At 72.6% G+C, this 57,671-nt stretch carries 43 protein-coding genes, 1 tRNA gene and 3 pseudogenes (2 of these 47 running past the window's edge); 27 read left to right on the top strand and 20 right to left on the bottom strand.

The window, feature by feature from the left end; translation table 11 throughout:
- Nucleotides 1–420: the 3' portion of a MarR family transcriptional regulator gene (locus tag C9F11_RS32715; RefSeq protein ID WP_138962645.1), read on the top strand. 33 nt of this gene lie to the left of the window's left edge; 420 of the gene's 453 nt are visible here — the last part of the coding sequence; the start codon falls outside the window, past its left edge; it ends in the stop codon at nucleotides 418–420.
- 195 nt (nucleotides 421–615) lie between these two features.
- Here the strand turns inward: C9F11_RS32715 and fdhD are convergent, their stop codons facing one another.
- Entirely contained in the window at nucleotides 616–1,467 is an 852-nt protein-coding gene (gene fdhD / locus C9F11_RS32720) for a formate dehydrogenase accessory sulfurtransferase FdhD (protein ID WP_138962646.1), read from the bottom strand.
- 5 nt (nucleotides 1,468–1,472) lie between these two features.
- Nucleotides 1,473–1,586, bottom strand: a pseudogene (locus C9F11_RS48890) (Fe-S-binding domain-containing protein); the annotation flags it as partial.
- A 349-nt stretch (nucleotides 1,587–1,935) separates the two neighbouring features.
- Between C9F11_RS48890 and C9F11_RS32730 the strand changes: the two are divergent.
- From C9F11_RS32730 to C9F11_RS32820, 20 genes and pseudogenes are all read left to right on the top strand, one after another.
- Complete coding sequence (locus tag C9F11_RS32730) at nucleotides 1,936–3,270, top strand: OFA family MFS transporter (RefSeq protein WP_138962648.1); 1,335 nt, start codon at nucleotides 1,936–1,938, stop codon at nucleotides 3,268–3,270.
- Nucleotides 3,239–3,400, top strand: a complete 162-nt coding sequence (locus tag C9F11_RS47585) for a hypothetical protein (protein ID WP_171075896.1) — start codon at nucleotides 3,239–3,241, stop codon at nucleotides 3,398–3,400. Before C9F11_RS32730 ends, C9F11_RS47585 begins: the two co-directional genes overlap by 32 nt.
- Nucleotides 3,401–3,523: 123 nt before the next feature.
- Nucleotides 3,524–4,471: a beta-ketoacyl-ACP synthase III gene (locus tag C9F11_RS32735; protein WP_138962649.1), complete on the top strand. Its 948-nt coding sequence runs from the start codon at nucleotides 3,524–3,526 to the stop codon at nucleotides 4,469–4,471.
- A gap of 99 nt (nucleotides 4,472–4,570) precedes the next feature.
- Nucleotides 4,571–5,248, top strand: a complete 678-nt coding sequence (locus C9F11_RS32740; RefSeq protein WP_138962650.1) for a GntR family transcriptional regulator — start codon at nucleotides 4,571–4,573, stop codon at nucleotides 5,246–5,248.
- Nucleotides 5,249–5,633: 385 nt separating this feature from the next.
- Nucleotides 5,634–6,815, top strand: a complete 1,182-nt coding sequence (locus tag C9F11_RS32745) for an ROK family transcriptional regulator (protein WP_138962651.1) — start codon at nucleotides 5,634–5,636, stop codon at nucleotides 6,813–6,815.
- A gap of 117 nt (nucleotides 6,816–6,932) precedes the next feature.
- Nucleotides 6,933–8,435 (top strand): annotated as a pseudogene (locus C9F11_RS32750) (sugar ABC transporter ATP-binding protein); the annotation flags it as partial.
- Nucleotides 8,436–8,614: 179 nt separating this feature from the next.
- Nucleotides 8,615–9,634 (top strand): ABC transporter permease, encoded by a 1,020-nt coding sequence (locus C9F11_RS32755; protein ID WP_138962652.1) that lies wholly within the window; start codon nucleotides 8,615–8,617, stop codon nucleotides 9,632–9,634.
- Nucleotides 9,635–9,658: 24 nt separating this feature from the next.
- Nucleotides 9,659–10,708, top strand: coding sequence for a substrate-binding domain-containing protein (locus C9F11_RS32760; protein ID WP_138962653.1), 1,050 nt, complete (start codon nucleotides 9,659–9,661; stop codon nucleotides 10,706–10,708).
- A gap of 66 nt (nucleotides 10,709–10,774) precedes the next feature.
- Nucleotides 10,775–12,124 (top strand): Gfo/Idh/MocA family oxidoreductase, encoded by a 1,350-nt coding sequence (locus C9F11_RS32765; RefSeq protein ID WP_138962654.1) that lies wholly within the window; start codon nucleotides 10,775–10,777, stop codon nucleotides 12,122–12,124.
- A 99-nt stretch (nucleotides 12,125–12,223) separates the two neighbouring features.
- Nucleotides 12,224–13,222, top strand: a complete 999-nt coding sequence (locus C9F11_RS32770) for a sugar phosphate isomerase/epimerase family protein (RefSeq protein ID WP_138962655.1) — start codon at nucleotides 12,224–12,226, stop codon at nucleotides 13,220–13,222.
- Between the two features lie 319 nt (nucleotides 13,223–13,541).
- Nucleotides 13,542–15,989, top strand: a complete 2,448-nt coding sequence (locus C9F11_RS32775) for a PQQ-dependent sugar dehydrogenase (RefSeq protein WP_138962656.1) — start codon at nucleotides 13,542–13,544, stop codon at nucleotides 15,987–15,989.
- Nucleotides 15,990–16,004: 15 nt separating this feature from the next.
- The gene (locus C9F11_RS32780) at nucleotides 16,005–17,435 is read left to right on the top strand and encodes a ThuA domain-containing protein (protein WP_138962657.1); all 1,431 of its coding nucleotides are present in this window, start codon (nucleotides 16,005–16,007) and stop codon (nucleotides 17,433–17,435) included.
- 131 nt (nucleotides 17,436–17,566) lie between these two features.
- Entirely contained in the window at nucleotides 17,567–19,003 is a 1,437-nt protein-coding gene (locus tag C9F11_RS32785) for an inositol-3-phosphate synthase (RefSeq protein WP_249401969.1), read from the top strand.
- Nucleotides 19,004–19,005: 2 nt separating this feature from the next.
- Nucleotides 19,006–20,226, top strand: coding sequence for an SCO3242 family prenyltransferase (locus C9F11_RS32790; RefSeq protein ID WP_249401970.1), 1,221 nt, complete (start codon nucleotides 19,006–19,008; stop codon nucleotides 20,224–20,226).
- Nucleotides 20,223–21,296 (top strand): sugar phosphate isomerase/epimerase family protein, encoded by a 1,074-nt coding sequence (locus C9F11_RS32795; RefSeq protein WP_138962658.1) that lies wholly within the window; start codon nucleotides 20,223–20,225, stop codon nucleotides 21,294–21,296. The genes C9F11_RS32790 and C9F11_RS32795 overlap by 4 nt, the downstream gene beginning before the upstream one ends.
- Nucleotides 21,293–21,991: an EboA domain-containing protein gene (locus C9F11_RS32800; protein ID WP_138962659.1), complete on the top strand. Its 699-nt coding sequence runs from the start codon at nucleotides 21,293–21,295 to the stop codon at nucleotides 21,989–21,991. The genes C9F11_RS32795 and C9F11_RS32800 overlap by 4 nt, the downstream gene beginning before the upstream one ends.
- Complete coding sequence (locus C9F11_RS32805; RefSeq protein ID WP_138962660.1) at nucleotides 21,991–22,839, top strand: TatD family hydrolase; 849 nt, start codon at nucleotides 21,991–21,993, stop codon at nucleotides 22,837–22,839. The genes C9F11_RS32800 and C9F11_RS32805 overlap by 1 nt, the downstream gene beginning before the upstream one ends.
- 3 nt (nucleotides 22,840–22,842) lie before the next feature.
- Nucleotides 22,843–24,048 carry a metabolite traffic protein EboE gene (gene eboE, locus C9F11_RS32810; RefSeq protein ID WP_138962661.1) on the top strand — a complete coding sequence of 402 codons (1,206 nt, stop codon included), beginning with the start codon at nucleotides 22,843–22,845 and terminating at the stop codon, nucleotides 24,046–24,048.
- Complete coding sequence (locus tag C9F11_RS32815; RefSeq protein WP_138962662.1) at nucleotides 24,045–25,445, top strand: nucleotide pyrophosphatase/phosphodiesterase family protein; 1,401 nt, start codon at nucleotides 24,045–24,047, stop codon at nucleotides 25,443–25,445. The genes eboE and C9F11_RS32815 overlap by 4 nt, the downstream gene beginning before the upstream one ends.
- 201 nt (nucleotides 25,446–25,646) lie before the next feature.
- Nucleotides 25,647–26,747: a sugar phosphate isomerase/epimerase gene (locus tag C9F11_RS32820; RefSeq protein WP_138962663.1), complete on the top strand. Its 1,101-nt coding sequence runs from the start codon at nucleotides 25,647–25,649 to the stop codon at nucleotides 26,745–26,747.
- Nucleotides 26,748–26,930: 183 nt separating this feature from the next.
- On the opposite strand, the gene C9F11_RS32825 is transcribed toward C9F11_RS32820, so the two are convergent.
- The 5 genes from C9F11_RS32825 to C9F11_RS32845 form a co-directional block, all read right to left on the bottom strand.
- Nucleotides 26,931–28,463, bottom strand: a complete 1,533-nt coding sequence (locus tag C9F11_RS32825) for an OFA family MFS transporter (RefSeq protein WP_249401971.1) — start codon at nucleotides 28,461–28,463, stop codon at nucleotides 26,931–26,933.
- A 1-nt stretch (nucleotide 28,464) separates the two neighbouring features.
- Entirely contained in the window at nucleotides 28,465–29,853 is a 1,389-nt protein-coding gene (locus C9F11_RS32830; protein ID WP_138962664.1) for an OFA family MFS transporter, read from the bottom strand.
- Nucleotides 29,854–29,987: 134 nt separating this feature from the next.
- A complete protein-coding gene (locus C9F11_RS32835) occupies nucleotides 29,988–32,144 on the bottom strand; it encodes an acetate--CoA ligase family protein (RefSeq protein WP_138962665.1) in 2,157 nt (718 codons plus the stop codon).
- Nucleotides 32,145–33,413 carry a formyl-CoA transferase gene (frc, locus tag C9F11_RS32840; RefSeq protein WP_138962666.1) on the bottom strand — a complete coding sequence of 423 codons (1,269 nt, stop codon included), beginning with the start codon at nucleotides 33,411–33,413 and terminating at the stop codon, nucleotides 32,145–32,147.
- A gap of 11 nt (nucleotides 33,414–33,424) precedes the next feature.
- On the bottom strand, nucleotides 33,425–35,119 hold the full coding sequence (locus C9F11_RS32845; protein ID WP_138962667.1) for a thiamine pyrophosphate-binding protein: 1,695 nt from the start codon (nucleotides 35,117–35,119) through the stop codon (nucleotides 33,425–33,427).
- 167 nt (nucleotides 35,120–35,286) lie between these two features.
- Between C9F11_RS32845 and sucC the strand changes: the two genes are divergently transcribed.
- Nucleotides 35,287–36,426, top strand: coding sequence for an ADP-forming succinate--CoA ligase subunit beta (gene sucC / locus C9F11_RS32850; RefSeq protein WP_138962668.1), 1,140 nt, complete (start codon nucleotides 35,287–35,289; stop codon nucleotides 36,424–36,426).
- Between the two features lie 10 nt (nucleotides 36,427–36,436).
- Nucleotides 36,437–37,294, top strand: a pseudogene (sucD, locus tag C9F11_RS32855) (succinate--CoA ligase subunit alpha); the annotation flags it as partial.
- A gap of 230 nt (nucleotides 37,295–37,524) precedes the next feature.
- Here sucD and C9F11_RS32860 read toward each other — a convergent pair.
- Nucleotides 37,525–38,859: a DUF2254 domain-containing protein gene (locus C9F11_RS32860; RefSeq protein ID WP_138962669.1), complete on the bottom strand. Its 1,335-nt coding sequence runs from the start codon at nucleotides 38,857–38,859 to the stop codon at nucleotides 37,525–37,527.
- 149 nt (nucleotides 38,860–39,008) lie between these two features.
- Between C9F11_RS32860 and C9F11_RS32865 the strand changes: the two genes are divergently transcribed.
- Nucleotides 39,009–39,096: transfer RNA gene (locus tag C9F11_RS32865), tRNA-Leu, on the top strand.
- A gap of 87 nt (nucleotides 39,097–39,183) precedes the next feature.
- On the opposite strand, the gene C9F11_RS47590 is transcribed toward C9F11_RS32865, so the two are convergent.
- The 3 genes from C9F11_RS47590 to C9F11_RS32885 all read right to left on the bottom strand — a co-directional run bounded on the left by C9F11_RS47590 (nucleotide 39,184) and on the right by C9F11_RS32885 (nucleotide 40,996).
- Nucleotides 39,184–39,516, bottom strand: a complete 333-nt coding sequence (locus C9F11_RS47590; RefSeq protein ID WP_171075897.1) for a hypothetical protein — start codon at nucleotides 39,514–39,516, stop codon at nucleotides 39,184–39,186.
- A gap of 745 nt (nucleotides 39,517–40,261) precedes the next feature.
- The gene (locus C9F11_RS32880) at nucleotides 40,262–40,609 is read right to left on the bottom strand and encodes a hypothetical protein (protein WP_138962670.1); all 348 of its coding nucleotides are present in this window, start codon (nucleotides 40,607–40,609) and stop codon (nucleotides 40,262–40,264) included.
- A 180-nt stretch (nucleotides 40,610–40,789) separates the two neighbouring features.
- Nucleotides 40,790–40,996 carry a hypothetical protein gene (locus C9F11_RS32885; RefSeq protein WP_138962671.1) on the bottom strand — a complete coding sequence of 69 codons (207 nt, stop codon included), beginning with the start codon at nucleotides 40,994–40,996 and terminating at the stop codon, nucleotides 40,790–40,792.
- A 113-nt stretch (nucleotides 40,997–41,109) separates the two neighbouring features.
- Between C9F11_RS32885 and C9F11_RS32890 the strand changes: the two genes are divergently transcribed.
- The gene (locus tag C9F11_RS32890; protein ID WP_249401972.1) at nucleotides 41,110–41,865 is read left to right on the top strand and encodes a helix-turn-helix transcriptional regulator; all 756 of its coding nucleotides are present in this window, start codon (nucleotides 41,110–41,112) and stop codon (nucleotides 41,863–41,865) included.
- 142 nt (nucleotides 41,866–42,007) lie between these two features.
- Here the strand turns inward: C9F11_RS32890 and C9F11_RS32895 are convergent, their stop codons facing one another.
- Nucleotides 42,008–43,849: a glycoside hydrolase family 3 protein gene (locus C9F11_RS32895; RefSeq protein ID WP_138962672.1), complete on the bottom strand. Its 1,842-nt coding sequence runs from the start codon at nucleotides 43,847–43,849 to the stop codon at nucleotides 42,008–42,010.
- Nucleotides 43,850–44,290: 441 nt separating this feature from the next.
- Between C9F11_RS32895 and C9F11_RS32900 the strand changes: the two genes are divergently transcribed.
- Together C9F11_RS32900 and C9F11_RS32905 are read left to right on the top strand one after the other, a co-directional pair.
- Nucleotides 44,291–45,313, top strand: coding sequence for a zinc-binding dehydrogenase (locus C9F11_RS32900; RefSeq protein ID WP_138962673.1), 1,023 nt, complete (start codon nucleotides 44,291–44,293; stop codon nucleotides 45,311–45,313).
- A gap of 13 nt (nucleotides 45,314–45,326) precedes the next feature.
- Nucleotides 45,327–46,280 (top strand): Gfo/Idh/MocA family oxidoreductase, encoded by a 954-nt coding sequence (locus C9F11_RS32905; RefSeq protein ID WP_138962674.1) that lies wholly within the window; start codon nucleotides 45,327–45,329, stop codon nucleotides 46,278–46,280.
- 28 nt (nucleotides 46,281–46,308) lie between these two features.
- On the opposite strand, the gene C9F11_RS32910 is transcribed toward C9F11_RS32905, so the two are convergent.
- From C9F11_RS32910 to C9F11_RS32945, 8 genes are all read right to left on the bottom strand, one after another.
- Nucleotides 46,309–47,166 carry a phytanoyl-CoA dioxygenase family protein gene (locus C9F11_RS32910; RefSeq protein WP_138962675.1) on the bottom strand — a complete coding sequence of 286 codons (858 nt, stop codon included), beginning with the start codon at nucleotides 47,164–47,166 and terminating at the stop codon, nucleotides 46,309–46,311.
- 173 nt (nucleotides 47,167–47,339) lie between these two features.
- Nucleotides 47,340–48,488 carry a hypothetical protein gene (locus C9F11_RS32915; RefSeq protein ID WP_138962676.1) on the bottom strand — a complete coding sequence of 383 codons (1,149 nt, stop codon included), beginning with the start codon at nucleotides 48,486–48,488 and terminating at the stop codon, nucleotides 47,340–47,342.
- A 10-nt stretch (nucleotides 48,489–48,498) separates the two neighbouring features.
- A complete protein-coding gene (locus C9F11_RS47595) occupies nucleotides 48,499–49,713 on the bottom strand; it encodes a hypothetical protein (RefSeq protein ID WP_171075899.1) in 1,215 nt (404 codons plus the stop codon).
- A complete protein-coding gene (locus C9F11_RS32925) occupies nucleotides 49,710–51,836 on the bottom strand; it encodes a DegT/DnrJ/EryC1/StrS family aminotransferase (RefSeq protein WP_138962677.1) in 2,127 nt (708 codons plus the stop codon). Before C9F11_RS32925 ends, C9F11_RS47595 begins: the two co-directional genes overlap by 4 nt.
- Before the next feature lie 197 nt (nucleotides 51,837–52,033).
- Complete coding sequence (locus tag C9F11_RS32930; RefSeq protein ID WP_249401973.1) at nucleotides 52,034–53,206, bottom strand: radical SAM protein; 1,173 nt, start codon at nucleotides 53,204–53,206, stop codon at nucleotides 52,034–52,036.
- Between the two features lie 274 nt (nucleotides 53,207–53,480).
- Entirely contained in the window at nucleotides 53,481–55,082 is a 1,602-nt protein-coding gene (locus C9F11_RS32935; RefSeq protein WP_138962678.1) for an ABC transporter substrate-binding protein, read from the bottom strand.
- A 6-nt stretch (nucleotides 55,083–55,088) separates the two neighbouring features.
- Nucleotides 55,089–57,290, bottom strand: a complete 2,202-nt coding sequence (locus C9F11_RS32940) for an ATP-binding protein (RefSeq protein WP_138962679.1) — start codon at nucleotides 57,288–57,290, stop codon at nucleotides 55,089–55,091.
- A 179-nt stretch (nucleotides 57,291–57,469) separates the two neighbouring features.
- Nucleotides 57,470–57,671, bottom strand: partial view of an NACHT domain-containing protein gene (locus C9F11_RS32945; RefSeq protein ID WP_138962680.1) — the end only. The gene runs 3,026 nt beyond the window's last position; the window shows 202 of its 3,228 coding nt (coding positions 3,027–3,228); its start codon lies beyond the right edge, outside the window; the stop codon is at nucleotides 57,470–57,472.

Genomic DNA, 57,671 nt, shown 5'->3' on the forward strand with positions numbered 1-57,671 from the left:
CGCACCCTGCCCAGCTGGCTGCTCGGCCGCGCCGCCGCCCGCGGCCGCGCCCTGGTCGCCGACGCCCTCGCGGCCGAGGGCCTGCGGATGTGGCACCACGTGGTCCTGTCCGCCGTCGCCGACCTCGGCCCCGTCGCCCAGGCGGAGCTGGGCCGCAGCGTGTCGCTCGACCCCAAGGACATGGTCGGCGTCCTCAACGACCTCCAGGACGCGGGCCTGGTCGACCGCACGCCCGACCCCAAGGACCGCCGCAAGAACGCCGTGACGATCACGGACGAGGGCCGCCGCACGGTCCAGCGCTGCGCCCGCGCGGCCCGACGGGCCAACGCCGACCTCCTGGCGCCCCTGTCGGAGGAGGAGCGCACGCGCTTCGCGGAGATGCTGACGCGGGTGGCGGCGGTGGACGCGCCGGACGCGTGACGCCGAGCCGCGCAGCGGACGCACCGGCGCGTGAGGGCGAGCGCGAACCGGCAGATGTCAAGCCCGTCCGGCGTTTGAGGACGAGCCGCGAAGCGGCAAGGGGTCAAGCCGGTCCGGCGTTTGAGGGCGAGCGCGCGGCGCGATGGCCCCGCCGCGAGCGGGGCGAGGCCGGCCGGGGGGCGCCCCGGGCCCCGCCTAGCCCTGGTCGGCCATGGCCTGCAAGGCCACCCGGTGCTCGCCCGCGTACACGTTCATGGAGGCGCCGCGCAGGAAGCCCACCAGCGTGAGCCCCGTCTCGGCCGCGAGGTCGACGGCGAGCGCCGAGGGCGCCGAGACGGCCGCGAGCACGGGGATGCCCGCCATCACGGCCTTCTGCGCCAGCTCGAAGGAGGCGCGGCCCGACACGAGCAGGACCGTGCGGGACAGCGGCAGGCGGCCGTTCTGCAGGGCCCGCCCCACCAGCTTGTCGACGGCGTTGTGGCGCCCCACGTCCTCGCGTACGTCGAGCAGCTCGCCGTCCTCGGAGAACAGCGCGGCCGCGTGCAGGCCGCCGGTCCGGTCGAAGACGCGCTGGGCCGCGCGCAGCCGTTCGGGCAGGCCCGCGAGCAGCGCGGGGGTGAGCCGCAGCGGGTCGGGGCCGTCGTCGACGGCCCAGCGGGCCGTCGTGCGGACCGCGTCCAGGCTGGCCTTGCCGCACAGGCCGCACGACGAGGTGGTGTACACGTTCCGTTCGAGGGTGATGTCCGGGATGACGACGCCGGGCGCGGTCGACACGTCCACCACGTTGTACGTGTTCGAGCCGTCCTGGGTGGCGCCCGCGCAGTACACGATGTTCCGCAGCTCGTCCGCCGCGCCGAGGACGCCCTCGCTGACGAGGAAGCCCGCGGCGAGCGCGAAGTCGTCGCCCGGCGTGCGCATGGTGATGGCGAGCGGCCTGCCGTTGAGGCGGATCTCCATCGGCTCCTCGGCGACGAGCGTGTCGGGCCGCTCGCTGACCGCGCCGTCGCGGATGCGGAGGACGCGGCGGCGCTCCGTGACTCGTCCCATGTCGATCAGTCCCGGTTCTGTCCGTGCTGGTGGCCGGAGCGGCCCTTGACGCAGAGGCTGCCGTGGGGCACCGGGCCGCCGTGCGGCGAGGTGACCTTCACGATCTCATTGTCCTGCACGCGCGGCGTACGGCGGACCGCTCGACGGGGAGGTCCGGCTCGCGGCGGCGGCCGAGCGTCGCGCCGATCGCTCCGGCGCCCAGGACGGGGACTCTCACGAGGGGCGCTCCGTTCGGTCGAATCGTTCCGAGGGCCTGTCGCGAAGGCCTCGGGGCCACGCGGCTTCGGACCCCGCGCTTCGGACCCCGCGCCTCGGGTCGCGCGGCCTCGGATCGCACGGCGGGGAGTGGAATACTGTCTACAGTATGGAAGTTAGGGCGGCAAGGGGCGCGCGCGACATCGCATACCGTCGACGAATCCCGGCCCGCCCCCTTCCCAACGGCCCGCCGGATTCCTACCGTTCGGGATCATGAGGCCCCCCGTCGCACCTCCCGGCTGGAGCCGGTGGCTCGTGCCGCCCGCCGCCCTGTCGGTGCACCTCTCCATCGGCCAGGCCTACGCCTGGAGCGTCTTCAAGCCGCCCCTGGAGTCCGCGCTCGACCTCAGCGGCACCCAGAGCGCGCTGCCCTTCCAGCTCGGCATCGTCATGCTGGGCCTGTCCGCCGCGTTCGGCGGCACGCTCGTGGAGCGCAACGGCCCGCGCTGGGCGATGTCCGTCGCGCTCGTCTGCTTCTCCTCCGGCTTCCTGCTCGCCGCGCTCGGCGCCGCGAGCAGGCAGTACTGGCTCGTCGTCCTCGGCTACGGCTTCGTCGGCGGCATCGGGCTCGGCATCGGCTACATCTCCCCGGTGTCCACCCTGCTCAAGTGGTTCCCGGACCGGCCCGGCACGGCCACCGGCATCGCGATCATGGGTTTCGGCGGCGGCGCGCTCATCGCCTCGCCGTGGTCCGCGCGGATGCTGGAGTCGTTCGGCACGGACTCCTCCGGCATCGCGCTCGCCTTCCTGGTGCACGGCCTGACGTACGCGGTCTTCATGGCGCTCGGCGTGCTCCTGGTGCGGGTCCCGGCGCCGCGGGGCGCCCGCGGCCCGGCCGCGGCGGGCGCGTCCGACGGGCCCCAGGTGTCGGCCCGCGAGGCCGTGCGCACCCCGCAGTTCTGGTGCCTGTGGGTCGTCCTGTGCATGAACGTGACCGCCGGGATCGGCATCCTGGAGAAGGCCGCGCCGATGATCACGGACTTCTTCGCGGACTCCTCGACGCCGGTCTCCGCGTCGGCGGCCGCCGGGTTCGTCGCCCTGCTCTCGGCCGCGAACATGACGGGCCGCATCGGCTGGTCGTCCGCGTCCGACCTGCTCGGACGCAAGAACGTGTACCGGGTCTACCTGGGCGCCGGCGCGCTGATGTACCTGCTGATCGCGCGCTTCGGCGACGACTCGAAGCCGCTGTTCGTCTGTTGCGCGCTGGTCATCCTCTCCTTCTACGGCGGCGGCTTCGCGACCGTCCCCGCGTATCTGAAGGACCTCTTCGGCACCTACCAGGTGGGCGCCATCCACGGCCGTCTCCTGACGGCCTGGTCGCTCGCCGGGGTCCTCGGCCCGCTGATCGTGAACTGGGTGGCCGACCGGCAGGAGGACGCGGGCAAGGAGGGCGCGGCCCTGTACGGGCTCTCCTTCTCGATCATGATCGGTCTGCTGGTCGTCGGCTTCGTCGCCAACGAACTGGTCCGCCCCGTCCACCCGCGCCACCACCTCGCCGCGCCGAAGGAGGCCGCCGATGACGACACCGCCGAGCCCGCCGCCCGCTGACGGGGGCGCCCCCGGGCCGCCGCCGCGCCGCCGCGCGCTGATCCTGGGGTCCTGGCTCTGGGTGACCGTGCCACTGGCATACGGCCTCTACGAACTCGTACACAAGGCCAGACAGCTCTTCACCGGGTGACGCGATGATGAGAAGCATCCAAACGAGCGGTCCCAATCCTGTCGCATTACGTCACCTGCTACCCGTGAGTCGCTCAGCAGACTGGACGGTCCCGCACATCCGGCACCACGAGGGGACCCGCCCATGCCCGGCTCACGCATCGCCGCCGTCGGCCACTACCAGCCTGCCAAGGTGCTGACCAACGACGACCTGGCGGGCATGGTGGACACCAGCGACGCGTGGATCCGCTCCCGGGTCGGCATCCGCACCCGGCACATCGCGGGCCCCGAGGAGCCCGTCGACGAGCTCGCCGCGCATGCCGCAGCCAAGGCCCTCGCGGCGGCGGGCCGGGCCCCGGCGTCCGTGGACCTGGTCGTCGTCGCCACCTCCACGGCGGTCGACCGCTCGCCGAACATGGCCGCCCGCGTCGCCGCCCGGCTCGGCCTGCCCTCGCCCGCCGCGCTGGACGTCAACGTGGTCTGCGCGGGCTTCACGCACGCGCTCGCCACCGCCGACCACGCCGTACGGGCCGGGGCCGCGAGCCGGGCCGTGGTCATCGGGGCCGACAAGATGTCCGAGATCACGGACTGGACGGACCGCACCACGTGCGTCCTGGTCGGCGACGGCGCGGGCGCGGCCGTCGTCGAGGCCTGCGGCGAGGGCGAGGAGCCCGGCATCAGCCCCGTGCTGTGGGGCTCCGTGCCGGAGATGGGGCACGCGGTGCGGATCGAGGGCCAGCCCGCGCGGTTCGCCCAGGAGGGCCAGAGCGTGTACCGCTGGGCCACGACGCAGCTGCCGCCGCTGGCCCGCGCGACCTGCGAGCGGGCCGGGCTCACCCCGGCCGACCTCGCGGCGGTCGTCCTGCACCAGGCCAATCTGCGCATCGTCGAACCGCTCGCCACGCGCATCGGCGCCGTGAACGCGGTGGTCGCCCGCGACGTGGTCGACTCGGGCAACACCTCGGCCGCGTCCGTGCCGCTCGCGCTCTCCAAGCTGGTCGAGCGGGGCGAGATCGTCACCGGCGACCCGGTGCTGCTCTTCGGCTTCGGCGGGAACCTGTCGTACGCGGGGCAGGTCGTGCGCTGTCCGTGACGCGGGCCGCGGCGGGCCCAACTCCCTCTGGCCCCAGCCGCGGTGCTCGGTAAACTGTAGACAAAAGCCCATGTCCAGGAGGCGCAGGAGGGGGACGGGATGTTGTCCGCAGGACTGCCGCAGGGGACGGTGCCCAAGCTGGAACGGCCCGGCCCGCTGCGCGAGCGCGTCTACGAGGCGCTGCTCGAACTCATCACCACCCGCGCCCTGAGGCCCGGCCAGCACCTCGTCGAGAGCGAGCTGGCCGGGCACCTCGGCGTCTCCCGGCAGCCCGTGCGCGAGGCCCTCCAGCGCCTCAACACCGAGGGCTGGGTGGACCTCAGGCCCGCGCAGGGCGCGTTCGTCCACGAGCCGACCGAGGAGGAGGCGGACCAACTGCTCACGGTCCGTACGCTCCTTGAGGCGGAGGCGGCCCGCCTGGCCGCGGCCAACGCGGGCTCCGCGGGCATCGCCGCCCTGGAGGAGCTGTGCGCCCGGGGGGAGTCGGCCGTCGCCGCCGGGGACGTCGACCTCGTCGTCGCCACGAACGCGGCGTTCCACGCCAAGGTCATGGAGCTCGCGGGCAACGTGGTCCTCGCCGAGCTCGCGGGCCGGGTGGACGGCCGGGTCCGCTGGTACTACACGCCGGTGGCGCGGCAGCGGGGCATCCGCTCCTGGGTCGAGCACCGGGAGCTGATCGCGGCGATCGCCGCGCGGGACGAGGCGCGGGCCACGGCCGTGATGCGGGCCCACACGGAACACACCCGCCGCACCTACCACGACCGCACCCCGGCCTGACTCTTCCCCATCCGCCCGCCCTCATCGCGCTGACGCGCTCGTCCTCACACGCCGGACGGGCTGGATGGTTGCCGGTGCGGACCGGATCTCGCCCCCGGATCGCTCCTCGACCGCAACCGGCGACCATCTCAGCCCGTCCGGCGTGTGAGGACGAGGCGCGGAGCGCCGATCACGGGGGTCCAAGGGGGCGGAGCCCCCTTGTTCGGGAAGGGGTGGGGCAGGGGCGCATGCCGCGAGGCCCCGGCTTTGTCCTGTCGCAGGAGAAAGTAGAGGCCAATTCGCGCGCAAGTTCTTCCCAGCCCCGGCACCCACTGCTACGTTCCCCTCGAAAGCCCACCACGTAAGAGGGACAAGGCCGATGAGGCGGGAGGGGCGCGTGAGACGCATGACGGCTCGACCCGCCAACGCCCACCAGGCGCGCCTGCTGCGCCTGCTGCGCGACGACGGCCCCAACTCCCGGGCCCAGCTGGGCGACCAGGTGGACCTGTCGAGGTCCAAGCTGGCCGTGGAGGTGGACCGCCTCCTGGAGACGGGACTCGTGGTGGCCGACGGCCTCGCCGCCTCCCGCGGCGGCCGCCGCTCCCACAACATCCGCCTCGCCCCGAATCTCCGCTTCCTCGGCGTGGACATCGGCGCCACCTCGGTCGACGTCGCCGTCACCAACGCCGAGCTGGAGGTGCTCGGCCACCTCAACCAGCCCATGGACGTGCGCGAAGGCCCGGTCGCGGTCTTCGAGCAGGTCCTCGCCATGGCCGCGAAGCTCCGGGCGTCGGGCCTCGCGGAGGGCTTCGACGGCGCGGGCATCGGCGTGCCGGGCCCCGTCCGCTTCCCCGAGGGCGTGCCCGTGGCCCCGCCGATCATGCCCGGCTGGGACGGCTTCCCCGTGCGGGAGGCGCTCAGCCAGGAGCTCGGCTGCCCGGTCATGGTCGACAACGACGTGAACCTGATGGCGATGGGGGAGCAGCACGCGGGCGTGGCCCGCTCCGTGGGCGACTTCCTCTGCGTCAAGATCGGCACCGGCATCGGCTGCGGCATCGTCGTCGGCGGCCAGGTGTACCGGGGCACGACCGGCAGCGCGGGCGACATAGGCCACATCCAGGTGGAACCCGAGGGGCGCCCCTGCGCCTGCGGCAACAAGGGCTGCCTGGAGGCCCACTTCAGCGGCGCCGCGCTCGCCCGTGACGCCCGGGAGGCCGCCCACCAGGGCCGTTCGCCGGAGCTCGCCGCCCGCCTGGAGGCGGCGGGCGCGCTCACGGCCGCCGACGTCGCCGCGGCGGCCGCCGCGGGCGACCCCACCGCGCTCGACCTGATCCGCGCCGGCGGCAACCGCACCGGCCAGGTCATCGCGGGCCTCGTCAGCTTCTTCAACCCGGGTCTCGTGGTGATCGGCGGCGGCGTCACGGGCCTCGGCCACACCCTGCTCGCCGCGATCCGCACCCAGGTCTACCGCCAGTCGCTGCCCCTCGCGACCGGCAACCTCCCCATCGTCCTCGGCGAGCTCGGCCCCGCCGCCGGAGTCACCGGCGGCGCCCGGCTCATCAGCGACCACCTGTTCTCACCGGCCTGACCCGCCCCGCGGACACGGCGGCGGCCCGCCCCCGCGCGTACGCCACCTCGGCACACCCAGCACAGCGCTCACCCTGCTCTGCCCTGAAACCGGCCACACCCGTACGAGGGAACCGTCATGGCACCAGAACCACCGCTGCTCCGCATGTCCGGCATCACCAAGTCGTTCCCCGGCGTCCGCGCGCTCGACGGCGTCGACCTGCACGTACAGGCCGGTGAGGTGCACTGCCTGCTCGGTCAGAACGGCGCGGGCAAGTCCACGCTCATCAAGGTCCTCGCGGGTGCCCACCAGCCCGACGGCGGCACCGTCGCCTGGCGCGGCGACCCGGTCACCCCGCGCTCGCCGATCGCCGCCATGCGGCTCGGCATCGCCACCATCTACCAGGAACTCGACCTGGTGGAACACCTGTCCGTGGCCGAGAACGTCTTCCTCGGACACGAGCCGACGGCCGCCGGATTCGTCGTCCGCAGGGGCGCGGCACAGGCGTCGACCGCCGCCCTGCTCAAGCGACTCGGCCACGCCGAGATCAGCCCCGCCCGACTCGTGGGGGAGCTGTCCGCCGCCCAGCAGCAGATCGTGTCGATGGCCCGCGCGCTCTCGCACGACGTACGCCTCATCGTCATGGACGAGCCGTCCGCCGCGCTCGACCCCGGCGAGGTCGACAACCTCTTCCGCATCGTCGGCGACCTCACCGCCGACGGCGTCGCGGTCGTGTACATCTCGCACCGGCTCGAAGAGATCCGCCGCATCGGCGACCGCGTCACCGTCCTGAAGGACGGCCGGGCCGTCGCGGTCGGGCTGCCCGCGCGGCAGACGCCGACGCGCGAGATCGTCGCGCTGATGACGGGCCGCAGCGTCGAGTACGTCTTCCCGCCGCGGCCGGAGGGCGACCGGCGGCCCGCGCCCGAACCCCTCCTCTCCGTCCACGGTCTGGCCAGGGAGGGCGAGTTCGCGCCCCTGGACCTCGAACTGCGGCCCGGGGAGATCGTCGGGCTCGCCGGGCTCGTCGGCTCCGGCCGGTCCGAGATCCTGGAGACCATCTACGGCGCGCGCAGGCCGACCGCGGGCCACGTCCGCGTGCACGGCAGGGCCCTGCGCCCGGGCAGCGTCCGCGCGGCCGTGCGCGCCGGGCTCGGCCTCGCCCCCGAGGAGCGCAAGGCGCAGGCCCTGCTGATGCTGGAGTCCGTGACGCGCAACGTGTCGGTGTCGTCCATGTCCCGCTTCTCGCGCGGCGGCTGGCTGGACCGGGGCAAGGAGCGGGAGGCCGCCCGCGCCGCGACGCGGGAGCTGTCGCTCAGGCCCGACAACCCCTCGGCGCCCGTCCGCACGCTGTCCGGCGGCAACCAGCAGAAGGCCGTCCTCGCCCGGTGGCTGCTGCGCGGCTGCCGGGTCCTGCTGCTCGACGAGCCGACGCGCGGCGTCGACGTCGGCGCCCGCGCCGAGCTGTACGCCGTGGTGCGGCGGCTCGCCGACGAGGGCCTGGCCGTGCTGCTCGTCTCCAGCGAGGTGCCCGAGGTCCTGGGCCTCGCCGACCGCGTCCTGGTGCTCCGCGAGGGCCGGGTGGTGCACACGGCGCCCGCGCGCGAGCTGGACGAACACCGCGTACTGGACCTGGTCCTGGCGTCCGGCGCGGCGGCGGGCCCACCCGGTGCACCCGGCCCGTCCGGCGCGTCCGGCTCCTCGGTGGGCCGGGCGAGCCCGGGAGGCCCCGAAGACCGGACACGCCCCGAAGACCGTCAAGGCCCCGAAGACCGTCAAGGCCCGGAAGACACCGTCACCACGGAAGGGAGCCCGGCGTCATGACGCAGCCCGCATCGCCCGCCCGGCCCGTCACCGAGAAGAGCCCCCCGGCGGACGGCGAACGCGGCCCCCTGTGGGCCCTCGCCGCCCGCGTCGACCTGCGGACCCTGTCGCTGCTCGGCGTCCTGGCCGTGCTGATCGTGATCGGCGGCGTCACCCAGCCCGACGCGTTCCTCGACACCGACAACGTCCAGCTGATCCTCACCCAGGCGTCCGTCATCGGCGTCGTCACCGTCGGCATGACCTTCGTCATCATCTCCGGCGGCATCGACCTGTCCGTCGGCGCGATCGTCGCGCTCGCCTCGGTGTGGGCGACGACCGTCGCCACCCAGGAGTACGGCTTCGCGGGGATCCTCTTCACGGCCGTCGTCGTCGGCCTCGGCTGCGGGCTCGTCAACGGGCTGCTCATCGCGTACGGCGGCCTGGTGCCGTTCATCGCCACGCTCGCCATGCTGGCCTCCGGGCGCGGCCTGGCCCTGGAGATCACCGACGGCAAGACCCAGATGGTCACCGTGGACGGCGTCCTGAAGCTGGGCGAGCGCGACGCGTACGTCCTCGGCATCCCGCCGCTCGTGCTCGTCTTCGCGGGGGTGACCCTCCTCGGCTGGCTGCTGCTCAACCGCACCACGTTCGGACGCCGCTCGGTCGCGGTGGGCGGCAACGCGGAGGCCGCGCGCCTGGCCGGCATCGACGTACGGCGGCAGCGGCTCTACCTCTACCTCCTCTCGGGCCTGTGCTGCGGCATCGCGGCCTTCCTCCTGATCGTCCTGTCCGGCTCGGGCCAGAACACCAACGGCAACCTGTACGAACTCGACGCCATCGCCGCCGCGATCATCGGCGGCACGCTGCTCAGCGGCGGGCGCGGCACCATCACCGGCTCCGTGCTCGGCGTGCTGATCTTCACCACGATCACCAACATCTTCGCGCTCAACAACCTGGAGACCGCCGTCCAGCAGATCGCCAAGGGGGCGATCATCGTCGCCGCCGTCCTGGTGCAGCGCCGTACGGCCACCACCTGACCACCATCCGAAGGGGTCACCGCCATGCCACACAGCACGAGCCGCAGAGGGCTGCTCTTCGGGGCGGCCGCCGTGTCCGCGGGGGCCGTCCTGACGGGCTGCACCAGCAACGAGTCGAAGGACTCCGACGGCGACGCCGCGCCCGCGGGCGACAACCGGCCCGCCGACGACAAGCCCGGCAAGGAGGTCACCATCGGCTTCGCCGGACCGCAGGCCGACCACGGCTGGCTGAACGCCATCAACGACAACGCCAAGGAGCGGGCGGAGAAGTACAAGGACGTCACCCTGGAGGCCACCGAGGGCTCCAACGACACCGCCGCCCAGATCGGCCAGGTCGAGACCCTCATCAACAAGAAGGTCGACGTCCTCGTCATCCTCCCCGCCGACGGCAAGGCCCTCACCCGGGTCGGCCTGAAGGCCATGAAGGCCGGGATCCCCGTGGTCAACCTCGACCGGATCTTCGCCTCCGCGCAGGCCTACCGCTGCTGGATCGGCGGCGACAACTACGGCATGGGCCTCAACGCCGGGCACTACATCGGCGAGAAGCTCAAGGGCACGAAGAACGCCCGTGTCGTGGAGCTCGCCGGGCTCGACAACCTGGAGCTGACCAAGCAGCGCACCAAGGGCTTCGACGACGCCCTGAAGAACTACCCCAACATCGAGAAGGTCGCCCGGCAGGCCGCCGAGTTCACCGTGGAGTCCGGCCAGGCGAAGATGGCGCAGCTGCTCCAGGCGCAGAAGAACATCGACGCCCTGTGGAACCACGACGACGACCAGGGAGTCGGCGCCCTGCGCGCCATCAAGCAGGCCGGGCGCGACGACTTCCTGATGGTCGGCGGCGCGGGCGCCCTCTCCGCCTTCCAGGAGATCAAGGCCGACCGGGGCGTGCTCAAGGCCACCGTCCTGTACCCGCCGACGATGGCGGCGTCCGCGATCGACCTCGCCCGCGCGCTCGGCCAGGGAAAGGGCATCGGCGGCATGGCCGAGTACGAGATCCCGGCCTCCATCACGCTCTACTCGGCCGTCGTCGACAAGGACAACGTCGACCAGTACATGTCCACCGGCTTCAAGTGAGGTGTCCCCAGCCCGCGCATGACCCGCGAACCAGGCGCCGACGCGCCGACCAGGAGGAGTTACCGCATGAGTGAGACGGAGCACGAGGCCGCTTCCGGGGCCGCCGCTTCGGGGGCCGCCGCCTCCGGGGCCGTGCCGACGGGGGGCCCGGCGGCCGCGCGGCGCCGCCTCGGCGTCGGGATGGTCGGCTACGCCTTCATGGGCGCCGCCCACTCCCAGGGCTGGCGGACCGTGGGGCGCGTCTTCGACCTGCCGGTCGAGGCCCGGCTCGCGGCGGTCTGCGGCCGCCACGGCGCGGCCGTGCGCGCCGCCGCCGACCGGCTCGGCTGGGCGGCCGCCGAGACCGACTGGCGCGCGCTCATCGCCCGGGACGACGTCGACCTCGTCGACGTCTGCACCCCCGGCGACAGCCATGCGGAGATCGCCATCGCCGCCCTGGAGGCGGGCAAGCACGTGCTGTGCGAGAAGCCGCTCGCCAACACCGTGGAGGAGGCGGAGGCCATGGCCGCCGCCGCCGAACGGGCCCGCGCCCGCGGTCAGATGGCGATGGTCGGCTTCAACTACCGGCGCGTGCCCGCCCTCGTGCTCGCCCGCGAGATGGTCGCCGCGGGCCGCCTCGGGACGCTGCGCCACGTACGCCTCACCTACCTCCAGGACTGGCTGGTCGACCCCGGCTTCCCGCTGACGTGGCGGCTGCGCAGGGACCGGGCGGGCTCGGGGGCCCTCGGCGACCTCGGCGCCCACATCGTGGACCTCGCGCAGTACCTGACGGGCGAGGCCGTCGCGGGGGTGTCGGCCCTGACGGAGACGTTCGTACGGGAACGGCCCCTCCTGGAGGGCACGTCGAGCGGGCTCGCGGCGGGTGGCGCGGGGACGGGTGGTGGCGGGGCGGCCGGTGCCGAGGCGGGTGGCACCGGGGCAGATGGCGGCGGGGCGGGCCGGGCCGCGGTCGGGCAGGTCACGGTCGACGACGCCGCCGTCTTCACGGCCCGCTTCCCCTCCGGCGCCCTCGCCACCTTCGAGGCCACGCGGTTCGCGGCGGGCCGCAAGAACGCGCTGCGCCTCGAACTCAACGGCTCCGACGGCTCGTTGGCCTTCGATCTGGAGCGTCTGAACGAGCTCTCCTTCCACGACCACACCGAACCCGCCGCGTCGGCGGGGTTCCGCCGCATCCTCGTCACCGAGTCCGCCCACCCGTATCTGGCGGCCTGGTGGCCGCCCGGCCACGGCCTCGGCTACGAGCACACCTTCGTGCACCAGGCCCGCGACCTGCTGCACGCCATCGCCACCGGCACCGCGCCCGAGCCGTCCTTCGCCGACGGGCTCGCCGTGCAGCGGGTGCTCGCCGCGGTGGAGGAGAGCGCGCAGAAGAACTCCGTGTACACGCCGGTCGCGGCCGCACCGGCGGCGACCTGAGCACGACCTGAGCACGATCTGAGTGCGACCCGAGTGCGACCCGAGCCCCGCGACAGCCCGTGACAGCCGCGACGTCCGACGTCGGGAAAGGAACCGGTCATGCCCCGCTCGTTCACCCTCTTCACCGGCCAGTGGGCGGATCTGCCCCTGGAGGAGGTCTGCTCGCTGGCCCGCGACTTCGGCTACGACGGCCTCGAACTCGCCTGCTGGGGCGACCACTTCGAGGTCGACAAGGCCCTCGCCGACCCGTCGTACGCGGACGGCCGCCGTGCGCTGCTCGACAAGTACGGCCTGAAGTGCTGGGCCGTCTCCAACCACCTCGTCGGGCAGGCGGTGTGCGACGCCATCATCGACGAGCGCCACCGCGCGATCCTGCCCGCCCGGATCTGGGGCGACGGCGACGCGGAGGGCGTACGGCGCAGGGCCGCCGCCGAGATGGCGGACACGGCGCGCGCGGCCGCGGCCTTCGGCGTGCGGACGGTGGTCGGCTTCACCGGCTCCGCGATCTGGCACCTCGTGGCGATGTTCCCGCCCGCGCCCGAGGCGATGATCGAGCGCGGCTACGAGGACTTCGCGGAGCGCTGGAACCCGATCCTGGACGTGTTCGACGCGGAGGGCGTCCGCTTCGCCCACGAGGTCCACCCGAGCGAGATCGCCTACGACTACTGGACCACGCAGCAGGCCCTGGACGCCGTCGGCCACCGCCCCGCCTTCGGCCTCAACTTCGACCCGTCGCACTTCGTGTGGCAGGACCTCGACCCGGTGTCGTTCCTCTGGGACTTCCGCGAGCGCGTCTACCACGTCGACTGCAAGGAGGCCCGGCGCCGTCTCGACGGCCGCAACGGCCGCCTCGGCTCCCATCTGCCGTGGGGCGACCCGCGCCGCGGCTGGGACTTCGTCTCGGCGGGCCACGGGGACGTCCCCTGGGAGGACGTCTTCCGCATGCTGCGCGCGATCTCCTACGACGGCCCGATCTCGGTCGAGTGGGAGGACGCGGGCATGGACCGCCTCCAGGGCGCCCCCGAGGCCCTCCGCCACCTCAAGTCGTACGACTACGAGCCCCCCACGGCCTCCTTCGACGCGGCCTTCGCGAAGTAGCTCCTCGTCTGCGGTCCGCACCGGCGACAGATTCAGCCCGTCCGGCGTTCGAGGACGAGGCGCGGAGCGCCGTTTTCGGGGGGTACGGGGGGCGGAGCCCTCCGGTTCGGGAAGGGGCGGGTCTGGGGCGCACCCGCGAGGGCTCCCACTTTGTCCCGCCCCAGGAAGAAGCCCAACGCCCCCGCCGCACAAGGGCTATCCGCCACGGACAAACGCGGCTACCGTCGCTGAGGTGTACAGGACATAACTCCCGGGGTGACGGCGCACCCCGGGCGCCAGGCACCAGCCAGCCCCACACGGCCCCCGACCGGAGGACCCCGTGCACAGACCGCGCCCCACCCCCCGCAAGGCCCTCGCCCTGCTCACCGGCACCCTCCTCACCGCCGCAACCCTCACCGTCGCCGCCCCCCACAGCACGGCCCAAGCGCCGTCGCAACCGCGCGCGGAGGACTTCCAGCAGGTCACCCTCGCCAAGGGCGAGCCGGAGATGGGCGAGCCCATGACCCTCGCCGTGCTCCCCGACCGCTCGGTCCTGCACACGTCCCGCGACGGCACGGTGCGCCTGACGGACGCCAAGGGAGAGACGAAGGTCGCCGGAAGGATCCCGGTGTACTCGCACGACGAGGAAGGCCTGCAAGGCGTCGGCGTCGACCCGAACTTCCGCAAGAACAGGGCGGTCTACCTCTACTACGCCCCGCCCCTGAGCACCCCCGCGGGCGACGCGCCCAACGACGGCACCGCGGCGGACTTCAAGAAGTTCGACGGCGTGAACCGGCTGTCCCGCTTCGTGCTCAAGCCCGACGGCACCCTGGACCTGGCCGGTGAGAAGAAGGTCATCGACGTCCCCGCGAGCCGCGGCATCTGCTGCCACGTCGGCGGCGACATCGACTTCGACAAGCAGGGCAACCTCTATCTGTCGACCGGCGACGACTCCAACCCCTTCGCCTCCGACGGCTACACCCCCATCGACGAGCGCGCCGGCCGCAACCCCGCGTACGACGCCCAGCGCACCGCCGCCAACACCAACGACCTGCGCGGCAAGATCCTCCGCATCAAGGTCAGGGACGACGGCTCGTACGCCGTCCCGCGCGGCAACCTCTTCGCCAAGGGCACCGCGAAGACCCGCCCCGAGATCTACGCGATGGGCTTCCGCAACCCCTTCCGGATGAGCGTCGACAAGCCCACCGGCATCGTGTACCTCGGCGACTACGGCCCCGACGCGGGCAAGGCCGACCCGAAGCGCGGCCCGGCCGGACAGGTCGAGTTCACCCGCGTGACGAAGCCCGGCAACTACGGCTGGCCGTACTGCACGGGCAAGAACGACGCCTACGTCGACTACGACTTCGCCACCGGCGCCTCCGGAGCGGCCTTCGACTGCGCCGCCCCGCGCAACACCTCGCCGCGCAACACCGGCCTGACCCGGCTGCCGCCCGCGCAGCCCGCGTGGATCCCGTACGACGGCGGCTCGGTTCCGGAGTTCGGCACCGGCTCGGAGTCGCCGATGGGCGGCCCGGTCTACCGCTACGACGCGAACCTCGCGTCGCCGGTGAAGTTCCCGCAGGCCTACGACGGGAACTACTTCGCGGGTGAGTTCGGACGGCGCTGGATCAAGCGCATCGACCAGGGCGCGGACGGCGCCGTGAAGTCCATCAACGCCTTCCCCTGGAAGGGCACCCAGGTGATGGACATGGAGTTCGGCCCGGACGGGGCGCTGTACGTCCTCGACTACGGCACCGGCTACTTCAACGGCGACCAGAACTCCGCCCTGTACCGCATCGAGAACGCCACCGGCGGCCACTCGCCGGTCGTCGAGGCCGCCGCCTCGGTCACCAGCGGCCAGATCCCCCTGAAGACCCAGTTCACGGCCAGGGCCACGGACGCCGACGGCGACGCCCTCACCTACGCGTGGGACTTCGGCGACGGCGGCACCTCCACCGAGCAGAACCCCTCGCACACGTACGACAAGAACGGCGTCTACACCGCGACCGTCACCGCCAAGGACCCCGGCGGCCGCACCGGCACCGCGAGCGCGCACGTCACCGTCGGCAACACCGCGCCCACCGTGAAGCTGGAACTCCCCGGCGACGGCCAGCTGTTCACCTTCGGCGACAAGGTGCCCTTCAAGGTGACCGTGACCGATCCGGAGGACGGGACCGTCGACTGCTCCAAGGTCAAGGTCACCCACATCCTCGGCCACGACAGCCACGGCCACCCGGTCACCTCCGCGAACGGCTGCGAAGGCACCGTCCAGACGTCCGCGGACAGCGAGCACGACCCGAACGCGAACATCTTCGGCGTCTTCGACGCCGAATACACCGACAAGGGCGCGAACGGCCAGCCCCCGCTGACCACCCACGACCAGAGCGTCACCCAGACCCGGCACCGCCAGGCCGAGCACTACGGCGCCTCCCAGGGCGTCAGCGTCATCAGCCACACCCCCGCCCACGGCGGCAAGACGGTCGGCGACATCCACAACGGCGACTGGATCTCCTTCAAGCCCTACCAGCTGGGCAACGCCACGAAACTGACGGCACGCGTCGCCTCCGCGGGCTCCGGCGGCACCCTCGAGATCCGCGCGGGCGCGGCCGACGGCACGCTGCTCGGCAGCGCCAAGGTCGACCCGACCGGGTCGTGGGAGACGTACACCGACGTCAGCACGGCCATCGCGGGCGCGCCCACGGGGACGACCACGCTCTATCTGGTCTTCAAGGGCGCGGGCACGGGCGCCCTGTACGACGTCGACGACTTCACCTTCACCACGAGCTGAGAGGGAGGCACCGCGATGCGCGTACGCGCGCGGCTCGTCGTCGCCACGGCGGCCGCCACCCTGCTGATCGGGTGCGTCTCGGGTCCCGCACGGTCCAGGCCGGACCCCGACGACGGCGGGCGCACGGGCGGCAAGGACGGCGAACGGGTCCTGGTCTTCTCCAAGACCGCCGGTTTCCGCCACGACTCGATCCCGGACGGCATCGCCGCCGTCCGGGACCTGGGCGCCGCCCACGGCTTCTCCGTCGACGCGACGGACGACGCCCGCGCCTTCACCCCCAAGAACCTGTCCCGCTACGACGCCGTCGTCTGGCTCTCCACCACCGGCGACGTCCTCAACTCCGCCCAGCAGACCGCCTTCGAACGCTACGTCCGCGCGGGCGGCGGCTACGTCGGCGTCCACGCGGCCGCCGACACGGAGTACGACTGGCCCTTCTACGGCGCCCTCGTCGGCGCCCACTTCCAGTCGCACCCGGCCGTCCAGCCCGCGAAGATCAAGGTCGAGGACCACGCCCACCCCGCCACGGCCCACCTCGGCGCGGGCTGGGACCGCACCGACGAGTGGTACAACTACCGTTCCAACCCCCGCACCCGGGCCCGCGTCCTGGCCTCCCTCGACGAGTCCTCCTACAGCGGCGGCTCGATGGGCGGCGACCACCCCATCGCCTGGTGCCAGAGCTCCGTCGACGGCGGCGCCGGGCGCTCCTTCTACACCGGCGGCGGCCACACCCGGCAGTCCTACGCCGCCCCCGCCTTCCGCCGCCACCTCCTCGGCGGCATCCAGTACGCCACGGGCGCCGCACGGGCCGACTGCCGCCCCGAACAGGGCTACACCTCCCTGTTCGACGGCACCGCCGCCTCCCTCACCCGGTGGAAACAGGCCGGGCCCGGCTCCTTCGCCCTGGCCGACGACGGCACCCTCACCTCCGTCGGCGGCATGGGCCTGTTCTGGTACGCCCACCGCTCCTTCGCCTCCTACTCCCTGAAGCTCGACTGGAAGATGACCGGGGCCGACAAGGACGACAACTCCGGTGTCTTCGTGGGCTTCCCGCCCTCCGACGACCCGTGGTCGGCCGTCAACAACGGCTACGAGATCCAGATCGACGCCACCGACGTGCCGGAGAAGACCACCGGCTCCGTGTACGGCTTCAAGTCCGCCGACCTGTCCGCCCGCGACCGCGCCCTGAACCCGCCGGGCCAGTGGAACACCTACGAACTCCGCGTCGAGGGCGAACGCCTGCGGATCTGGCTCAACGGCACCCTGATCAACGACTACACCAACACCGAACCCGCCCGCAGCCTGCTCGACGGCCACATCGGCATCCAGAACCACGGTGCCGACGACCAGGTCGCCTTCCGTGACATCCGCGTGAAGGACCTGGCCGCGGCCCGCTCCACCGACGCGTCCGCCACCGCCCCCGAGGCCAGGGGAGCGGGCGCCCGATAGACGGCGGTGGGCGGAGGACGCCGGACCTCCGCCCACCGTCCCAACGTCTTGTCGCCGTCTTGCCTCCTCGTGAGGCACGTGTGATGACTGAGCGCATGCGCACCGACCGCGTGCCGAGACAGGAGGCAGCCGTGTCCACTACCGCTACCGAGGAACCCACGGGGGTGTGGCTGATCGGCGCCCGTGGGTCCGTCGCGACCACGGCCGTCGCGGGCTGCGCGGCGATGACGGCAGGACTGCACCCACCGACCGGCCTGGTCACGGAGACCCCGCCCTTCGCCCGCGCCGGGCTGCCCGCCCTGTCCACCCTCGTCTTCGGCGGCCACGACACGGTGGAGTGTCCCCTGCCCAAACGCGCCGAACAACTGGCCGCCCAGGGCGTCCTGCCGCACGGCCTGCCCACGGCGGTCCGCGCCGAACTCGTCGCCGCCGACGCCGAGATCCGCACCGGCGGCCCCCTGCCCGGCGACACCCGCACCGACGAGGAACTCATCTCCGCCTTCACCTCCGAAATCTCCGACTTCCTGCACCGCCACGGCCTCGCCCGCGCGGTCGTCATCAACGTGGCCTCCACGGAACCGACCCGGCTCGCGGGGGCACCCGGGCCTGCCGCGGCGACCGGGGCGGTCGGTGGTGCCGGGGCTTCCAGGGCTGCCGTGAGGAGGGGGCCCCTCGGGGTGGCCGGGTCCACCGGGTCACTCGAGCCTGCCGAGGCCACGGGGCCCACCGAGTCTGCCGAGGCCACGGGGGCGACCGGGCCTGCCGAGGCCACGGGGCCGACCGGGCCTGCCGAGGCCATGGGGTGCGTTGGGCCTGCCGAGGCCATGGGACCTGCCGGGTCTGCCGAGGCCACCGGGCACGTCGGGTCCACCGAACTGCCGCCCGGCCCGGGGGCGCCCCCGGGCCGCCGCCTACCGGCCAGCTCCCTCTACGCGACAGCGGCCCTCCGCGCGGGCTGCCCCTATGTGAACTTCACCCCCTCCACCGGCCTGCACCACCCCGCCCTCGCAGCCCTCGCCGAGTCCAGCGGACTCCCGTACGCGGGCCGTGACGGCAAGACGGGCCAGACCCTGCTGCGCTCCGTGCTCGGCCCGATGTTCGCCCAGCGGGCCCTGGCCGTCCGTGCCTGGTCCGGCACGAACCTCCTCGGCGGCGGTGACGGCGCCGCCCTCGCCGACCCGGACGCGGCCGCCGCCAAGAACGCGGGCAAGGAGCGCGTCCTCGCCGACACCCTCGGCGCCGTCCCCCAGGGCGAGGTCCACATCGACGACGTCCCCGCCCTCGGCGACTGGAAGACCGCCTGGGACCACATCGCCTTCGACGGCTTCCTCGGCACCCGCATGGTCCTCCAGACCACCTGGCAGGGCTGCGACTCCGCCCTCGCCGCCCCCTTGATCCTCGACCTGGCCCGCCTCCTCTCCGCCGCCCACGCCCATGGCCTCACCGGCCCCCGCCCTGAACTCGCCTTCTACTTCAAGGACCCCGACCCCGGCGCGCCCGCGGCCCTCGGGGACCAGTACGCCGCGCTCACCGCCTTCGCCGCCCGCCTCCAGGGACGGGGTGAGTAACCGTGCCCTCCCTCCGTGCCCACGCCCGCGCCTGGGCCGAACTCCTGCGGCTCCCCGCCCTGTTCACCGTCCCCGGCGACGCCCTCGCGGGCGCCGCCGCCACCGGCCTGCGCCCCGGCCGGGGCACCGCCCTCGCCCTCACCTCCTCCCTCTGCCTCTACGAGGCGGGCATGGCCCTCAACGACTGGGCCGACCGCGCCGAGGACGCCGTGGACCGCCCGCACCGCCCCATCCCCTCCGGCCGCGTCCACCCCGCCGCCGCCCTCACGGCCGCCGCCGCCCTCACCGCGGCGGGCCTGGCCCTGGCCGCCCGAGCGGGCCGCCCCGCCCTGACCGTGGCCACCGCCCTGGCCGGAACCGTCTGGGCCTACGACCTGACCCTCAAGCACACCAAGGCGGGCCCCACCGCCATGGCCACGGCCCGCGCCTTGGACCTTCTCCTTGGCGCGACGGCCACGGCTACTGCTTCGGGGGTGGTCGCGGGGCGCGTGGGGGCGGGGCCGGGTGCCACCGGGGCAACCGCGGGCGGCAGTGCGGCTGGGGCTACCGGGACCCGGGAAGGCATGAGCCGGGTGAGCTCCGCGCTACCCGCCGCCCTGGCCCTCGGCGCGCACACCCTCGCGGTCACCTCCGTCTCCCGCCACGAGACCCAAGGCGGCTCCACCACGGCTCCGTTGGGCGCTCTCGCCACGACCCTCGCGCTGGCCCACGCGGTGGCCCGGCCCCGGCGGACGGCGGACGGTCCCCCTTCACACCGGCGGGCGGTACACGGCCCCCCTTCGCTTCCGCAGCCGACGGACGGTCCTCTTTCGCTCCCGCGGTCGGCGGACGGTCCTCCTGCGCTTCCGCAGTCGGCGGGCGGTCCCCCTTCGCTTCCGCAGTCAGCGGACGGTCCTCCTGCGCTCCCGGCTGACCGACGGCCAGCAGTCAGGCTCGGTCTGCCGGGCACCACTCGGCCGGCCCGCCCGGCCGAAGACACCGGTGCCCTCACCCGGACCGCCCTCGCCCTGGCCTACACCGCGACCGCCGGTCGGCCCTTCCTCCACGCGGCCCTGAACCCCTCACCTCCCTTGACCCAGCGCGCCGTCGGCGGCGGCATCCGTGCCCTCATCCCACTGCAGGCCGCGCTCGCCGCGCGGTCCGGAGCTCTCGGCAGCGCCCTCGTCGCAGCGAGCCTGGCCCCCGCGGCCCGCCGCTTCGCCCGCAGGGTGAGCGTCACATGACCGCCGCGAACGAGACCCCTCCCGCACGGGGAGCCTCCCGTCTCGACAGCCCCCGCGCCGGAGCCCCGGCTGCCCAGGAGGCCCCCGCCGCAGGCCTCCCCGCGGAAGGCGCCCCCGCGCCCCTCCGCTTCGGCTATGGCACCAACGGCCTCACCGACCTCCGTCTCGACGACGCCCTCGGCCTCCTCGCCGACCTCGGCTACTCCGGTGTCGGCCTCACGCTCGACCACATGCACCTCGACCCCCTCGCCCCCGACCTCGCCGCCCGCACCCGGAGGGTGGCCCGGCGCCTGGACCGGCTGGGGCTGACGGTCACGGTGGAGACGGGCGCCCGCTATGTGCTCGACCCACGCCGCAAGCACGGGCCCTCCCTGCTGGACCCCGATCCGCAGGGCCGTGCCGAACGGGCCCGCCTCCTCGTCCGCGCCGTGCAGGTCGCCACGGACCTCGGCGCTCACGCCGTGCACTGCTTCAGCGGCATCACACCGGACGGCACCTCCGTGGACACCGCCTGGTCGCGGCTCACCGACGCGCTCGTGCCCGTCCTGGACGCCGCGTCCCAGGCCCGCCTCCCGCTGGCCGTCGAACCCGAGCCCGGCCATCTCCTCGCCACCCTCGCCGACTTCCACCACCTCCGTCATCTCCTCGGCGACCCCGAACCCCTGGGTCTGACCCTCGACATCGGCCACTGCCAGTGCCTCGAACCGCGGTCACCCGCCGACTGTGTCCGCGCCGCCGCCCCCTGGCTCCGGCACGTCCAGATCGAGGACATGCGCCGGGGCGTCCACGAACACCTCCCCTTCGGTGACGGCGAGATCGACTTCCCGCCCGTCCTACGCGCCCTCGCTGACACCGGCTACCAAGGCCTGACCGTCGTCGAGCTGCCCCGCCACTCCCACGCAGGCCCACAACTCGCCGCCCAGTCGCTGGACTTCCTCCGCCGGGCCGCCCCCGTCGCACGGCCACAGCCCGAGACCTGCGGTACCCACACCTCCCCTCGCGCTCCCTCCAGTCCCGTCACCGTCCCGCTGCCGCTCCGCGAGGCCTCTCCCCGAGGAGGAACCCCGTGACCGACACGTCCGCCGTCGCCGACCTCCGATCACGTCTCGACGCCACCCTCGGTGGCGCCGCCCGCGCCTGGCTCGACCAGGCCGTCGCCGAAGCCACCGCGCACCCCACCGCCGACGACCGGGCCGCCCATTCCATGTGGGAGCTGCGGTTCGCCGAGGCCGGTCGACGCTGCGGGCCCGAGCACGCCGACGCCGCCCGCCTGCTGCTGCTCCATGCCGCCCGTGCCGACACCGCCACCCTCACCCGCCTCTACGACCAGGGCACCGCTGCCGAGCGCCGTGCCGTCCTGCGCTCCCTTCCGCTCCTGGTGTCGGGCCCCGACGCGCTGCCGTTGGTCGATGACGCCCTGCGCACCAATGACACCCGCCTCCTCGCCGCTGCCCTCGGCCCCTACGCCGCCGCTCACCTCCCCGCGCACACCTGGCGGCACGCCGTCCTCAAGTGCCTGTTCACCGGCGTGCCCGTGGACGCCGTCGCCGACCTGGAGCGCCGGGCCCACGCCGACGCCGAACTGGCCCGGATGCTCGCCGACTACGCGGACGAACGCACCGCCGCCGGCCGCCCCGTCCCCGGCGATCTGCGTCGCGTCCTGGCCCTGGCCGCCCCACCGGACCCTTCGGACCTCCCGGACCCGGTGGCTTCCGTCACCGTCACGGCCCCTTCGACCCCGATCGGCGAGGAGCAGGAGTCCTGATGCGCATCTTCGACCCCCACATCCACATGAGTTCCCGCACCACCGACGACTACCAGGCCATGCACGCCGCTGGGGTGCGCGCCGTCGTCGAACCCGCCTTCTGGCTGGGGCAGCCCCGCACCTCGCCCGCCTCCTTCGTCGACTACTTCGACTCCCTCCTCGGCTGGGAGCCCTTCCGCGCCGCCCAATACGGCATAGCCCACCACTGCACGATCGCCCTCAACCCCAAGGAGGCGAACGACGCGCGCTGCACACCCGTCCTCGACCTGCTGCCCCGATATCTGGTGAAGGACAACGTCGTCGCCGTCGGCGAGATCGGCTACGACTCCATGACACCCGCCGAGGACACCGCCCTCGCGGCCCAATTGCAGCTCGCCGCCGACCACGAGCTGCCCGCGCTCGTGCACACCCCGCACCGCGACAAACTCGCCGGACTGCGCCGCACCCTGGACGTCGTCGCGGAGTCCGCGCTGCCCCTGGACCGGGTCCTGATCGACCACCTCAACGAGACCACCGTCAAAGAGGCCAAGGACGCGGGCTGCTGGCTGGGCTTCTCCATCTATCCCGACACCAAGATGGACGAGGAGCGGATGGTCGCGATCCTGCGCCAGTACGGCCCGGAGCACGTCCTCGTGAACTCGGCAGCCGACTGGGGCAGGAGCGATCCCCTCAAGACCCGCAAGGTCGGAGACGCGATGCTCGACGCCGGATTCACCGAGGACGACGTCGACCGCGTGCTGTGGCGCAACCCGGTCGCCTTCTACGGGCTCAGCGGCCGCCTCTCCCTCGACGTCACGGACACCGACGCCACCCACGAGGGCAACTCCATCCTCCGCGGCGGGGCGTGAGCCATGCGCTTCCGCCACCCCGACGGCTCCATCATCCACCTCGCCTATTGCACCAACGTCCACCCCGCCGAGACCCTCGACGGCGTCCTCGCCCAGCTCCGCGACCACTGCGAACCCGTCCGCAAGCGGCTCGGCCGGGATCGCATCGGCATTGGTCTGTGGCTCGCCAAGGACGCCGCCCACGCCCTCGTCACGGACCCGGCCGCGCTGCGCGGACTGCGCACCGAACTCGACCGGCGCGGCCTGGAAGTGGTCACCCTCAACGGATTCCCCTATGAGGGCTTCGGCTCCGCCGAGGTGAAGTACCGCGTCTACAAGCCGGACTGGGCCGACCCCGAGCGCCTGGAACACACCTCCTCCCTGGCCCGAATCCTCGCCCAACTGCTGCCCGACGACGTCACCGAAGGCACCATCTCCACCCTGCCGCTGGCCTGGCGCACCGCCTTCGGCCCGGCCCGCGCCCAAGCCGCCCACACCGCCCTCGGCTCGCTCGCCCAGCGCCTCGACGCCCTCGCCGAACTCACCGGCCGGTCCATCCGCATCGGCCTCGAACCCGAACCCGGCTGCATCGTGGAGACCACCGGCGACGCCATCGAGCCCCTCACCGAGGTCGGGCACAGCCGCATCGGCGTCTGCGTCGACACCTGTCACCTCGCCACCTCCTTCGAAGACCCGCACACGGCCCTCGGCGCCCTCGCCGCCGCGGGCATCCCCGTCGTCAAAACCCAGCTCTCCGCCGCCCTGCACGCCGAACACCCCCACCTCCCCGAAGTACGCGCGGCTCTCGCCGCCTTCGACGAACCCCGCTTCCTGCACCAGACCCGCACCGTGCCGCGCGGCCCCGCCCGCCCGGCCACGGCGGGAGCACCGGACGCCGTCCTGCGCGGCACCGACGACCTCGGCGAGGCCCTCGCCCCCGGCGCCCTGCCCGACACCGCACCCTGGCGCTCCCACTTCCACGTCCCGCTGCACGCGGCTCCCGCGCCGCCGCTCACCTCCACGCTCTCCGTCCTCAAGGACACGCTCGCCCTCCTCGTCGGCGGACCGCACCCGCGCACCCGCCACCTCGAGGTCGAGACCTACACCTGGCAGGCCCTCCCGCCCGAGCTGCGCCCGCGCGCCCGCCCCCAGCTGGTCGACGGCATCGCCGCCGAACTCACCCTCGCCCGTGACCTCCTGACGGACCTCGGCCTGAAGGAACTGCCATGACACCTCCCGTTCCAGGACGGCCGAACCCGCTCCTCGTCCTCGACGTCGTCGGCCTCACCCCCCATCTGCTCGCCCATATGCCGCACCTGGCGGCCCTCGGCACATCCGGCTCCCGAGCGCCCCTCGGCACCGTCCTGCCCGCTGTCACCTGCGCCGCCCAGTCGACGTTCCTCACCGGCACCACCCCTGCCGAGCACGGCATCGTCGGCAACGGCTGGTACTTCCGCGAGCTCGGCGACGTCCTGCTGTGGCGCCAGCACAACGGCCTCGTCGCGGGTGACAAGCTGTGGGACGCCGCCCGCCGCGCCCACCCCGGCTACACCGTCGCCAACATCTGCTGGTGGTACGCCATGGGCGCCGACACCGACATCACCGTCACCCCCCGCCCCGTCTACTACGCCGACGGCCGCAAGGAACCCGACTGCTACACCCGGCCCCCGGCCCTGCACGACGAGCTCACCGAGAAATTCGGCACGTTCCCCCTCTTCCACTTCTGGGGTCCCGGCGCGGACATCGTCTCCAGCCGGTGGATCGTGGACGCCACCCGCCACATCATCGACACCCGCCGACCCGACCTCGCCCTGTGCTACCTCCCTCACCTCGACTACGACCTGCAGCGGTACGGCCCCGACGATCCACGTGCCCACCGGGCCGCCGCCGACCTGGACGCGGTGATCGCCCCGCTCCTCGCCGACGCGAAGGCCGAGGGCCGCACCGTCGTCGCCCTGTCCGAGTACGGCATCACACGGGTGAGCCGCCCCGTTGACATCAACCGCGCGCTGCGCCGCGCCGGACTCCTGGACGTGCACACCCAGGACGGCATGGAGTACCTCGACCCGATGGCCTCCCGGGCCTTCGCCGTCGCGGACCACCAGATCGCCCACGTGTATGTGCGACGCCCGGAGGACCTGGAGGCCACCCGCGCGGCCCTCGACGGTCTGGACGGCATCGACCAACTCCTCGACGACGAGGGCAAGAAGGCCCACCACCTGGACCATCCCCGCTCGGGAGAGCTGGTCGCCGTGGCTGAGGCCGACGCCTGGTTCACGTACTACTACTGGCTCGACGACGCCCGCGCGCCCGACTTCGCGCAGCTCGTCGAGATCCATCGCAAACCCGGCTACGACCCGGTCGAACTGTTCATGGACCCCGAAGACCCCTACGTCCGTCTGAAGGCCGCGGGTGCGCTCGCACGCAAGAAGCTCGGCATGCGCTACCGCATGGCGGTGGTGCCCCTGGACCCGTCACCTATTCGCGGCAGCCACGGCCGCCTCCCGACGAGCGAGGATCCCGATTCCGGACCGCTCATTCTGTGCTCCACCCCCCGCGCTGTCGCCGGCCGCGTCGCGGCCACCGATGTGAAGTCCCTGTTGCTCCAGCTCGCCGGCCTGGACTGATAGGACCCGCGAGCGCTCACGCGGACGCGGCGCCGTCAGCGCCCCGCTCGGCGGTGGCGTCGTCCACGCCGCCCCGTCCGCGTGATTTCCACTGAACCAGAGAGCGCGGTCGCTGCCATCAGGGTTCGCCCCTGACCCGACCCCGAGGCGTTCTTCGAACCCATCCCTGACACCACCCTGACCCCGTCCTGGGAGGCCCGCATGAGCCGCAAGCCGACGCCCGACGACCCCGAGCTCGCCCACCGACTGAGCAGGCGCGGCATGCTGGGCGTCGCCGCGGGCGCCACCGCGGCCGCGCTCGCCGGTACCGCGGCCGCCGCGGGCCCGGCCTCGGCCGCCACCGCAGGCCCTGCCTCGGCCGCCACCACCCCGACCACGGACGCCGCCCAGCCGTCCGGCAAGGGGCGCGGCCGCCCCGTCCTGCCGCCCGGCCGTCTCGGCGTCCAGCTCTACAGCCTCCGCGACAAGGTGTCGTCCCTCGGGTTCGCCGCCGTCTTCGCGGAACTGGAGAGGTACGGATACGACGAGGTCGAGTTCGCCGGGTACGCCCAGGGCTCCGCGGGCGCCATCACGCTCGCCCGGCTCAAGAGACTCGTCCGCGACCACGGGCTCACCGCCATCGGCAGCCACGTCGGCTACTACTCCGACGGCGACCCGAACGCGTACACGTTCGCGCAGAACCTCACCAAGGTACTTGACGACGCGGAGGCTCTCGGCCTGAAGCACATCGGCACCGCGTCGGGCCCCTTCCGCTACGGCACGACCGTCGACGCCTGGAAGCGCGCAGCCGAGGACTTCAACACGTACGGCGAGGCCGCCCGGGCGCGGGGCATGAAGTTCTACCAGCACAACCACGCCGAGGAGTTCTCCTTCGCCACGAACAAGCCGAGCGTGCGCCTCTACGACGTGCTCCTTGCCGAGACCGACCCCGACCTGGTCTACCTGGAGATGGACATCTACTGGGCGCACAGCGCGCGGTTCCGCTTCGGCAAGCAGGTGGACGGTACCCCCAGGCCCTTCGACCCGATCGACTACGTCCTGCGGCGGCCGCACCGCTATCCGCTGTTCCACGTCAAGGACGGCATCCGTGACGACTCCACTCGCGACGGCTACCGCATGGTCGATGTCGGGGACGGCGACATCGACTACAAGAAGTTCCTGTCCAAGGTGACCGCCCGCACGCAGGGAGGGCGCCGTTACCACCACTGGCAGGTGGAGCACGACTCCCCGTCCGACTCCTTCGCCTTCGCGCGCAAGTCCAGCGCCCACCTGCACGCGCTGAGAGAGCGCTGCGGGGACTGACCGGGGCCGCAAGGACTGACGGGACCCGGAAGCACGGACCAGCCACAGGGCCCGTACGAGTGGGGCCGATCGACGCCCTGGGCAAGGCGACCGCTGCCAGGGGCGCCGCCCCTGGCAGGGGCCCCGACCGTCGCGGAGGCGGCCGGGGCCCTCCCTCTGACCGAACGCCGGACGCCGAACGGCTCAGCCCGACCGCGCCAGCTCGCCGCGCGCGCGGGGCGAGCTCGGCTGACGCAGCAGCAAGGAGAGGCCCGCCGCGAGCAGCGACACCGCTCCTGCCGTCGTATAGGCGCCGATGTAGCCCCAGGAGTGCACGACCATCGCGCCGACGCCCCCGCCGAACAGGCCGCTGACCAGCTTCGCGCTGTAGACCATGCCGTAGTTGGAGGCGTTGTTGTTCTCCCCGAAGTAGTCCGGGACCAGGGCGGCGAACAGCGGGTAGAAAGCACCGCCCGCGAAGCCCGACAGGAAGGCGAAGACGAGGAACAGCGGCTCGTTGCGGATCGCGCCCGCCCACAGGACGCCGAACTGCGCCACCGACAGGGCCAGGCACACGTACGTCAGCGTGGGACGCCGTCCCAGCAGGTCCGAGAGCCAGCCCACCACGCCGCGCCCCGTGCCGTTGATCACCGACATGACGCCCATGGACGACGCGGCGATCATCGGCCCGAACCCCATCTCCTTGGCGAACGGCACCTGGAACGAGATCCCGAAGATGGACACTCCCGCACAGCAGAGCATGCACACCCACATCAGCGGCACGACGCCGGTGCGTAACGCCTCTCCTGGGGTGAACTGCGCGACGGCAGGGGGGTTCTTGGCGAGCGCGACGGCCGTGCGGGTGCCTGTCACGGACCGCAGGGGATCGACGCTCTCGGGCCACCAGTTCTTCGGCGGGTCCTTGAAGAACAGCCCTGCCACCAGGGTCACGGCGAGCACATAGAAGCCGACGAGGTCAAGGACGGTGCGGTAGTTGGAGGTGTCGAAGCCGTAGGAGAACAGGAAGATGAAAGGCACCGCCCCGTAGGCGAACCCTCCGTTGACGAAGCCCGTCTTGCCGCCGCGCCGTTCCGGATACCACTTGCCGACCATGTTGACGCTGGTCGAGTAGATGAGCCCGGAGCCGACGCCGCCGAGCAGTCCGAAGCCGACCATCGCGGCCACGACGTTGGGCGCGTGGCTGAGGCTGACGAAGCCGAGCATCGACAGGACGGAGCCCGTGAGCATCGCGGCCCGGCTGGTCAGGATGCCCTTCTCGCGCAGTTTCCCGGCCGGGAAGGAGACACCCGCCTGGAAGAAGATCCACACGCTCAGCACCCAGAAGGTGTTGGACGACGTCCAGTGGTGCGCGTCCGACAGGGTGTCCTCGGCCGCTCCGTAGGCGTACTCGAAGACACTGATGGCGATCATGGCCACCCAGGGGAGGGCGACCATCGTCCAGCGGGGGCGGCCCAGGATCTGCCGGTCGCTCTCGCCGACCCGGTAGACGCGTCCTCGCGCGTCCGTGAGCTCTCGGTACGGCCGCTCCGGCGCGTCCCGGCCATGAGCGTCGGAACCGAGGGCCTCGGGGCCGTGGGCGTCCGGCCTGGGGGAGCCGGGCCCGTGCGTGCCGGGCCCGTGCGTGTCGGCCTCCGGGGCGTCCGGTCCCCGGGCGCCCGATCCGTGCGCGTCCGCACGGCCGGACGCGGGGTGTTCGGCGCAGGGCTCCGCCGTCATATCAAGCCATCTCCTCACCTAAGGGGTGTGGGTTGGGTACGACGCGCCGGGCACATGGCCTGCCCGGTGCCTTCAGGAACAGTGCGAGCACGGCCGAGCAGATGCCGATGCAGCCGGCGATGACGAACGCGCCTTCGTAGTCCCACGCGTCCACGACGACGGCCCCCAAGCCGGAGCCGACGAGTCCGGAGATCAGCTTCGAGCTGTAGACCACGCCGTAGTTGGTGGCGTTGTTGTTCTCGCCGAAGTGGTCGGCCGTCATCGCGGCGAACAGCGGGAAGATCGCGCCGCCGCCGAAACCGGAGACCATGGAGCAGAACAGGAAGAAGGGCATGCTGCCCATGGAGCCCGACGCCAGGGCGCCGAACTGGGCGACGCCGAGGACGAGGCAGACGATGACGAGGGTGGAGCGCCGTCCATAGCGGTCCGAGATCCAGCCGATCACACCCCGGCCCGTGCCGTTGACGATCGCCTTCAGGGACATCGCGGTGACGACGACACCACCCGCGAAGCCCATGTCCTTGCCGAACGGCACCTGGAAGGCGATCCCGAAGATATTGATCCCGGCCGTGCACAGCAGACAGAACCACATCAGCCACAGCACCGGGGTATGGGCGGCCTCCCTGGGGGTGTACTGCTTGACGGCCGGCGGATTCTTCTCCAGGGCCCGCCGGACGCGCGGGTCGGCCGACACTTTCAGGGGGTCGACGTGCGGCGGCCACCACCCCTTGGGAGGGTCCTTGAAGAACCATCCGGCGAACGCCACGACGGACGCGCAGACGGCGCCCACAAAGATCAGGACGCCGTGGTAGTTACTCACGTCCATGTACGACGTGAAGAGGAAGACGAACGGCACGGAGCCGTAGGCGAAGCCGCCGTTCACCAGGCCGGTCTTGCCTCCCTTGCGCTCCGGATACCACTTGCCGACCATGTTCACGCAGGTCGCGTAGACCAAGCCGGCGCCGATGCCGCTGAACATGCCGAAGCCGACGTACGCGACCGTCACGTGCGGCGCGTACGCGAGCGAGAGATAGCCGCAGACCGTGCCGAAGGCGCCGAGGAGCATCGCGTAGCGGGCGGGAAGCCTGCCGCTCTCGCGCAGCTGACCGGCCGGGAAGGCGACGGCTGCCTGGAAGAACACCCAGACGCCCATCAGCCAGAAGATGTGCCCGCCGCTCCACAGGTGCGCGTCGTGCAGCGTGTCCTCGGCGGAGGTGAACGCGTACTCCGAGGAGCTGATGCCCAGCATGCCCATCCAGGGGAAGAGCACCATGGTCCAGCGCGGTCGCCCCATGATGTCGACGTCTGTTTCGCCGATGCGGTACAGGCGGCCGTTGCGGTCCGTCACCTCCCTGAAGGGGACGGGAGCCGTGAGGTCGGTGGTGGTCATGGTCGAGTCGCACCCCTTGCGTCGAAACCCCTTGCGTCGAAAGAGCTGGCCAGCGCCCCCTGTCCGGTCCCTCGCGCGCGTACGGGTCCTGGGGCGGCCGACGCGCGCCGCCGTCCGCCCCGAGCGCGGTCACCTCACCGACCGCCTCCCAACAGCCCCGCCGCGCGGGCCCACCGGTACTTCGCCCCGAGGACCTCGACCGGCCTCTCCGTGGTGTACGGGTAGGCCACGACCCCCCGCTCGAAGAGGTACTGGCTGGCCTCCTCCACCTCGACGTCGCCCGCCAGGGAGGCCACGACGGGCTTGTCGACGCCGCGCGCGCGGAACTCGGCGACCACGCGGGCCGTCAGCTCGGCGAACACCATGGGAGGGGTGACGATGGTGTGCCAGTAGCCGAGGACGAGCGCGTGGACGCGCGGATCCTCCAGACCGAGCCGGATCGTCGCCTCGTACGTCGACGGGGGCTCGCCGCCGGTGATGTCCACCGGATTGCCCGCGGCGCCGAACGGCGGGATGAAGGCGCGGAACGCCGCGTCCAGGTCGGGCGGGATCTCCATGAGCCGCAGGCCGTTGTCCGTCACGGCGTCGGAGAGGAGCACCCCGGAGCCGCCCGCGCCCGTGATGATGACGACGTTGTCACCCCGGGGCGTGGGGAGGACGGGCAGCGCCCGCGCGTACTCCAGCATCTCGTTGAGGCCCGGGGCGCGGATCACCCCCGCCTGCCGGAGAACGTCGTCGTAGACGGCGTCGTCGCCCGCCAGCGCGCCCGTGTGGGACCCGGCGGCCCGGGCGCCCGCCGCGGTGCGGCCCGCCTTGAGGACCACGACGGGCTTCTTCGGCACGGTGGCGCGCGCGGCCTCCACGAACGCCCTGCCGTCCTTGAGGTCCTCCAGGTGCATGGCGATGCACTGGGTGCGGGGGTCCTCGCCGAACCAGGTGAGCAGGTCGTCCTCGTCGAGGTCCGACTTGTTGCCGAGCCCCACGATCGCCGAGACGCCGGTCTTCGTGGTGCGCGCGAAGCCGAGGATGGCCATCCCGATGCCGCCCGACTGCGAGGTGAGTGCCACCCCGCCCTTCACGTCGTACGGCGTGCAGAACGTCGCACACAGGTCCTGCCACGTCGAGTAGTAGCCGTAGATGTTCGGCCCGAGCAGCCGCACTCCGTGGCGTCGCCCGATGGCCACGATCTCGTCCTGGAGGGCCTGCTCGCCGGTCTCGGCGAACCCGGAGGGGATGAGGACGGCGTTCGGGATCCCCTTGCGCCCGACGTCCTCCAGGGCCTTCGCGACGAACGCGGCGGGGATCGCGAAGACCGCCACGTCCACCTCACCGGGAACGTCCGTGACACTCTTGTACGCCTTGCGGCCCAAGATGTCGTCGGCCCTGGGGTTCACGGGGTGGATCTCGCCCGCGAAGCCGCCGTCGATGAGGTTGCGCATCACCGAATTGCCGATCTTCCCGGGCTCGTTGGAGGCGCCGATGACGGCGACGGAGCGGGGTTGCATCAGCCGTCGCATCGAGGCGAGCATCTCCGCGCGCGTGTAGGTGTGCCGTTCCTCGGGGGCCCGGTCGCCGAGGATGACGCGGACGTCCGCGGCGAGCGCGCCCCGGGGAGTGGCGATCACGGGGTTGAGGTCGACCTCGGCGATCTCGGGGAAGTCCGTGACCAGCTGGGAGACGCGGCGGATCTGTTCCGCCAGCGCTCCGCGGTCCACGGGTTGCGCGCCGCGGACGCCGCGCAGGATCTCGGCCGCGGCGATCGAGTCGAGCATCGAGGCGGCCTCCTCGACGTCGACGGGCGCGAGGCGGAACGTGACGTCCTTGAGGACCTCCACGAGCACACCACCGAGCCCGAAGGCGACGACCTTGCCGAACGTCGGGTCGGTGACCGCTCCGACGATCACCTCCCGCGCGTCCGCGCCGGACGGCAGCAACTCCTGGACCTGTACGCCGTCGAGCCGCGCGGTCGGCGCGTGCGCGCGTGCGTTGTCGACGATCCGGTGGAAGGCCGCGCGGACGTCCTCGGCACCCTCCACGCCCACGACCACACCACCCGCCTCGGTCTTGTGGAGGATGTCCGGTGACACGATCTTCAGGACGACGGGCCCGTCGAAGCGCGCCGCGTGCGCCACCGCCTCGTCGACGTCCCGGGCCAGTTCCTCACCGGGGACGGCGATGCCGTAGGCGTCGGCGAGGATCTTGCCCTCCGGCGCCGTCAATGAGGTGCGCCCCTCGGCGCGTACGGAGTCCAGCAGTGCGCGCACGCGCTCCGAGCGGTCGTCGGCCGGCAATCAGATCACTCCGTTCGACTTGAGGAGGCGCAGTTCCGCGTCCTCCAGGCCGAGTTCGCCGACGAACACCTCTTCGTTGTGCTCTCCGAGCAGCGGTGAGCTGATGACGTCCACGGGGGAGTCGGAGAGCTTCAGCGGGGAGCCGACGGTGGTGAAGGTGCCGCGCTCGGGGTGGGTGACCTCGACGACCATCTCGTTGGCGACGAGCGAGGAGTCCTCGATGATCTCCTTGGTCGACAGGATCGGTCCGCACGGGATGTTGTGGGCGTTCAGCCGCTCCAGGACCTCCCACTTGGGCAGGGTGGCGGACCACTCCTCGATCAGCTGGAACATCTTGGCCAGCTGCGGGAGACGGGCCTCCGGCGTGGCCCACTCGGGGTCGTCCGCGAGTTCGGGACGGCCGATCAGCTCGGTGATGGGTCGCCAGCCGACGGGCTGCACGATGACGTACACGTAGTCGTTGGGGCCGCCCGGCGCGCACCTGACCGCCCAGCCGGGCTGGCCGCCGCCGGAGGCGTTGCCGGACCGGGGAACTTCGTCGCCGAAGTCGTCGTTGGGATATTCAGCGAGCGGGCCATGGGCCAGGCGCTGCTGATCGCGCAGCTTCACCCGGCAGAGGTTGAGCACGGCATGCTGCATGGCCACGTTGACCCGCTGTCCGCGCCCCGTGCTCTCGCGCTGGAACAGCGCCGCGAGGATCCCCGCCACCACGTGGATGCCCGTGCCCGAGTCCCCGATCTGGGCTCCCGTCGCCAGCGGCGGCCCGTCCTCGAAGCCGGTGGTCGCCATCGACCCGCCCATGGCCTGCGCCACGACCTCGTACGCCTTGAAGTCGGTGTACGGACCGTCCCCGAAGCCCTTGATGGAGGCATAGACGATACGTGGATTGATCTCCTGGATGCGTTCCCAGGTGAAGCCCATGCGGTCGACCGCGCCCGGGCCGAAGTTCTCGACCAGGACGTCCGAGCGCCGGATCAGTTCGGTGAGGAGCTCCTTGCCGCGCTCGGTCTTGGTGTTGAGGGTGATGCTCCGCTTGTTGCAGTTGAGCATCGTGAAGTACAGCGAGTCCACGTCGGGGAGATCGCGCAGCTGCTTGCGCGTGATGTCACCGGTCGGTGCCTCCAGCTTCACCACGTCCGCGCCGAGCCAGGCGAGGAGCTGCGTGGCGGAGGGGCCGGACTGGACGTGCGTCATGTCCAGGACGCGGATTCCGTCGAGGGCCTTGGCCGCCGCCCGGGCGGCAGGGGCGGTGTGCGTCTCGTGAGCCATGGCAGGACACCTCACTTGTACATGGTCTGGTTCATGGTTCCGGGGGCGTAGGCGTCCGGGTCGACCCACACGTTGATCAGCGAGGGCTTGCCGGACTCCCGGGCGCGGCGCAGCGCGGGGCCGATGTCGGCGGGGTCGCGGACCTCTTCGCCGTGGCCGCCGAGCATGCGCGCGAACTGGTCGTAGGGGACGTCGCCGAGGGTGTTGCCGACGCGCTCGCGCTCGGCGCCGTACTTGGCCCGCTGGCCGTAGCGGATCTGGTTCATGGAGGAGTTGTTGCCGACGATGCCGACGAAGGGGAGGTTGTAGCGCACGAGGGTCTCGAAGTCCCAGCCGGTGAGGCTGAAGGCGCCGTCCCCGAAGAGGGCCACGACCTCCTTGTCGGGCCGGGCCTGCTTGGCGGCGAGCACGAAGGGGATGCCTACGCCGAGCGTGCCGAGCGGCCCCGGGTCCATCCAGTGCCCGGGGGCCTTGGGCTGGACCACCTGGCCGGAGAAGGTGACGATGTCGCCGCCGTCGCCGATGTACAGGGAGTCCTCGGTGAGGAAGTCGTTGATCTCGCTGACCAGCCGGTAGGGATGGATGGGCGAGGCGTCGGAGCGCAGCTGCGGCAGCCGCTTCTCGACGGCGATCTGTTCGGCCGTGCGCAGTTCGTCCAGCCACTCCTTGCGCCGGGACGCCCCGCCGTTGAGGCGCCCGGAGGCCGCTTCGGTGACGGACTTCAGGACGAGTCCCGCGTCGCCCACGATGCCCAGGTCGATGTCGCGGTTCTTGCCGACGGTGCGGTAGTCGAGGTCGATCTGGACGACCGTGGCGTCCGGAGAGAGACGTTTGCCGTAGCCCATGCGGAAGTCGAAGGGGGTGCCGACGATCACGATGAGGTCGGCGTTGGCGAAGGCGTAGCGCCGTGAGAGCTGGAAGTGGTGGGGGTCGCCCGGCGGCAGGGTGCCTCGGCCGGCGCCGTTCATATAGGCGGGGACGTTGAGTGTCCGGACCAGTTCGACGGCCGCCTGGGTGCCGCGGGTGGTCCACACCTGGCTGCCCAGGAGGATCGCGGGCTTCTCGGCGTGCACCAGGAGGTCGGCGAGCTTCTCGACCGCCTCGGGGTCCCCGGTCGACCGGGTGGAGGCGCGATAGTGCCCCGCGCGCGGGACGCGCGCCTTCTCCACGGGCACCTTGGCGTCGAGCACGTCGCGGGGGATCTCCAGGAAGGACGGGCCGGGGGCACCGTGGAAGCACTCGCGGAAGGCCATGGACACCATGTCGGCCGCGCGCGCCGTGTCCGGCACGGTCGCGGCGAACTTGGTGATGGGCGTCATCATGTCGACGTGCGGCAGGTCCTGGAGCGAGCCCATCTTGTGCTGGGTGTGGGCCCCTTGGCCGCCGATGAGCAGCATCGGGGACTCGGCGCGGAAGGCGTTCGCGACGCCGGTGACGGCGTCGGTCGTGCCGGGCCCGGCCGTCACCACGGCACAGCCCGGTTTGCCGGTCACACGCGCGTAGCCGTCGGCGGCGTGGGCGGCGACCTGTTCATGGCGTACGTCGACGACGTCGATGCCTTCGTCGACGCACCCGTCGTAGATGTCGATGATGTGGCCGCCGCACAGGGTGTAGATGACGTCGACACCCTCCGCCTTGAGTGCTTTGGCGACCAGATGCCCTCCGGAGATGAGGGTGCTGCTCGTGTCGCTGCTGTCGTCCGGCATGACGAAGTCATGTCCCTTCGTAGGGGAGTTGGAGCGCGTTCGCACGGGGCGTGGGACGCCCTCGCAGTACATTGCATACAGTCGACGAATACTGTATGAAGCTCGTTATCCCGTATCCAGCGCAGGCTGTCCAGGGGGCATGCGGCACTTTCAGACAGGGGCCGGACATGGACCTGTACGAGCACCAGGCAAGGGAACTCCTCGCGGAACACGGCATCTTGGTGCCCCGCGCCGAGGTCGCCGCTTCGGCCGCGGAGGCCCGCGCGTGCGCGGAGCGCCTCGGCGGCCGCGCCATCGTGAAAGCGCAGGTGAAGAGCGGCGGCCGGGGCAAGGCGGGCGGCGTGAAGCGGGCCGCGGACCCGGCCGCCGCAGAGCTGATGGCACGCCGGATGCTCGGCACGGACATCAAGGGCCACACCGTGCGCGCGGTCATGCTGGCCGAACCGGTCGTGAGCGAGAGCGAGTTCTACGTCGCGTACGTGCTGGACCGAGCCGCAGGGAGGTTCCTCGCGATCGCCTCCGCCCACGGCGGCATGGACATCGAGGACGTCGCCGCGACCTGCCCCGAGGCGGTGGCGCGCGTGCCCGTCGACCCCGCCGAGGGCGTGACCCGGAGCAGGGCCGACGAGATGGCCGCCTCGGCGGGCCTTCCCGTCGAGGCGGCTGACGTCCTGATCGCGCTATGGAACGTTCTGACCTGCGAGGACGCGCTGCTCGTCGAGGTCAATCCCCTCGTTCGCACACCTCAGGGGCAGTTGATCGCACTTGACGCGAAAGTGACCCTCGATGACAACGCGCGCTTCCGGCAGGCCCGCTGGGGCGCACGGGACGCGACGTACGACGACGAGCGCGAGGCGGCCGCGGCGGCCAAAGGGCTCACCTATGTGAAGCTCGACGGCGAGGTCGGGGTCATCGGCAACGGCGCGGGCCTCGTCATGGCGACGCTCGACGCCGTCGCGGGGCGCGGCGCCCGGCCGGCGAACTTCCTCGACATCGGCGGCGGCGCCTCCGCGCAGGTCATGGCGGACGGCCTGGCCGTCGTCCTCGGCGACCCGTCCGTCACCTGCGTCCTGGTGAACGTCTTCGGCGGCATCACCGCGTGCGACGCCGTGGCCGACGGCATCGTGCGGGCGCTGGAGAGCGTGCGACTGACCAAGCCGCTCGTCGTCCGGCTCGACGGCACCAACACGGTGCGCGGTCGGGCCGTCCTCGACGCACGCGCCCATCCGCTCGTCGAGCAGGCCGCGACCATGGACGGCGCCGCCCACCGGGCCGCCGAACTCGCCCACACAGCCCCCGTCGTCTGAGGAGCCGGACATGGCGATCTATCTGACCGAGGAGAGCAAGGTCCTCGTCCAGGGCATGACGGGCACCGAGGGCATGAAGCACACCCTCCGCATGCTCGCCGCCGGTACGGACGTCGTCGGCGGCGTCAACCCGCGCAAGGCGGGCCGCACCGTCGACTTCGGCGATCGCGCCGTGCCCGTCTTCGGCTCGGTCCGCGACGCGCGCGAGGCGACAGGGGCGGACGTCAGCGTCCTCTTCGTGCCGCCCGCCGCCGGCAAGGCCGCCGTCATGGAGGCGGCCGACGCCGGAATCCCGCTCGCGGTCGTCATCACCGAAGGCATCCCCGTGCACGACGCCGTCGCCTTCCACGCGCACGCACGGCGCCGCGGCACCCGGATCATCGGACCCAACTGCCCCGGCCTCATCACCCCCGGGCGGTCCAACGCGGGCATCATCCCCGCCGACATCACCGAACCCGGACGCGTCGGCCTGGTCTCCAAGTCCGGCACCCTCACGTACCAACTCATGTACGAGCTGCGCGACATCGGCTTCTCCACCTGCGTCGGCATCGGCGGCGACCCCGTCGTCGGCACCACCCACATCGACTGCCTGGCCGCCTTCGAAGCCGACCCGGAGACCGAGCTGATCGTCCTCGTCGGCGAGATCGGCGGCGACGCGGAGGAGCGGGCGGCGGCCTCCATCGCCGAGCGCGTGACCAAACCCGTCGTCGCCTACATCGCCGGATTCACCGCCCCAGAGGGCAGGACCATGGGCCACGCCGGAGCCATCGTCTCCGGTCCGTCCGGTACGGCGCGGGCCAAGAAGGCGGCCCTGGAGGCGGTCGGCGTACGCGTGGGGGAGACGCCGAGCGCGACCGCGCGCCTGGTGCGGGACTGCCAGGCGCCGACGGGCGGGGGCTCGCGCCGAAGGGCAGGCGGCTCGCATCGACGGATGGGTGGCTCGCGCCGAAGGATGGGTGGCCCGCGCCGGCGCGTGGCCCGCTCGGCCCCGAAGGCGGTCGTCCCGCACCAGAGGGCTCGGATCGGAAGCGGGGCAGGTGAGCACAGGACCTCCACCCCGCCGACCCTCATACGCAAAGCCGGTACGTCCCCCTCCGCTCAGCCGATCCCCTGGCGGTCCGGCAGCAAGGCGAACTCGCGGTCCGCGGTCTCGGGCACCACCCGCTCCACCGCCTGCTCCAGGAGGGCCCGGTGACGCAGGAGCGGTGTTCTGCGTTCCTCGGGGGCGAGGAGCAGCAGGTCGTCGATGCCGGCCAGCATGCGCCGGGTGACCTGAGGGTTGCCGGGAGCGCAGCCGCGGATCTCGGTCAGACCGAGGTCCACCAGGTCCGTCCAGTCGGGTACGGGCTGGATGAGCCGTACCGTGCCGCGCCGGTCGCGGTGGCGCAGCGCACCCAGCGGGTAGGGGGCCAGGACCGCGAGGAACTGCACGATGCGGTCCAGGGCCTGCACGGCGGTCGTCGGGTCGTTCACGGCCGGGGACAGGGCTCGCAGCGCGATGTCGGACAGCTGCCGCAGACCGAAGCCCAGGTCCTGGTGGAAGGTGCGCTCCACCCCGACGTACACGGTGTACCGCAGGGCGCGGCGCCCCGGCGGCGGGCCGCCGTGCACCGCGAACACGGGGGTGCCCGGCACCACGAAGTCCCCCGTGCGCGGCAGCAGCCGCAGGACGACGCCCTGACGGCGCGCGGCCCGCACCGCCCGGGCGATGTGCACGTCCCGCAAGACCCCGGCCTGACCCTCGTGGGTGATCCGCGCGGTCTCCGGGCCGAGGCCCTCGTCGTCGACCTGCCCCTCGGCCGGGTGCTTCGCGGCCACGCGGAACGCCTCCCGGGCGATCCGGTCGATCACGAAGCCGATCCGCATCATTCGCAGGGTGCCGTTCACATAGGCCACGAAGAGCAGCAGGCTCAGGAGGACCATGGCGAGGGCGAGCAGCCCCTCGACGAGCGGCACGTTCGTCACGAGCCGCGGGTCCTTCTCGCTGTCGAACGACGTCAGCGTCATCAGGGAGAACAGGAACGTCGCGAGGAACACCGTCAGCGTGGCCTTGGTGATCCGCGAGCGGACGTACAGCCGCACCACGCGCGGGCTGAACTGGCCGCTCGCCATCTGCACGGCGACCAGCGAGATGCTGAAGACCACACCGATGAAGGTCATCATCGCCGAGCCGATGGTGCTGATCACCACCTTCGTGTCCTCGGCGAGCTGGTTCATGTCCTTGATCGCGTCGTACTCCCCGTGGTCCTGAAGGAACCGCACCCACTGCGCGTCCACCTCGGAGGTGACCCACCACAGCAGCAGGGAGCCCACGAGGCCCGCCGTCGGCGCGAACCACATCGTGTCCCGCAGGTGCTCGCGCAGGGGAGACAGCACCCGCGGCCGCCGGACCCGTACGTCACCCAGCGCACCCGTAAGCAAACCGTCACTCATGGTGAAACTCTAGGTGCGCGGGCGCGTACCGGAGCGGGGCGCGCGGGGGTGCGGCGTACCCGGCGGATACGCAGGTGAAAGGCACTCCGAAACCTTGGTATTGTTGTCCTCGTCGCCGCGGGAAACACCGCAAAGGCGGCAGACACCTAGTCCGGGTGGCGGAATGGCAGACGCGCTAGCTTGAGGTGCTAGTGCCCTTTATCGGGCGTGGGGGTTCAAGTCCCCCCTCGGACACCAGCAAGAAGGCCCCTCTCGAGGGGCCTTCTTCATATGTGGACAGTGGCGTGACCGACCGCGTGGCCGGTGGACCGGAGATTTTCCCGGTCAGACCAGGGATGCGAGGCCGATGCGGGACGCGCTGGACGCGGCCAGCTTCTTGGCCCCCTCGGCGCGACGCCTGCCGTAGCGCGTCATGGTGTAGCCCGGTGAGTGGTGCCGGGCGTTGGCGGGGACCTCCACCGGGTTCTCGTGGCTGTCGAGATCGTTTGTGATCTTCGATGCCCGCCAGTCGTGCAGCCGGAAGCCGTCCGGCAGCTTCATCCGCGCACGGGCCGTGCGCCAGCGGGCCGAGACCTTCTCCGGATCCTGCGGACCGCCCGCCGTGCGCCCCTTCTGGAGCCTGAAGCCGTCACGGGCGAACACCAGGCCGTGATCCACCCACAGCGGCCCCAGCGCTCCTTCTCTGCCTGCTGGCGCTCCCGCTGCCATTGAGGACGTTCATCAGGGCTTGATCGCCGATACCGAGTACGCCCGCGTCCTGCGAGCCGGACGGCGACAGGCCAACCTCTCTCAGGTGCTCCGGGATCTCTGGGACGGCGCCCCCGTCGCCACGTCCAGGGCCAAGGATCCCGTCCAGGTGGATCGTCCGCGCGTGGCGATCATGGGGCGCATCACGCCCGAGGAGTTCCGGGCAAACCTCACCGGCACCGACCGGGACGGCGGCTCGTACGACCGGCTGCTGGCTCTGCCCGTCTCGCAGGTCCGCCGGCTCAGCGAAGCGAGTGGGAGGCCTGCTCGTCCAGAGGCCGCACCCGTTCTTTCGTCTGCGGCTGCGAGGCTGAACCATTCGGAGACGACCCCGTTCGGGCACTTCTCTCAGCAGTCAGTGCCCACGGTGCAAGGCCCCCACTCGCTCAGCCGTGGGGGCCTTGTAGTTGCTGGGGATCGGCCAGCTACGCGTGACGGTGACGGCGGTCCGGGCGGACTCCAGCGGTGCCGCACCAGGCGCAGGGGACCGCGTACAGGGTTCCGTCCTCGCTGACGAGAGCCTGCGCGCGATAGCCCGAGCACATCCCGCAGCGTCGCAGTCCTCGGCCGGGGGCGTCCGCTCGTATCGTCGCCAGGAATTCAGTCGCTGCCGCGTACCTGGGGTTGATCCAGTCCATGCTGCTCCTCCTGGCTCTCATGTGGAGAGTAGGGGGCCACCGGGGTCCGGGGTGGCTAGTTGTGCTTTCCGTGCGTGGTGTACAAACCGCCCGAGGCTCCGGCACAGCTCCGCGTACGTGGCTGTGTGCAGGATGAGGGCGTGCCAACCCTCGTCCACGACGCGAGATGGCCTGAGCCGTTCCTCAGGGCGCGTGGCGCACGTAGCCACGAATTTGAGGGCCTCTTCGACGATCTGCTCGGCAGTGGCCTGGTCCAGGTTCTGGTTGTTGTCGATCACGGTTGCGCTGATGGCGGCGAAGCGCTCTGCGCTGATCAGTTCCCTGACAGGTGTTGCCCATCGCTTCAAGGGCGTGCTTGCCTGCATGTGTCCTCCAACCCGATTGGATGAGGCACCCCAGCGGGCTGTACTTGGCGGTGCGCCCGCCGGGGCCTCGGCCGTCCTCTTTCTAGCGGCGACCGCCGCCCTTTCTGCTCTGGTCGTTGGCCTTCTTGACCTTCTCCGACAGATCGCTCGGATCGCCCTTCGGCTTCTCGCTGTCGTCACTCATGCGGGAACGCTCCGGCCTTCGAGCGCCTTGGCGAGTCGCTCGGCGGTGGCGATGTTGACCATGCCGAGATCGATCAGCGGAACCACTCCGGCTGTGTCGACTCGCAGTGAGCGAAGCTCGATTCCTTCCGCCTCCAGAGCGGCGGACAGCCTGATCTGCGCGCGCGATGCCAGCTCGTACGTCGTGTCGTCTCTGCTGTTCATGGGGCGATGTTGGGTGCCACGGACGGACGTATCTCCCCCTGCGTCAGAGACAGTTGAGACGTTCGCCGCTACGGTGCGAGAAGGCCCAAACGTCCACACCGAGGGGGTTGACAGTGAATGTCGCGCTTCGATCGGCTCTGGACGACGCGGGCATGTCCCCACGCAAACTCGCGTATCGGGTCGGGGTATCGATCAAGCAAGTGGAACGATGGCTCGCAGACGCAGAACTGACCCCGCACGCACGCAACCGTGAGGACGCCGCACAGGCGCTTGGAGTGGACGAAGAGATGCTGTGGCCGCAAGTGGTGAAGGACCGGATCAAGACCGGCAACGATCGAGAGATCATCAACAGCTACCCCTACCGATCCGCGTGCCCGTCGAACGTCTGGACTGAGCTGATCAACTCAGCGGTGACTGACATCTTCCTCGCGGGCTACACGAACTATTTTTTCTTCACACAGGTCCCCGCGTTCGCTGACACGCTGCGCCGAAAGACAGGCAGCGGCTGCCGTGTGCGCTTCCTGCTCGGTGACCCCGAGGGGGAGGTCACGCGTCAGCGTGAGGTCATCGAGGACGTGACGCTGAGCGTGTCGACACGTATCAAGATCACGCTTGGGGAGCTGGAGAAAGTGGGGTCACTGGACGGTCTGGAGACGCGGTTCAGTGCTGCCGAGGACGCCGTGAATCACGTGTCGCTGTCCGTGTTCCGCTTCGATCGCGAGGCACTTGTGACCCCTCATCTCGCTCGTCTCGTAGGCCACGACTCGCCCTTGTTGCATCTCCGTCGCCAGGGCGATGGAGGGATGTACGACCGGTTCGCCGAGCATGCCGAGGAACTGTGGTCGCGGGCCGCACCCGTGGCGCGGTAAGTGCTGCCTGGGGCGCACAGCGACACGTGACAACGCATGACCAACAGCGGCCGGGAACGGGCAGAAACAGCAGGTGAAGGTGACCAACCTCCGCAGGTCCGGAGGGTTTCGTGAGTCGGGCCAGGCCCGGGGGGTGTGCCGGTCAGGCCAGGGGGGACAGGTCGGCCCGGGGGGTGGGGGCGTAGGAACGGCCCGTGAGCAGTTCCGCCACCGCTATGCCCGAGACGCGGGTCGCGCCGTGGGTGATCAGGTGGACGGCGCCGAGGGGGACGCCCGTCGGTACGCCCATCTCCACGACGAGGGCGTCGGGGCGGGTGCGCAGGAGGCGGGCGAGGGCCTCGGTCATCCAGCGGTGGCGGGCCGCGTCGCGGACGACCACCACCAGGGCGCGGCCGTCCGCCGGGGTGAGCGCGGCCCGGTCCAGGACGTCGTCGAAACCGTCGAGCTCCAGTTCCGTCAGGCGCACGGACGTCGTGTCGGGCCGCAGTGCGCGCAGCGGGTCGGCCACGCCCCAGGGGGTGCCGCCGTCGACAGCCGGGTTCATCACGGGGGACAGCTCCACGACGTGCGGCGCGACGGTGAGGGGGAGGAGGGGCTCCGCCGGGGTCCCGGGGACGCCGCCCGCCGTACCTGCGTTTGCCGCCGCGCCCGCCCAGTCCGTGCTGCCCGTGCCTCCCGCGGCGTCCCCCGTGCTCGCCGTACTCGCCGTACTCGCCGTGACCAGGCCTCCCGGAGCGCTCGCCGTGTTCCCGGTCCCGGAAGGTCCCGCCGTGCCCGCCGTGCCCGCCGTGCCCGCCGTGCCCGCCGTGTCCGTGGCGCCCGTGGTCCGTGGGAAGCCGATCGTGGGCAGGGCCCCGGCGGAGTCCGCGCGGGCCGTGGCCTCTTCCTCCCTCCGCGGCCGCACCCGTACCGCGCGCCTCGCCGCGATCAGGCCGATGTCGGAGCGGAGGCCGGTGGCCGTGGCGGCCCGGGAGCGGGCTCCTGACCAGGTGGCGAAGGACCGGACGCGGGTGCTGGCCTCGGTGAGGCGGTCCTCGGGGAGGGTGCCGTCGCGCACCGCCCGTACCAGCGCGCCCGTGAGGAGGTCGACCGTCGACTCCTCGGCGCGCTCGCCGCCGACGCACACCGCGTCGACGCCGCCGGCGACGGCGCGGACCGTGGCGCCGTCGATGCCGTAGCGGTCGGTGACCGCGCCCATCTCGATGCCGTCGGTGACGACCATGCCGTCGAAGCCGAGCTCGCCGCGGAGCAGGTCGTTCAGGATGCGCGGGCTGAGCGTCGCGGGCAGCGCGGGGTCGTACGCGGGCACGAGCAGGTGCGCCGTCATGACGGCCCGTACGCCCGACTCCATCGCGGCGATGAACGGCGGCAGCGCCGTGCGGGCGATCTCCTCGGCGCCGCCGGTGACGCGCGGCAGGCCGAAGTGCGGGTCCACGGACGTGTCGCCGTGGCCGGGGAAGTGCTTGGCGCAGGCGGCGACCCCGGCGGACTGGAGCCCCCGGATCCAGGCGGCGGTGTGCCGGGAAACGATGTCAGTGCGGGCGCCGAAGGAGCGCACGCCGATGACCGGGTTCAGCGGGTTGGAGTTCACGTCGGCACTCGGCGCGTAGTTGAGGGAGACGCCCGCCGCGTGCAGTTCGCGCCCGATGTCGCGGGCGACGCGCTCGGTGAGGTCGATGTCGTCCACGGCGCCGAGCGCGAGGTTGCCGGGCCGGGACGCGCCCGTCCAGGCCTCCATGCGCGTCACGTCGCCCGCTTCCTCGTCGATGGCGACGATCAGGTCGGGGTTCTCGGCGCGCAGGGCGGCGGTGAGGCCCGCGACCTGCTCCGGGTCGACGATGTTCCGGCCGAAGAGGACCACGCCCCCGAGCCCGGCGGCGATCCTGCGGCGCAGCCAGTCGGGGACCTCGGTGGTGCCGACGAAGCCCGGCTGCAGCACGGAGTTGGCCAGCCGCGCCAGCCTCGGGGGACTGCTCGAAACCATGCCGGGACCTCCGATGGGACAGGGGAGCGGGGGGTGGGAGAGCGGGCCGACACCGTGCTGCGCGACTTGGTACAGGCCAATCGGATGTTGGCTCAGGCCATTTGGGACTGTCAAGGCATACGAACCGCCAGGAAACGGAAGGTGAACCAGCACATGGCGCAGCGGCCTGACCTCGGCCGAAGCGCACCCCGGCGGCCCGGCCGGGCCTCACCCCGACATCTGGCCCAACCCCGCCCCGGCCCCCACGCCGAAGCCCACCCCACCCCCTCCCGCGCCCCAGCGGCCCTCGCCCCTCCCGCAGTCGCCTCCCCACCCCCAGAGGCCACCTTGTAGGACTCGCGTTCCCGCGATGGAATTCGTGTACGAGCCAGGGGCCGGGCTCCCGCCACAGCGCGGCGTCCCGCCCCGGGCCCGAACGCGGCCGAGCTGAGGAGGAACCCCTTGCGGCGGTACGAACTTGTCGGACGGCGTGACATCAGGCTGGTCACCGACGCGCCGGTGCCGGAGCCAGGACCGGGCCAGGTGCTCGTCCGCGTCCGCGCGTGCAGCGTCTGCAACCGCAGCGACCTCGCGTACTACCACTACTACGGTCTCAGGGAGCACTGCGCGACGGGCTGTTACGGCCATGAGATCGCCGGGGTCGTCGAGGCCGTCGGGCCCGGTGTCTCCCGCGTCGCGCCGGGGCAGCGCGTGTTCGTGCGCACCCCGCTGACGTCGGGCTACGCCGAGTTCGCCCTCGCGCGGGAGATAGCCGTCGGCGCGCTGCCCGACTCCGTGCCCTTCGAGCAGGGCTCGATGCTCCAGCTGCTGCCGCTCGCCGTGCACGCCACGCGCGGGGTGGAGTTGGGCGACCGGGTCGTCATCATCGGGCAGGGTCCGGTCGGCCAGATGGCGCTGCGGATGGCGGCGCGGCGCGGCGCCGCGCACCTCACCGCCGTCGACCTCGACGCATGGCGCCTGGAGCGTTCGAGCCGGGCGGGCGCCGACGAGGTGCGCCACGTGGACGGCAGCGCGTCCCGACTGGCGGCCCTCAAGGAGGAGTTCGCCGCGCAAGGGGAGGAGTACGACGTCGCGATCGACGCCGTCGGCACCCCCACCACCCTCAACGCCTGCGTGGGCCTGGTCAGGCAGAACGGCCTCGTCGTGATGCTCGGCACCCACCACGTCGACACGCACGTCACCGTCGACCTCGTGACGTGGGAGCGCAAGGGCCTGCGCGTGCACAGCTCCGCCGAGCCCGTGGACACCGCGCGCGCCGAGGCGCTGGCCGTCGCCGAGCGCCTCGTCCACCGCGACGCCGGGCGGCTGCGCCTGCCCGACCTGCACACCCACACGTACGCCCTCGACGAACTCCCCAAGGCCATGGAGCAGTTGTCCGCCAGCAGGTCGCTGCACCCCGACGCCGAGCGCGCCCCGTACGACGGGCCGCCGCCCGAGACCCTGAAGGTCGTCATCGTCCCGTGACGGCGGCCGGACAGTGAGGTGGGCGGTCGCCGGATACGGCGACGTCGTGGAGCGCCGGGTGCTGCCCGCCCTGCGGGCGCTCGGCGAGGAACCGGTGTACCTGTGGGGACGCGACCCGGACCGGGCGGCGCGCGTCGCCGCCCGGCACGGCGTGCGGGACTCCGGCAGCGACGAGCGGGGGCTGCTCCGCGACGAGGTGGGGGCGGTGTACGTCGCCACGCCCGTGGCGCTCCACGTCCCGCTGGCGCGCGCGGCGCTGGCGGCCGGGCGCCCGGTGCTCGTGGAGAAACCGCTGGCCGGAGGCCTGGACCAGGACGTGGGCACGGCCGCGGACCTGGAGGGCGGGCCGACCGCCGCCGTCGCCTACTACCGCAGGCTCGCCCCGGCCGTGCGTCGCCTGCGCGCGGAGCTGGCGGGCTGGACGCCCGCGCGCGTGGACGTGCGGTTCCGCTGCGCCTTCGCCCCCGGCCCGGGCCATCCGATGCGCTGGCGCACCGACCCGGCCGTCGCGGGCGGCGGGGTGCTCGCGGACGCGGGCAGCCACCGGCTCGACCTGCTCGTCATGCTGTTCGGCCGCCCGGACGACGTACGCGGCCGGCTCACGGACCGCTTCCCCGCGGGCGCGGAGCGGCGGGCCGAGGTGGAGCTTGCCTGGGCATCCGGCGTACGGGCGCACGTCGTCGCGGAGTGGGGCGACGCGCCGCCCGTGGACCGGTTCGAGGTCGTGGGCGACGGCCGCACCCTGACGCTCGACCCGCTCGACTCGGGCCGCCTGTGCCTGCGCACGGCCCGCGGATCACGGGAGGTGACGCTGCCGCCCGCGCCCAATCCCCACCAGCCGCTGATCGCCGACTTCGTCGCGGCGGTCGCGGCCGGACGGCCGCCGGCGTGCCCGGTGCCGGACGCCCGGATCGTCGACGAGATCATCGCCGCGGCGGGGCGCCCGTGTCCCACCGGGTCCAGCTGAACGTTCCTGCAGGGTCCGGCCGGGCGCCTCAGGCCCCGTCGTCCGCCGACCAGGGCCGCAGCCAGCGCGGGTCGGGCGTGTCGCCCGCGCGGATGAACCGCGTGTCGATGGAGAGCCGCATCGCGTCCGTCGTCGTGTCCAGGGACGCGTGGATGACGCTCGGCACGTGCACCATCAGGTCCCCGGCGGCGAAGTCCGCGTGCAGCCAGCGGCGGTCCAGGGCGCGCGCGGTGAACTCCAGGTCGTGGCAGATCTGCCGCCGGTCGTCCGGCCGGTCCGTGGTGTCGCGCAGCGGCTCGTACTCCTCGGGGGACAGCGTGTGCGAGCCCTCCAGGTACACCAGCGCGCCCGAGCGCGGCGGGCAGTCGCCGACCGGGATCCACATCGTGACGACCCGGGGCGAGCCCTCGTCCATGTAGTCCAGGTCGACGTGGGCGCGCGAGGCGCGGGCGGTGCCCCGGTGGAAGTGGCGCAGGATGCGGCGCGGCAGCATCCGGGCGTCGCCCTCCAGCAGATCGGCGGCCAGCTTGGCGAGCTGGGGGTTGTCGAGGAAGCGGTCGAAGGTCTCGGAGCGCACGAAGGCGTGCGCCGGATGCCCGGCCACGCCGTGCTCGGGCAGCTCCTTCGGCACCCGGCCGGAGAACACGCCCTCGCGCCGGGTGGTGCCCGGCGCGAAGTAGCCGCGCGGAAGCAGCGAGAAGTACGCGGAGCGCAGCCGGAGCACCTCCTCCGGGTCGAGGAACCCCGGCAGATACAGATAGCCGTCGGCGCGCAGCCGCTCCCGCAGCACGGCGGGGTCCGGCAGGGGCTCCGTGCCGGTGGGGCGCAGCGGGCCGAAGAGCTCGGGCGAAAAGGGTATGGGTACGCCGTTCGACGAGAGGTTCACGACGGAGTCCTTACGTCAGGGTCGACAGAGCAGTCCTTACGGGCAGGGGCCGAAGAGAGCGGCAGGGAGGGGCGGCGGCGCCGGGCCGAAGAGCCGCGGAGGGCTGCCGGAGGGCTCAAAGCGCCACCGGAGAGGCAGAGCTGATGACTAGTCAGAAGTGGACGCGGGCCGCGTCAGTAGACGCCCTCGACCGCCTCCTCGGTGCCCGTGAGGCCGTCGCGGTGGGGCCGGACCGCGGCCACGCCGTCCCAGGGGAACCACGGATGCGGCCCGGTCCTGATCGCGCTGTCCCGTTCGAGGAGGTGGGGCAGGAAGAGGTCTTCCAGGAGGGTGGTGACGCGCACCCGGCCGCGCTCGCCCTCGGCGACCTCGCGCCAGGGATCCTCCGGATCGACGACCTGGAGCACCGCGAAGGGCGGTGGCAGGTGGTAGGAGTGGCCGGTGCCCTCGGGCAGCCGGGGCGAGCCCGGCACCGCGTCGGCCTGGAGCGCGTGGCCCGCCAGCGTGTTGCCGTACGTGTCGATCCACTGCACGCCGTCCAGGTGCTCCTGGCGCAGGAACGCGGCCTCGGCGGCGCTGCACGTGGTGCCGCCGGTGCACACCGCCCGGATGCCGTACGTGTGCAGGGGACGCGGCAGGCGCATCGCGAGTTCGAGCAGCAGCCGCGAGGTGGTGAACAGCAGCGCCGGGCGCTCGGCGGTCAGCAGGGTGAGGGTCTGCTCCACCAGGTGGGAGGTGTACGCGTCGGCCTCGCCGCCCGCGCGCAGCGACGCCTTCACCCAGCGCGGGTCGAAGTCGATGGCGAACACCGCGCCGTGCCAGCTGTCCGCGAGCCCCTCCACGAAGTGCCCGTACGCGTGCGGGCCGCTCGGCGTCATCGCGAGCACGTCACCGCCCGCGACGCCGCGCGCCTCGAGGACCGTGCGGTAGACCTCGACGTCGTACGCGAGGCGCGTGACGTTGACGATCCGGCAGGGCGCACCGGTGGTGCCGCCCGTCTCGAACACCCGGAACGGGCGGTCGTGGTAGCCGCGCGGGCGCAGATCCAGGGCGCTCGCGGCCCGCAGCTCGCCCTTGTCGAACAGGCCGAACAGTTCGAGGGCGGCGAAGGAGTCGACGTCCTTGAGCGGGTCGAAGCCCAGCCGGGGCAGCCGGGCCACCCAGAAGGGGGAGCCCGTCTCGGGCGAGAAGTGCCAGCGCATCATGCGCCGCGTCCACGCGTCGAGATCCACGGCGAGCTCGGGCACGCGCCCACGCAGCGTGTCGTACAGGGTGGCGAAGGTGACCTGCGGGGTGTGCCCGTCGCGGGCCGTGGTCCTCATGGGCCTCCTCCTAGGAGTGCGGGGTCGGTGGCCGGTGGACGAAGAGGGAGCCGTCGGCGATCGCGCGGCCGGCCTCGGCGGTAGCGCCGAGCACGACGGCGAACGGGAAGGGCACCTCGTGCCCGACGAGCGGATGCGCGACGTCGGACGCGGTGCAGTGGCCGTCGAGCAGGACGAGATGAGGGCGGACGAAGACGTCGCCGCTCGCGCTCTCGACGACCGGCGGCTCGCGGGTGAGCAGCCGGTCACCGGCGCGCAGGAGGGCGCGGACGCGGGCGGTGGCGCGCTCGGCCTCGCCGGGGTCGCGGAAGGCGGTCAGCGGCCAGTCGGGGGCGGCCGGGTCGGGGGCGGCCCCCGGGTGCAGCCCGTCGAGGGCGGCGGCCAGGGCCTTCGCCACCGGCTCGGGCTCGGCGTCGAGACAGACCACCGTGCGGACGTTGCGGCAGAACCGGCCGGAGTCGGCGGCGACCAGCGGCAGCAGCCAGGCCACCGCGTCGTCCACCGGCAGGCCGGGCGGCACCAGGGCGCAGCCGCGCCCCGGCCCGTGCAGGGTGAGGGTGGGCGCGTCCCGCATCGAGGCGGCGAGCCCGGCGCCGCCGTACACGACGTGCCGGTCGGTGAGCTTCACCAGGCCGTGCAGATCGCGCTGGACGGTCGGATACAGGCCGATGCGTTCCGCCGGCCAGTCCGCCGCGAGCAGCGCCGCGACCAGGCGGGCCGCCGACAGCGGTTCGCGGCGGCTCGGCCGCACCCACACCGCAGCCGAGCGCTCGGCCTGGTCGAGCACGGAGTCCAGACAGGTGAAGGTGTTGCCGGGCAGCGCGACCAGGGCGAGCGCGTCGTCGCTGTCCGGGACCTCGCGGTGGGCCACGCCGTCGGCCAGCATCGCGCACCAGCGCCCGACCAGCGGGCCGGGCAGGCCCGCGCTCTCCCACAGCGCGCCGCGGAAGGCCGCCGCGCTCTGCGGGCCGAGGCCGCCCACGGTCACCGTGCCGTGCGCGAACAGGTCGAGGGCGGCGCGGATCCGGGCGCGGCGGTCGGTCAGCGGCGGCAGCGCCGTCCGGGCCGACCGCCACCAGCGGCGGTCGGCGTGCGCCACGATCTCCGGCACGAGCGCGAGGCGCCGCGCGGGGGAGCCCGGCAGGGCCGCGGTGTCCAGGGACTCCTGCCACGCGCCCCGGCGGAAGGCGGAGACGACGGGCGGGCGCTGTGGCGCGGCGGTCATGACAGCTCCTCCCGCAGGGCGGCGACCACCCGCGTCTGCTCGGCCCGGGTGAGCGTCGGATACAGCGGCAGGGCGATGTGGTGGCGCGCGAACCAGCGCGCCTGCTCGTACGGGCCCTCGGCGTCCGCGGGCGGTGCCGTGTCCGCGAAGTAAGGCTGGTCGCAGAGCAGATGGTCGTAGACCTCGCCCGCCAGGGCCACGCCGTGCCGCTCGCGCAGCCGCTTCTTCAGGAGCGGCCGGTCGACGGGCCCCTCCGGGTAGGCGAGGTACTTGTAGTAGTTGCTGCGCGCCCCGGACGGCACCGCGTGGGCCCGCAGGCCCGGGACGTCGGCGAGCAGTTCGTCGTACGCGAGGGCGAGGTCGCGGCGGGCCGCCAGGGTCCTCTCGAAGCGCTCCAGGTCGACCGTGCCGACGGCGGCGTGCAACTCGCTCATGCGCCAGTTGCCGCCGGGCCGGTCGTGCAGCGTGGAGCCCTGTGCGCTCTTGCCGTGGTCGCGCCAGCGCCGCACCTGCTCGGCGTCGGCGGCGGCCGCGCCGCTGTCGGCGTCGGGCCGCGCGCAGGTGACCAGGCCGCCCTCGCCGCTGACCGCGACCTTCGTGGGGAAGAAGGAGAACGCCCCGAACCGGCCGAAGGAGCCCGCGAACCGGCCGTCCAGGGTGGACCCGAGCGCGTGCGCGGCGTCCTCCACGACCGGTACGCCCCGCTCCGCGCAGAGCGCGAGCACCTCGGTCAGGGACGGGGGCACGATGCCGCCGATGTGGACGGGCAGGACCGCCGCCGTGTCCGGGTGGCGGTCGAGCGCGGCCCGCAGCGCGTCCGGGTCCAGGCCGAGCCCGTCCAGCTCGATGTCCACGAACCGCACGGCCGCGCCCGCCCGCACGGCGGCCGCCGCCGTCGCGAAGAACGTGTTCACCGGCACGAGCACGGTGCGGTTCGTCACGCCGATGACCCGCAGGGCGATCTCCAGGGCCGCGGCGCCGGACGCCACGGCCACGCCCTCCACGCCCGTCCAGGTCCGCGAGAGCTCCTCGAAGCGGGCCAGCTCGGGGCCCTGGGTGAGGTGGCCGGTGGCGAGCGCCGCGTCCACCCGGTCGAGGACCGCGCGCCGGTCCGCGACGTCGAAGTGGATGCGCTGCGCGGGGACGTCGGCGGGCGCGGCGGCGGGCCCCGACAGGGTCCGCGTGAAGAAGGCGGCGGCGTGGCCCACGTGGGTGCCGTGGCCCATCGCCAGCTCGTGGACCTCCAGATCGCCCCCGGCCGACGCGTAGGCGCGGCGGACGGCGTCGGCCGCGGCGCGCGCGTCGGCCGGTTCCAGGAAGGAGTCGGCGGTGCCGTACTGGAGCTGGAGCGGGGCCGGGGCGAGCGCGCCGTACAGGTCGGCCAGGTCCGCGTACTCCAGGACGCCCGGCAGGACGGCACCTTCGTAGCCGGTGAGCAGCCGGGCGAACAGGGCCGGGTAGCTGCCCAGATGGCTGGCCGCGCACACCGGCAGCGGCCGCGGCGCGAGCAGCGCGGAGTGCAGGGCGACCGCCGCGCCCAGGCTGTGCCCGAACACGCCGACGCGGCCGGGGTCGGCCCACGGATGCGCGGCGAGGACGTCCAGGGCGCCGAGCGCGTCGCCGACGAGGGCGCCGAGCAGCGAGCGGCCCGTCAGGGCGAAGGCGTGCGCGAGGAGGGCGCCCTCGTCCCGCCCCGCGCGGCGCTCCTCGTCGAGGCCGCCGCCGATGCCGTGCTCGAAGGACAGCGTGACGAACCCGGCGCGGGCGAGGTGCTCGGCGACGTTCCGGTCGGGAAAGTCCGGAGGCGTCTCGCCGGTGAGCTGTTCCAGCCGAGCGTTCTTTCCGCCGAGGACGAGGACCGCGGGGAGGGGCGGGCCCGCGTCCGCGGGGGCGGTGACGGTGCCGTGGAAGGTGCCGCGCAGGGGGGAGGCGAAGGCCAGCCGCTCGCGGCGCAGGCCGTCCGCGGTGGTCGTGGCGGTGCTGGTCGTGGTCAGGGGGGTGCGCTCCACGCGGGCCAGGCGCTGCACGACGGCGCGGAGTTCGCGGGACCAGGGGGTGTGGGGCGGGGCGAAGCGCAGGGCCGGCCCGGCGGTGAGCAGGTGGTGCAGGTGGGTGGTCTGCATGCGGGTTTCGTTCGCTCCTGTGGGTGCGGGTGGTGGGCCTTCGCGGGGCGCCCCGGGCCCGCCCCCTCTCCGAAACCAGGGGCTCCGCCCCCGGACCCCCGTCGATCGGCCTTCGGCCTCGTCCGCACGCCGGACGGGCTGGGGCCTCGGGCGAGGCCGAAGGGTGCGAAGGGGCGGGCGGGTGGGAGGAGGACGGCTCAGACGAAGTCGGCGTGCAGGGTCTCGGGGACCTCGATCGCGTACGCGTCCAGCGCCTCGTCCAGCTTGATCTGCCCCCGCTTGAGCAGTTCGAGCAGCTCGTTCTGCGGCCGGTAGAAGCAGGACTTGCAGAGGTCCGTGCGGCGGGGGTTGGAGGCCTCCCACTCGGCGCGCGGGCCGCCCTCGAGGACCTGGGGGTACCCGAGGTCGACGACGTCGCCGATGCGGTAGCGGCTGTTGAGGTGCACCTGCGGGCACGGGTACAGATGGCCGTCGGCCCCGACGGCGGTCACGAAGCGGCTGTAGTGGCAGCGCTCGAAGTCGCCCTCGACGTCGTCGACCTGGTCCATCGGGCCGCGGTCGAGCTTGGGCACCGACACCTCGAAGGCGTCCGTGGACAGCGCGGCGGCCGCGACGAGGGAGTCGGAGATCTCCGCCATGACGGTCTCGATGGTCTCGTGCCCCATCGCGCTGTAGAACTCGGGCTCGAAGCGGACGTAGTGCGCCCCGGACTCGTGGGCTATGCGGGCCGCCGACAGGATCTCGCGGTAGTTCTGCATCGTGATCACGTAGTTGAACCCGATGCGGAAGTCCGGTGCGACGGCGTTCTGGCGCAGGTGGCCGATGTTGTCGATGAACTTCGAGAACGTCTGCTCACGGTCGCGCGTGATGTCGTTGAACGTGGCTTCCGTGCCCGCGTTCATGCCGACCCGCACCCAGGTGTGGGTGTTGATGACGGTGTCGGCGACCTTCGGGCGGCCGAGCCGGGAGCCGTTGGTGATCAGGCCGATGTGCAGGCCCACGTCGTGCCCGGCGTTGCAGATGTCCGCGTAGCCCGGGTGGATGGTGCACTCGCCGCTGCCGCAGAAGGTCACCGCGCGGCCGTCGTTCTCGGCGAACTCCTTGAGGAGGTTGATCGCCTTGTCGGTGGTGATGGAGTCCTTGAACGAGAACAGGTCGTAGAACTGCTCCTCGTTCGGTGAATGGAAGTTGCAGAAATTGCAACGCATATTGCAGGCGCCCATGATGCCGATCCGCATGTGGACCGGTTTGATCTCCTCGTCCGCGACGAATCGGCGGAGCAGATCGCCGTGGGCCAGGACTTTCTGCGGGGAGTGTGCTTGATCGAGACTGACGTCGGGGAGGCCCTCGCCGTTCCGGGGCGCGGCCATTGCGATATCGCGGGCACCTTCAGTGCTGTTCACGAACTCCTCCACACGCTTTTGGCGGTGTTTAGCGTTGTCCGAGCGACCTTGGTGACGGTAGGAGAGCGCTTCCAGAAGTGTCAATGGGTCTAGACAACCAGGAAGTTGAGTAAACATCTACTGCGCCGCCGGTTCCGGCCAAATGTGCTGAGCACTTGTTCGTGTCATGTGCCAATGGAAGAAGGGCTGGTGGGACGAGGTCACTTAGGCGGGCCTCAGTGCGATGGATGAGCCGTGAACTTCACGGGCAGGGGTACGCGAACGTGTCCTCGAAAGTCCGGTACGTCTTCCCTGGCCCGCCGCGCCCTTGCGCCGGGTACTCGATCACCGGTATGGGCTTGCAGATCGGCCACTGATGCGTCTCGGGCGACTGCTCGAAGGCGTACGTACCCGCCGCGCCCTGAAGGCAGTTGGTGCACAGCAGGCGCCCGTCCCGCTCGACGATGCCCGCGTTGATGAGGGTGTTGTACACGTCGTCCTTCGTGGGCGTGCGCGCCGGAGCCGGCGTCCTGTCGTCGCTCCCGGGCTTCTCGTTTGCTTCGGAGTACGACCTGTCGTACGCGTTGGACAGCAGCGTGAACGCGTCGTGGTACATGATCGCGTAGCCGTCGTCGAGGGGCTTCTCGCCGATGCCGTACCGCTCGTCGAGGTCGTGGAAGACCCGCAGGAAGCCGCCGAGGCCCGCCGGGGCGCCCTTGGCGGGCAGTCCGCGCGGGGTCCACCAGGCAGGTGTGACCGAGGCCGCCGCGACGATCCTCGTCCTCGTTTCCCGCAGCATCCCGGTGAGTTCGTCCGTGGTCAGCGTCGGCTCGAGGCCGATGCCGACTTTCAGGATGCGCACGGGGCTGCGGCGGTCGCAGGACGACTCCTGGGACAGGCGTTTCACGAGGGCGGGCAGGTCCTGGTCGCGGCCCGCGAAGAACACCGTGTCGGATTCGGTGAGGCAGATCTTCTGGGCGGCGGACTGGAATCGCTGCGGGATGCCGGCGGCGGGCCCGGTCGAGCCGAGGTAGGAGGCCGAGCGCTGGCGCAGCCCGTAGGCCTTGCCGAATTTCTTCTGGAGCAGCCGGTGGAGATTGCGCGAGTACACGTCGTCCGGGCGGCTGTCGTATACAAGGAACCCTTTCCTGTCGCCCGGGTTCCGCTTCAGATAGTGACCGAGCGCGTCCACGAACATGCTGTTGTTCGGTGAGGTCTTGAAGAAGTACGCGGCGTTCATGTCGGCGGAGGTGATGACCGGGCCCACGGTCGCGATGCGCCGCGCGCTCAGCTCCTTCATCGCGTCCCGGGTCTCGGGCGTGCTGCTCGGCAGGCCCATCACCCCGACGAGCGGCGAGCGCCGGTCGTCCACCAGAGCGGTCAGGTCGTCGACGACGGGCCGCCACTGGTCCAGGTCCTTGCCGTCGGGGGCCAGCAGGAGCTGGTAGTGCGGCCCGCCGCTGCTGTTGGCCTTGAGCTGGGCGGCGTGCGCGCCCGCCAGGGCACGGCGGATCATCGCCGCCGTCATGGCGCTCGCCTCGTCCGACGTGAACGGCATCATCAGCGCGATCCGCCCGTACGGCATGGGGGCCTGCCCCTGCTCGGGGTCCTCCCAGGCGCGCTCGACCCGGGCGTTCTCGTCGGCGACGGCCCGGATCAGCCCGTCGAGGTCCTCGTCCCCGTCGAAGGCGCTCTCCGTGACGCCCACGCACTCCCCGCCGTGCTTGCCCAGTCCGCCCGGGCAGTCCTCGGGGCGCAGCAGCAGATAGACGACCACGCCGACGGCGATCAGGACCAGCGGCACCACGATCGCGACGGCCTTGTCGAGGGGGCCGAACCCGTTGCGGCGGCGGCTCAGACGCATGCTTCCTCACAGTTCGGGCAGCGGCAGGGGGCGCTTGTCGCGGGCGGCGGCGGGCCAGGTCCTGGCGGCCTGGCCGAGCACGGCGCGCCACGTGCGGTGGCGCAGCGAGAGGAACGCGAGCTCGGCGCCGATGTCCTCGCACAGGTCGGCTTCCGGCTCCGCCGTGGCGTCGGACAGGTACCACAGGCCGTGCAGCAGCCTGTTGATGCAGCGGTCGATCTCGTCTATGTCGCGGTAGCGGTCGTCGTGCGCGCCCGCCGCCATCGCGGCCCGCTCGTCGTCCCAGTCGGCCGCGGGCGGTGCCGGGGCCGTCGCCGCGTACCGCAGACAGGACAGCCAGCGCAGCGCGCTGAGCCGGTCCTGCTCGGCCTGGAACTCCTCGGAGAGCGCGGCCACCACGGTCTTCGCGTCCCCGGCGGCGAGCGTGTGCCGCAGCGCGTCGGCCTCGCTGTCCTCGCCGCGCGTGGTGTGGTGGCGGCGCAGGAAGCCGTGCATCTCCTGCCAGCCGCGGCGCGACTCGGTGCCCCGCGAGGTGCGCCGGGCCTCGTGCACGAGCAGCGTGTGCAGCAGCGGATCGGCGGCGAGCGGCCGGTCCTGCGGGGTGTCCCGCTGCCAGTGCTCGGCCTCCAGATAGTCGGCGGCGGCGTTCGCGGGCAGCTGCTCGGGGCCCTCCAGGCGCAGATGCGCGGCGAGGGCCTGCGCGGCCGTGCTGTCGCGGGCCAGCGAGAGCGGGACGAGCCTGGCGCGCTGGTGCGGCGACGGAAGCAGCCGCTCCAGGATCGCCGCGGACACCGGGCGGCCGTCCCTGGTGGTGAGGTCGAGCAGATCGCGCGGGGCGAGCGGGGCCGCGGCGGGCCCGGCCCGGGACGCGTGCTCCAGGACGGCGTCGCACAGCACCCGGCAGGCCAGCGGGTGCCCGCCGGTCAGGGTGTGCAGGGCGGACGCCAGATACGGGTGCAGCGGGGCGGACGCGGCGTCCAGCATCAGCAGGACGTCGTCGCGGCTGAGCGGGGTGAGCTCCACCACGACCAGGCCCGCGGACGGCGCGTGCCCGGTGCGCCGCCAGCCCGTGGTCGTCACCAGGTCGGGCAGGTCGCGGTGGCGGGCCTCGGCGGCGTCCGGGGGCGCGTCGCCGAGGCGGGTGGCGACGACCACCAGCGGGTCGTGGTGGGCGGCGCCGGGCCGGGCCCGGTACTCCAGGACGAGGTCGAGCAGGCGCGCCCCGGCCGGGGAGTGCGTGTTGTCGAGCAGGGCGAGCGGACGCGGGTCGCGGTTCAGGCGCTGCCACCGGGTGCGGGCGGCGGCGACGTCCTCCAGGAAGGCGTGTACGAGGGTCTGCTCGGCGGCGTGCCGGTAGTCGCCGCCCCGGTGGAACCAGTCGGCGAGGCGGACGAGCCCTTCGAGCCCGCCGGGGCCGCCCCGGCCGTCGGGGGCGGCGCCGGCGGCTTCGGGCGTCTCGGCGTACCGGTCCTGGTACCACTGGCGCAGCGGGGCGCTGCCGCGGGCGCGGGCGTACCGCTCGAAGTACTCGGCGAGTGCGGCGTGCACGACGGCGTGGGCAGCACCTCCGGCCCTGGCTGAGCCCCCGGCCTTGGCTGAGCTCCCGGCCCTGGCTGAGCCCCCGGCCCCGTCCGCGCCCTCCACTCCGGCTGTGGGCCCCGCTCCAGCCGCGGGCCCCGCCCCGGCTTCTGGCCCCGCCCCGGCCGAGGTCCCGGCCCCGGACTCCGCCCCCGCGAGCCGCGCCCGCACCCGCGTCTCCCACGTCTGCGCGACCCCCGGCTCCGGCCCCGACTCCAGGCGGCAGGCGAGCAGCAGCCGGGCGATGCGCGCGGTGGCGCGGGCCCGCTCCGCGCCGTCGGCGTACCCGCCGTACGCGGCGATCAGGCCCGGCAGGAGCAGCGGGAAGCGCCGGCTCAGGCCGGGGGCCAGGGAGCACGCCAGCTCCTCCAGGAGCTCGACGACGAGGCCCTGCGCCGCGGTGTCGACGCGGGCGAGCGGAAGGCGCCCCGCGTAGTGCCGCTCCAGGGCCGCGAGGACGGCGGTGCGCCCCATGCCGTGCCGCCCGGTCAGCAGCACCAGCGGCAGGTCCTTGTCGTGCTCCCAGGGAACGCGGGCGCGTTCGGCGTAGGCGAGGCCGGTGAGCCGGGGGACGAGGTGGTGCAGAAGCGGGTCGCGTGCGTACAGCCGAGGCGTTTCGGATGTGTGCATCTCGCCGGAAACCGCTCCTGTCCGTCGCTGTCTGCCGCGGGTGTCCGGCTGCTCGCGCCGGGGCCGAGGGCGTCCTGCCTGCCGGTGTCCACCACCTCGTGTCAACTGCCGTGAAGGTCAAAGAAGTTACACCCCTCGCACGCCCCTGGCCAGGACATTGCGGGCAGCGGGTCGGGCCCTCAGGACCGCGGCCGGACCGTGAGTTCCACCCCCGCGGGCACCTCCCCGGTCACCTCGCCCGGGTAGTCCAGACGCACCCGGCGCAGGGCGCGCAGGCCCGCGAGGTGCACCAGGTCCACGGTGTCGAAGAGCGTCAGCTGGAGCTCCTCCAGGCCCGGCAGACGGCGGGCGATCCGCCGCAGGGACACCGAAGCGCCGGGG

This window comes from Streptomyces sp. YIM 121038 (assembly GCF_006088715.1).
Taxonomy (GTDB): Bacteria; Actinomycetota; Actinomycetes; order Streptomycetales; family Streptomycetaceae; genus Streptomyces.

Excerpts from the sequence above, each read along its gene's own strand:
- C9F11_RS32805 (WP_138962660.1), top strand. The coding sequence starts at position 21,991 with ATGCGCATCTTCGACCCCCACATCCACATGAGTTCCCGCACCACCGAC.
- C9F11_RS32895 (WP_138962672.1), bottom strand. The coding sequence starts at position 43,849 with ATGGTTTCGAGCAGTCCCCCGAGGCTGGCGCGGCTGGCCAACTCCGTG.
- C9F11_RS32795 (WP_138962658.1), top strand. The coding sequence starts at position 20,223 with ATGACCGCCGCGAACGAGACCCCTCCCGCACGGGGAGCCTCCCGTCTC.
- C9F11_RS32755 (WP_138962652.1), top strand. The coding sequence starts at position 8,615 with ATGACGCAGCCCGCATCGCCCGCCCGGCCCGTCACCGAGAAGAGCCCC.
- C9F11_RS32930 (WP_249401973.1), bottom strand. The coding sequence starts at position 53,206 with ATGGCCGCGCCCCGGAACGGCGAGGGCCTCCCCGACGTCAGTCTCGAT.
- fdhD (WP_138962646.1), bottom strand. The coding sequence starts at position 1,467 with ATGGGACGAGTCACGGAGCGCCGCCGCGTCCTCCGCATCCGCGACGGC.
- C9F11_RS32765 (WP_138962654.1), top strand. The coding sequence starts at position 10,775 with ATGAGTGAGACGGAGCACGAGGCCGCTTCCGGGGCCGCCGCTTCGGGG.
- C9F11_RS32830 (WP_138962664.1), bottom strand. The coding sequence starts at position 29,853 with ATGACCACCACCGACCTCACGGCTCCCGTCCCCTTCAGGGAGGTGACG.
- C9F11_RS32860 (WP_138962669.1), bottom strand. The coding sequence starts at position 38,859 with ATGAGTGACGGTTTGCTTACGGGTGCGCTGGGTGACGTACGGGTCCGG.
- C9F11_RS32885 (WP_138962671.1), bottom strand. The coding sequence starts at position 40,996 with ATGAACAGCAGAGACGACACGACGTACGAGCTGGCATCGCGCGCGCAG.
- C9F11_RS32940 (WP_138962679.1), bottom strand. The coding sequence starts at position 57,290 with ATGCACACATCCGAAACGCCTCGGCTGTACGCACGCGACCCGCTTCTG.
- C9F11_RS32825 (WP_249401971.1), bottom strand. The coding sequence starts at position 28,463 with ATGACGGCGGAGCCCTGCGCCGAACACCCCGCGTCCGGCCGTGCGGAC.
- sucC (WP_138962668.1), top strand. The coding sequence starts at position 35,287 with ATGGACCTGTACGAGCACCAGGCAAGGGAACTCCTCGCGGAACACGGC.
- C9F11_RS32770 (WP_138962655.1), top strand. The coding sequence starts at position 12,224 with ATGCCCCGCTCGTTCACCCTCTTCACCGGCCAGTGGGCGGATCTGCCC.
- C9F11_RS32925 (WP_138962677.1), bottom strand. The coding sequence starts at position 51,836 with ATGCAGACCACCCACCTGCACCACCTGCTCACCGCCGGGCCGGCCCTG.
- C9F11_RS47585 (WP_171075896.1), top strand. The coding sequence starts at position 3,239 with ATGACGACACCGCCGAGCCCGCCGCCCGCTGACGGGGGCGCCCCCGGG.
- C9F11_RS32845 (WP_138962667.1), bottom strand. The coding sequence starts at position 35,119 with ATGCCGGACGACAGCAGCGACACGAGCAGCACCCTCATCTCCGGAGGG.
- C9F11_RS32730 (WP_138962648.1), top strand. The coding sequence starts at position 1,936 with ATGAGGCCCCCCGTCGCACCTCCCGGCTGGAGCCGGTGGCTCGTGCCG.
- C9F11_RS32880 (WP_138962670.1), bottom strand. The coding sequence starts at position 40,609 with ATGCAGGCAAGCACGCCCTTGAAGCGATGGGCAACACCTGTCAGGGAA.
- eboE (WP_138962661.1), top strand. The coding sequence starts at position 22,843 with ATGCGCTTCCGCCACCCCGACGGCTCCATCATCCACCTCGCCTATTGC.
- C9F11_RS32815 (WP_138962662.1), top strand. The coding sequence starts at position 24,045 with ATGACACCTCCCGTTCCAGGACGGCCGAACCCGCTCCTCGTCCTCGAC.
- frc (WP_138962666.1), bottom strand. The coding sequence starts at position 33,413 with ATGGCTCACGAGACGCACACCGCCCCTGCCGCCCGGGCGGCGGCCAAG.
- C9F11_RS32745 (WP_138962651.1), top strand. The coding sequence starts at position 5,634 with ATGACGGCTCGACCCGCCAACGCCCACCAGGCGCGCCTGCTGCGCCTG.
- C9F11_RS32780 (WP_138962657.1), top strand. The coding sequence starts at position 16,005 with ATGCGCGTACGCGCGCGGCTCGTCGTCGCCACGGCGGCCGCCACCCTG.
- C9F11_RS32760 (WP_138962653.1), top strand. The coding sequence starts at position 9,659 with ATGCCACACAGCACGAGCCGCAGAGGGCTGCTCTTCGGGGCGGCCGCC.
- C9F11_RS32935 (WP_138962678.1), bottom strand. The coding sequence starts at position 55,082 with ATGCGTCTGAGCCGCCGCCGCAACGGGTTCGGCCCCCTCGACAAGGCC.
- C9F11_RS32820 (WP_138962663.1), top strand. The coding sequence starts at position 25,647 with ATGAGCCGCAAGCCGACGCCCGACGACCCCGAGCTCGCCCACCGACTG.
- C9F11_RS47595 (WP_171075899.1), bottom strand. The coding sequence starts at position 49,713 with ATGACCGCCGCGCCACAGCGCCCGCCCGTCGTCTCCGCCTTCCGCCGG.
- C9F11_RS32735 (WP_138962649.1), top strand. The coding sequence starts at position 3,524 with ATGCCCGGCTCACGCATCGCCGCCGTCGGCCACTACCAGCCTGCCAAG.
- C9F11_RS32740 (WP_138962650.1), top strand. The coding sequence starts at position 4,571 with ATGTTGTCCGCAGGACTGCCGCAGGGGACGGTGCCCAAGCTGGAACGG.
- C9F11_RS32915 (WP_138962676.1), bottom strand. The coding sequence starts at position 48,488 with ATGAGGACCACGGCCCGCGACGGGCACACCCCGCAGGTCACCTTCGCC.